This window comes from Escherichia sp. MOD1-EC7003, from assembly GCF_002965065.1.
In the GTDB taxonomy this organism is placed as follows: domain Bacteria; phylum Pseudomonadota; class Gammaproteobacteria; order Enterobacterales; family Enterobacteriaceae; genus Escherichia.
In genome coordinates this window covers 1-57,671 of sequence record NZ_PTRE01000114.1, presented here as the reverse complement: position 1 = coordinate 57,671, position 57,671 = coordinate 1, and the positions used below count along the sequence as shown (strand labels likewise).

General features: G+C 53.1%; 51 protein-coding genes and 3 pseudogenes. 18 read left to right on the top strand and 36 right to left on the bottom strand.

The genetic code is table 11. The annotated features are described in order from the left end of the window. Positions 1-127 precede the first annotated feature (127 nt). The 3 genes from murQ to pbp4b are packed head-to-tail and all read left to right on the top strand — an operon-like array spanning position 128 to position 3,761. On the top strand, positions 128-1,024 hold the full coding sequence (gene murQ / locus A7090_RS18895) for an N-acetylmuramic acid 6-phosphate etherase (RefSeq protein ID WP_105275168.1): 897 nt from the start codon (positions 128-130) through the stop codon (positions 1,022-1,024). Positions 1,025-1,027: 3 nt separating this feature from the next. After that, on the top strand, positions 1,028-2,452 hold the full coding sequence (murP, locus tag A7090_RS18890; protein WP_105275167.1) for a PTS N-acetylmuramic acid transporter subunit IIBC: 1,425 nt from the start codon (positions 1,028-1,030) through the stop codon (positions 2,450-2,452). A 4-nt stretch (positions 2,453-2,456) separates the two neighbouring features. Then, positions 2,457-3,761, top strand: a complete 1,305-nt coding sequence (gene pbp4b / locus A7090_RS18885) for a penicillin binding protein PBP4B (protein WP_105275166.1) — start codon at positions 2,457-2,459, stop codon at positions 3,759-3,761. 1,331 nt (positions 3,762-5,092) lie between these two features. On the opposite strand, the gene yfeX is transcribed toward pbp4b, so the two are convergent. The 4 genes from yfeX to A7090_RS18865 all read right to left on the bottom strand — a co-directional run bounded on the left by yfeX (position 5,093) and on the right by A7090_RS18865 (position 7,991). Then, the gene (gene yfeX / locus A7090_RS18880) at positions 5,093-5,992 is read right to left on the bottom strand and encodes a porphyrinogen peroxidase (protein ID WP_105275165.1); all 900 of its coding nucleotides are present in this window, start codon (positions 5,990-5,992) and stop codon (positions 5,093-5,095) included. 95 nt (positions 5,993-6,087) lie between these two features. Further along, complete coding sequence (locus A7090_RS18875) at positions 6,088-6,663, bottom strand: RpoE-regulated lipoprotein (RefSeq protein WP_105275164.1); 576 nt, start codon at positions 6,661-6,663, stop codon at positions 6,088-6,090. A gap of 466 nt (positions 6,664-7,129) precedes the next feature. Beyond that, positions 7,130-7,579: a DUF2919 domain-containing protein gene (locus tag A7090_RS18870; RefSeq protein ID WP_105275163.1), complete on the bottom strand. Its 450-nt coding sequence runs from the start codon at positions 7,577-7,579 to the stop codon at positions 7,130-7,132. After that, a complete protein-coding gene (locus A7090_RS18865; RefSeq protein ID WP_000406000.1) occupies positions 7,566-7,991 on the bottom strand; it encodes a GNAT family acetyltransferase in 426 nt (141 codons plus the stop codon). The genes A7090_RS18870 and A7090_RS18865 overlap by 14 nt, the downstream gene beginning before the upstream one ends. A 213-nt stretch (positions 7,992-8,204) precedes the next feature. On the opposite strand from A7090_RS18865, the gene amiA reads away from it, so the two are divergent. Together amiA and hemF are read left to right on the top strand one after the other, a co-directional pair. Then, positions 8,205-9,074, top strand: coding sequence for an N-acetylmuramoyl-L-alanine amidase AmiA (gene amiA / locus A7090_RS18860; protein WP_105275162.1), 870 nt, complete (start codon positions 8,205-8,207; stop codon positions 9,072-9,074). A gap of 3 nt (positions 9,075-9,077) precedes the next feature. Then, complete coding sequence (gene hemF, locus A7090_RS18855) at positions 9,078-9,977, top strand: oxygen-dependent coproporphyrinogen oxidase (RefSeq protein ID WP_105275175.1); 900 nt, start codon at positions 9,078-9,080, stop codon at positions 9,975-9,977. Positions 9,978-9,982: 5 nt separating this feature from the next. On the opposite strand, the pseudogene eutR reads toward hemF, so the two are convergent. From eutR to maeB, 18 genes and pseudogenes are all read right to left on the bottom strand, one after another. Beyond that, positions 9,983-10,890 (bottom strand): annotated as a pseudogene (eutR, locus tag A7090_RS18850) (HTH-type transcriptional regulator EutR). A 45-nt stretch (positions 10,891-10,935) separates the two neighbouring features. Then, entirely contained in the window at positions 10,936-11,436 is a 501-nt protein-coding gene (gene eutK / locus A7090_RS18845) for an ethanolamine utilization microcompartment protein EutK (protein ID WP_105275161.1), read from the bottom strand. Between the two features lie 12 nt (positions 11,437-11,448). Next, positions 11,449-12,108 (bottom strand): ethanolamine utilization microcompartment protein EutL, encoded by a 660-nt coding sequence (eutL, locus tag A7090_RS18840; protein WP_105275160.1) that lies wholly within the window; start codon positions 12,106-12,108, stop codon positions 11,449-11,451. Between the two features lie 9 nt (positions 12,109-12,117). After that, entirely contained in the window at positions 12,118-13,005 is an 888-nt protein-coding gene (gene eutC / locus A7090_RS18835) for an ethanolamine ammonia-lyase subunit beta (RefSeq protein ID WP_105275159.1), read from the bottom strand. Positions 13,006-13,025: 20 nt separating this feature from the next. Then, positions 13,026-14,387 (bottom strand): ethanolamine ammonia-lyase subunit alpha, encoded by a 1,362-nt coding sequence (eutB, locus tag A7090_RS18830; RefSeq protein WP_105275158.1) that lies wholly within the window; start codon positions 14,385-14,387, stop codon positions 13,026-13,028. An 11-nt stretch (positions 14,388-14,398) separates the two neighbouring features. After that, complete coding sequence (gene eutA / locus A7090_RS18825; protein WP_105275157.1) at positions 14,399-15,802, bottom strand: ethanolamine ammonia-lyase reactivating factor EutA; 1,404 nt, start codon at positions 15,800-15,802, stop codon at positions 14,399-14,401. Beyond that, positions 15,799-17,025, bottom strand: coding sequence for an ethanolamine utilization protein EutH (eutH, locus tag A7090_RS18820; RefSeq protein WP_105275156.1), 1,227 nt, complete (start codon positions 17,023-17,025; stop codon positions 15,799-15,801). Before eutH ends, eutA begins: the two co-directional genes overlap by 4 nt. A 474-nt stretch (positions 17,026-17,499) precedes the next feature. Then, positions 17,500-18,687 (bottom strand): ethanolamine utilization ethanol dehydrogenase EutG, encoded by a 1,188-nt coding sequence (gene eutG / locus A7090_RS18815; protein WP_105275155.1) that lies wholly within the window; start codon positions 18,685-18,687, stop codon positions 17,500-17,502. Then, on the bottom strand, positions 18,677-19,513 hold the full coding sequence (eutJ, locus tag A7090_RS18810) for an ethanolamine utilization protein EutJ (protein WP_105275154.1): 837 nt from the start codon (positions 19,511-19,513) through the stop codon (positions 18,677-18,679). Before eutJ ends, eutG begins: the two co-directional genes overlap by 11 nt. A gap of 10 nt (positions 19,514-19,523) precedes the next feature. Next, positions 19,524-20,927 (bottom strand): aldehyde dehydrogenase family protein, encoded by a 1,404-nt coding sequence (locus A7090_RS18805; RefSeq protein WP_105275153.1) that lies wholly within the window; start codon positions 20,925-20,927, stop codon positions 19,524-19,526. Positions 20,928-20,938: 11 nt separating this feature from the next. Further along, positions 20,939-21,226, bottom strand: a complete 288-nt coding sequence (gene eutN / locus A7090_RS18800) for an ethanolamine utilization microcompartment protein EutN (protein ID WP_000762196.1) — start codon at positions 21,224-21,226, stop codon at positions 20,939-20,941. A gap of 105 nt (positions 21,227-21,331) precedes the next feature. Further along, positions 21,332-21,625 carry an ethanolamine utilization microcompartment protein EutM gene (gene eutM, locus A7090_RS18795; protein ID WP_000387713.1) on the bottom strand — a complete coding sequence of 98 codons (294 nt, stop codon included), beginning with the start codon at positions 21,623-21,625 and terminating at the stop codon, positions 21,332-21,334. A gap of 38 nt (positions 21,626-21,663) precedes the next feature. Then, complete coding sequence (gene pta / locus A7090_RS18790; RefSeq protein ID WP_105275152.1) at positions 21,664-22,680, bottom strand: phosphate acetyltransferase; 1,017 nt, start codon at positions 22,678-22,680, stop codon at positions 21,664-21,666. Beyond that, positions 22,677-23,480, bottom strand: a complete 804-nt coding sequence (gene eutT, locus A7090_RS18785; RefSeq protein WP_105275151.1) for an ethanolamine utilization cob(I)yrinic acid a,c-diamide adenosyltransferase EutT — start codon at positions 23,478-23,480, stop codon at positions 22,677-22,679. Before eutT ends, pta begins: the two co-directional genes overlap by 4 nt. Further along, entirely contained in the window at positions 23,477-24,178 is a 702-nt protein-coding gene (gene eutQ, locus A7090_RS18780) for an ethanolamine utilization acetate kinase EutQ (RefSeq protein ID WP_105275150.1), read from the bottom strand. The genes eutT and eutQ overlap by 4 nt, the downstream gene beginning before the upstream one ends. After that, the gene (gene eutP, locus A7090_RS18775; RefSeq protein WP_105275149.1) at positions 24,153-24,632 is read right to left on the bottom strand and encodes an ethanolamine utilization acetate kinase EutP; all 480 of its coding nucleotides are present in this window, start codon (positions 24,630-24,632) and stop codon (positions 24,153-24,155) included. The genes eutQ and eutP overlap by 26 nt, the downstream gene beginning before the upstream one ends. A gap of 12 nt (positions 24,633-24,644) precedes the next feature. Next, entirely contained in the window at positions 24,645-24,980 is a 336-nt protein-coding gene (gene eutS, locus A7090_RS18770; RefSeq protein ID WP_000356956.1) for an ethanolamine utilization microcompartment protein EutS, read from the bottom strand. A 291-nt stretch (positions 24,981-25,271) separates the two neighbouring features. Continuing rightward, positions 25,272-27,551 (bottom strand): NADP-dependent oxaloacetate-decarboxylating malate dehydrogenase, encoded by a 2,280-nt coding sequence (gene maeB, locus A7090_RS18765; RefSeq protein WP_105275148.1) that lies wholly within the window; start codon positions 27,549-27,551, stop codon positions 25,272-25,274. A 286-nt stretch (positions 27,552-27,837) separates the two neighbouring features. Between maeB and tal the strand changes: the two genes are divergently transcribed. Further along, positions 27,838-28,788 (top strand): transaldolase, encoded by a 951-nt coding sequence (gene tal, locus A7090_RS18760; protein ID WP_105275147.1) that lies wholly within the window; start codon positions 27,838-27,840, stop codon positions 28,786-28,788. Between the two features lie 19 nt (positions 28,789-28,807). Next, entirely contained in the window at positions 28,808-30,817 is a 2,010-nt protein-coding gene (tkt, locus tag A7090_RS18755; RefSeq protein WP_105275146.1) for a transketolase, read from the top strand. Between the two features lie 75 nt (positions 30,818-30,892). Here tkt and A7090_RS18750 read toward each other — a convergent pair. From A7090_RS18750 to aegA, 3 genes and pseudogenes are all read right to left on the bottom strand, one after another. Beyond that, positions 30,893-31,195, bottom strand: a pseudogene (locus A7090_RS18750) (DUF1176 domain-containing protein); the annotation flags it as partial. A 129-nt stretch (positions 31,196-31,324) separates the two neighbouring features. Further along, entirely contained in the window at positions 31,325-31,900 is a 576-nt protein-coding gene (gene nudK / locus A7090_RS18740) for a GDP-mannose pyrophosphatase NudK (RefSeq protein WP_105275144.1), read from the bottom strand. A 67-nt stretch (positions 31,901-31,967) separates the two neighbouring features. Beyond that, on the bottom strand, positions 31,968-33,947 hold the full coding sequence (gene aegA / locus A7090_RS18735; RefSeq protein WP_105275143.1) for a formate-dependent uric acid utilization protein AegA: 1,980 nt from the start codon (positions 33,945-33,947) through the stop codon (positions 31,968-31,970). 205 nt (positions 33,948-34,152) lie between these two features. On the opposite strand from aegA, the gene narQ reads away from it, so the two are divergent. Together narQ and acrD are read left to right on the top strand one after the other, a co-directional pair. Further along, the gene (gene narQ, locus A7090_RS18730; RefSeq protein ID WP_105275142.1) at positions 34,153-35,853 is read left to right on the top strand and encodes a nitrate/nitrite two-component system sensor histidine kinase NarQ; all 1,701 of its coding nucleotides are present in this window, start codon (positions 34,153-34,155) and stop codon (positions 35,851-35,853) included. Between the two features lie 163 nt (positions 35,854-36,016). Then, the gene (gene acrD, locus A7090_RS18725) at positions 36,017-39,130 is read left to right on the top strand and encodes a multidrug efflux RND transporter permease AcrD (RefSeq protein ID WP_105275141.1); all 3,114 of its coding nucleotides are present in this window, start codon (positions 36,017-36,019) and stop codon (positions 39,128-39,130) included. A gap of 97 nt (positions 39,131-39,227) precedes the next feature. Here the strand turns inward: acrD and ypfM are convergent, their stop codons facing one another. Further along, positions 39,228-39,287, bottom strand: a complete 60-nt coding sequence (gene ypfM / locus A7090_RS18720; RefSeq protein ID WP_001386977.1) for a protein YpfM — start codon at positions 39,285-39,287, stop codon at positions 39,228-39,230. A gap of 380 nt (positions 39,288-39,667) precedes the next feature. Between ypfM and A7090_RS18715 the strand changes: the two genes are divergently transcribed. The 3 genes from A7090_RS18715 to A7090_RS18705 are packed head-to-tail and all read left to right on the top strand — an operon-like array spanning position 39,668 to position 41,383. Continuing rightward, positions 39,668-40,024 carry an ArsC family reductase gene (locus A7090_RS18715; RefSeq protein ID WP_105275140.1) on the top strand — a complete coding sequence of 119 codons (357 nt, stop codon included), beginning with the start codon at positions 39,668-39,670 and terminating at the stop codon, positions 40,022-40,024. A gap of 3 nt (positions 40,025-40,027) precedes the next feature. Further along, positions 40,028-41,155: a succinyl-diaminopimelate desuccinylase gene (gene dapE / locus A7090_RS18710; RefSeq protein ID WP_105275139.1), complete on the top strand. Its 1,128-nt coding sequence runs from the start codon at positions 40,028-40,030 to the stop codon at positions 41,153-41,155. 27 nt (positions 41,156-41,182) lie between these two features. Beyond that, entirely contained in the window at positions 41,183-41,383 is a 201-nt protein-coding gene (locus tag A7090_RS18705; protein WP_000383836.1) for a YpfN family protein, read from the top strand. Positions 41,384-41,491: 108 nt separating this feature from the next. On the opposite strand, the gene ypfH is transcribed toward A7090_RS18705, so the two are convergent. The 6 genes from ypfH to dapA form a co-directional block, all read right to left on the bottom strand. After that, positions 41,492-42,190, bottom strand: a complete 699-nt coding sequence (gene ypfH, locus A7090_RS18700) for an esterase (protein ID WP_105275138.1) — start codon at positions 42,188-42,190, stop codon at positions 41,492-41,494. Between the two features lie 73 nt (positions 42,191-42,263). Beyond that, complete coding sequence (gene tmcA / locus A7090_RS18695; RefSeq protein WP_105275137.1) at positions 42,264-44,279, bottom strand: tRNA cytosine(34) acetyltransferase TmcA; 2,016 nt, start codon at positions 44,277-44,279, stop codon at positions 42,264-42,266. 14 nt (positions 44,280-44,293) lie between these two features. Beyond that, entirely contained in the window at positions 44,294-45,157 is an 864-nt protein-coding gene (gene ypfJ / locus A7090_RS18690) for a KPN_02809 family neutral zinc metallopeptidase (protein WP_105275136.1), read from the bottom strand. Between the two features lie 167 nt (positions 45,158-45,324). Then, positions 45,325-46,038, bottom strand: coding sequence for a phosphoribosylaminoimidazolesuccinocarboxamide synthase (gene purC, locus A7090_RS18685; protein WP_054494654.1), 714 nt, complete (start codon positions 46,036-46,038; stop codon positions 45,325-45,327). A 212-nt stretch (positions 46,039-46,250) separates the two neighbouring features. Next, positions 46,251-47,285, bottom strand: a complete 1,035-nt coding sequence (gene bamC / locus A7090_RS18680) for an outer membrane protein assembly factor BamC (protein WP_001297320.1) — start codon at positions 47,283-47,285, stop codon at positions 46,251-46,253. A 16-nt stretch (positions 47,286-47,301) separates the two neighbouring features. Beyond that, complete coding sequence (dapA, locus tag A7090_RS18675; RefSeq protein WP_105275135.1) at positions 47,302-48,180, bottom strand: 4-hydroxy-tetrahydrodipicolinate synthase; 879 nt, start codon at positions 48,178-48,180, stop codon at positions 47,302-47,304. A 145-nt stretch (positions 48,181-48,325) separates the two neighbouring features. Here dapA and A7090_RS18670 point away from each other — a divergent pair, with 145 nt between their 5' ends. Beyond that, complete coding sequence (locus A7090_RS18670; RefSeq protein WP_105275134.1) at positions 48,326-48,898, top strand: glycine cleavage system transcriptional repressor; 573 nt, start codon at positions 48,326-48,328, stop codon at positions 48,896-48,898. Further along, complete coding sequence (gene bcp / locus A7090_RS18665; protein WP_105275133.1) at positions 48,898-49,368, top strand: thioredoxin-dependent thiol peroxidase; 471 nt, start codon at positions 48,898-48,900, stop codon at positions 49,366-49,368. The genes A7090_RS18670 and bcp overlap by 1 nt, the downstream gene beginning before the upstream one ends. Before the next feature lie 90 nt (positions 49,369-49,458). Here bcp and A7090_RS18660 read toward each other — a convergent pair whose 3' ends face one another. Then, positions 49,459-50,520 carry an AI-2E family transporter gene (locus tag A7090_RS18660; protein ID WP_105275132.1) on the bottom strand — a complete coding sequence of 354 codons (1,062 nt, stop codon included), beginning with the start codon at positions 50,518-50,520 and terminating at the stop codon, positions 49,459-49,461. Positions 50,521-50,731: 211 nt separating this feature from the next. On the opposite strand from A7090_RS18660, the gene bepA reads away from it, so the two are divergent. Beyond that, complete coding sequence (gene bepA / locus A7090_RS18650; RefSeq protein WP_105275131.1) at positions 50,732-52,195, top strand: beta-barrel assembly-enhancing protease; 1,464 nt, start codon at positions 50,732-50,734, stop codon at positions 52,193-52,195. 77 nt (positions 52,196-52,272) lie between these two features. Beyond that, complete coding sequence (gene arsC, locus A7090_RS18645; protein ID WP_105275130.1) at positions 52,273-52,632, top strand: arsenate reductase (glutaredoxin); 360 nt, start codon at positions 52,273-52,275, stop codon at positions 52,630-52,632. Between the two features lie 105 nt (positions 52,633-52,737). Here the strand turns inward: arsC and A7090_RS18640 are convergent, their stop codons facing one another. The 3 genes from A7090_RS18640 to upp all read right to left on the bottom strand — a co-directional run bounded on the left by A7090_RS18640 (position 52,738) and on the right by upp (position 55,535). After that, complete coding sequence (locus A7090_RS18640) at positions 52,738-53,439, bottom strand: DnaA inactivator Hda (protein ID WP_071599018.1); 702 nt, start codon at positions 53,437-53,439, stop codon at positions 52,738-52,740. Positions 53,440-53,533: 94 nt separating this feature from the next. Continuing rightward, the gene (gene uraA, locus A7090_RS18635; RefSeq protein ID WP_105275129.1) at positions 53,534-54,823 is read right to left on the bottom strand and encodes a uracil permease; all 1,290 of its coding nucleotides are present in this window, start codon (positions 54,821-54,823) and stop codon (positions 53,534-53,536) included. A gap of 85 nt (positions 54,824-54,908) precedes the next feature. Next, a complete protein-coding gene (upp, locus tag A7090_RS18630) occupies positions 54,909-55,535 on the bottom strand; it encodes a uracil phosphoribosyltransferase (protein WP_001295473.1) in 627 nt (208 codons plus the stop codon). 325 nt (positions 55,536-55,860) lie between these two features. On the opposite strand from upp, the gene purM reads away from it, so the two are divergent. Together purM and purN are read left to right on the top strand one after the other, a co-directional pair. Next, positions 55,861-56,898 carry a phosphoribosylformylglycinamidine cyclo-ligase gene (gene purM / locus A7090_RS18620; protein ID WP_105275128.1) on the top strand — a complete coding sequence of 346 codons (1,038 nt, stop codon included), beginning with the start codon at positions 55,861-55,863 and terminating at the stop codon, positions 56,896-56,898. Further along, positions 56,898-57,533, top strand: a pseudogene (gene purN, locus A7090_RS18615) (phosphoribosylglycinamide formyltransferase); the annotation flags it as partial. The gene purM and the pseudogene purN, both read left to right, overlap by 1 nt. Positions 57,534-57,671: the final 138 nt, after the last annotated feature.

The window sequence follows — 57,671 nt, the reverse complement described above, 5'->3', positions numbered from 1 at the left end:
TAAGTTCTTATGACGCTCTTCACACTCTGCAAGTGTAGACTCAATGATTCCTTTAAGTCTGTCAATTCGGGATATATGATTCCATCCATCTGCAATTATTTGATCGTAAATAGTAAGGTCACCACCGATGCAACTTGAAAAAATGATTACCGAAGGCTCGAACGCCGCCTCGGCTGAAATTGACCGCGTATCGACGCTGGAAATGTGCCGGATTATCAACGACGAAGATAAAACCGTACCGCTCGCCGTTGAGCGCGTACTACCGGATATCGCAGTAGCGATCGATGTTATTCACGCCCAGGTAAGCGGCGGTGGCCGTCTGATTTATCTCGGTGCGGGAACATCCGGTCGTCTGGGTATTCTTGATGCCAGTGAATGTCCACCCACCTACGGCGTGAAACCGGGCCTGGTGGTTGGTTTGATTGCTGGCGGCGAATATGCCATTCAGCACGCGGTGGAAGGTGCGGAAGATAGCCGGGAAGGCGGTGTTAATGATCTGAAAAATATCGGCTTAACCGCGCAGGATGTGGTGGTTGGCATTGCTGCCAGTGGCCGTACGCCGTATGTGATTGCCGGGCTGGAATACGCACGCCAGATCGGCTGCCGTACAGTGGGAATTTCCTGCAATCCGGGGAGTGCTGTTTCCACCACCGCAGAGTTTGCCATTACCCCAGTGGTTGGTGCTGAGGTCGTAACCGGTTCTTCGCGAATGAAAGCAGGCACGGCGCAGAAACTGGTGCTCAATATGCTCTCCACCGGGCTGATGATTAAATCCGGCAAAGTGTTCGGCAACCTGATGGTCGATGTGGTCGCCACCAACGAAAAATTGCATGTACGCCAGGTCAATATCGTCAAAAACGCCACCGGATGTAATGCCGAACAAGCGGAAGCGGCATTAATTGCTTGCGAGCGCAACTGTAAAACGGCCATTGTGATGGTGCTGAAAAATCTTGATGCCGCAGAAGCTAAAAAACGCCTGGATCAACACAGCGGCTTTATTCGTCAGGTTTTAGACAAGGAATAACCCATGGCCAAAGAGATCAGCAGTGAACTTCTGAACACCATTCTTACCCGTGTCGGTGGACCGGGAAATATCGCCAGTTGTGGTAACTGTATGACGCGCCTGCGTCTGGGTGTACATGACAGTTCACTGGTTGATCCCAATATCAAAACGCTGGAGGGCGTGAAAGGCGTCATTTTAACCAGCGATCAGGTACAGGTCGTTTTTGGCCCAGGCAAAGCGCATCGTGCCGCAAAAGCGATGAGCGAGCTACTGGGCGAAGCTCCGATACAGGATGCTGCGGAAATCGCCGCGCAGAATAAACGCCAGTTAAAAGCCAAACAAACTTCCGGCGTGCAACAATTTCTCGCCAAATTCGCCACCATCTTCACGCCACTGATCCCCGGTTTTATCGCTGCGGGTCTGCTACTGGGAATAGCGACGCTAATCGCCACGGTGATGCACGTTCCGGCAGATGCTCAGGGCACGCTGCCCGACGCACTGAATTTCGTGAAGGTGTTCAGTAAAGGCTTGTTCACCTTCCTGGTGATACTGGTGGGCTATAACGCCGCTCAGGCATTTGGCGGTACGGGCGTAAATGGCGCGATTATTGCCGCACTCTTTTTGCTCGGTTATAACCCCGCAGCCACCACCGGTTACTACGCTGGTTTTCACGATTTCTTCGGCCTGCCCATCGATCCACGCGGCAATATTATCGGCGTGCTGATTGCCGCGTGGGCCTGCGCTCGTATTGAAGGCATGGTCCGTCGCTTTATGCCGGACGATCTCGACATGCTGCTAACCTCGTTAATCACTCTACTGATCACCGCCACGTTGGCGTATCTGGTGATTATGCCGCTGGGTGGCTGGTTATTCGAAGGCATGTCCTGGCTATTTATGCACCTGAACAGTAATCCGCTCGGTTGCGCAGTATTGGCTGGACTGTTCCTGATTGCCGTGGTGTTTGGCGTACATCAGGGCTTTATTCCCGTCTACCTGGCCTTAATGGACAGTCAGGGATTCAACAGCCTGTTCCCGATCCTTTCGATGGCAGGCGCGGGCCAGGTGGGCGCAGCACTGGCACTCTACTGGCGTGCACAACCGCACAGTGCGTTACGTAGCCAGGTGCGAGGCGCAATTATTCCCGGTCTACTGGGCGTTGGTGAGCCGCTTATTTATGGCGTGACATTACCGCGAATGAAGCCGTTTGTTACCGCCTGTCTGGGTGGCGCGGCGGGAGGTTTGTTTATCGGCCTGGCCGCATGGTGGGGTCTGCCGATGGGCTTAAACAGCGCATTCGGACCGTCTGGCCTGGTGGCGCTGCCGCTAATGACTTCCGCGCAAGGCATCCTTCCGGCAATGGCGGTTTATGCGGGCGGGATTCTGGTGGCATGGATTTGTGGGTTTATTTTCACCACGCTCTTTGGTTGCCGTAACATCAATCTGGACTGATATTATGAAACGGACAATGCTCTATCTTTCTCTGCTGGCTGTCAACTGTAGCGTCAGCGCCGCAAAATACCCTGTTCTGACAGAAAGTACGCCAGAGAAAGCAGGGTTCAACGTCGAACGGCTTAACCAGATGGATCGCTGGATTAACCAGCAGGTGGACGCAGGTTATCCCGGCGTAAACCTGCTGATTATTAAAGATAATCAGATTGTGTATCGTAAAGCCTGGGGCGCGGCGAAAAAGTACGATGGCAGCGTGTTGATGGCGCAGCCTGTAAAAGCCACCACCGAGACGTTGTATGACCTCGCCTCTAACACCAAGATGTACGCGACTAACTTTGCCCTGCAAAAGCTGATGAGCGAAGGCAAACTGCATCCTGACGATCTGATTGCGAAATATATTCCGGGATTTGCCGATAGTCCCAACGATACGATTAAAGGCAAAAGTACGCTGCGGATTTCTGACCTGCTGCATCACAGCGGCGGGTTTCCGGCCGATCCGCAATACCCGAATAAAGCCGTCGCGGGCGCGTTATATTCTCAGGATAAAGGCCAGACGCTGGAGATGATTAAACGCACGCCGCTTGAGTATCAGCCCGGCAGCAAGCACATCTACAGCGATGTCGATTATATGCTGCTCGGCTTTATCGTCGAGTCGGTCACCGGTCAGCCGCTTGACCGCTATGTTGAAGAGTCGATTTATCGCCCGCTCGGCCTGACGCACACGGTGTTTAATCCGCTACTGAAAGGCTTTAAACCGCAGCAAATTGCCGCGACGGAACTGAACGGCAATACCCGCGATGGTGTGATCCACTTCCCGAATATTCGCACCTCCACGATCTTGGGCCAGGTGCACGATGAAAAAGCCTTTTATTCGATGGGCGGCGTTTCCGGGCACGCTGGTTTATTTTCCAATACCGGCGATATTGCGGTGTTAATGCAGACGATGCTGAACAACGGTGGCTATGGCGATGTGAAGCTGTTCAGTGCGGAAACGGTGAAGATGTTCACCACCAGTTCTAAGGAAGACGCCACTTTTGGCCTCGGCTGGCGCGTGAATGGTACTGCAACCATGACACCGACATTTGGCACGCTGGCAAGCCCGCAAACCTACGGTCACACTGGCTGGACCGGGACGGTGACCGTTATCGATCCGGTGAATCATATGGCGATTGTGATGTTAAGCAACAAGCCGCATTCACCGGTAGCCGATCCACAAAAGAATCCTAATATGTTCGAAAGCGGTCAGTTGCCGATTGCAACTTATGGTTGGGTAGTTGATCAGGTGTATGCGGCGCTAAAGCAGAAGTAATAAAAAGGCCAGTCAGTAATGTTACTAGCTGGCCTGAAAGTGCTGACAAACGCAAAACTGCCTGATGCGCTACGCTTATCAGGCCTACGCGGAGCCCGCAATATATTGAATTAGCACGATTTCGTGGGCCGGATAAGGCGTTCACGCCGCATCCGGCGTGTACAACGCGCACCAGGTCAACAATCTGAGGCCAGTCAGTAATGTTACTGCCTGGCCTGAAAGTGCTGACAAACGCAAAACTGCCTGATGCGCTACGCTTATCAGGCCTACACGGAACCCGCAATATATTGAATTAGCACGATTTCGTGGGCCGGATAAGGCGTTCACGCCGCATCCGGCGTGTACAACGCGCACCAGGTCAACAATCTGAGGCCAGTCAGTAATGTTACTGCCTGGCCTGAAAGTGCTGACAAACGCAAAACTGCCTGATGCGCTACGCTTATCAGGCCTACGCGGAGCCCGCAATATATTGAATTAGCACGATTTCGTAGGCCGGATAAGGCGTTCACGCCGCATCCGGCGTGTACAACGCGCACTTGATCAACAATCTGAGGCCTGTCAGTAATGTTACCGCCTGGCCTGAAAGTGCTGACAAACGCAAAACTGCCTGATGCGCTACGCTTATCAGGCCTACGCGGAACCCACAATATATTGAATTAGCACGATTTCGTGGGCCGGATAAGGCGTTCACACCGCATCCGGCGTGTACAACGCGCACTTGGTCAACAATCTGAGGCCAGTCAGTAATGTTACTGCCTGGCCTGAAAGTGCTGACAAACGCAAAACTGCCTGATGCGCTACGCTTATCAGGCCTACGCGGAGCCCGCAATATATTGAATTAGCACGATTTCGTAGGCCGGATAAGGCGTTCACGCCGCATCCGGCGTGTACAACGCGCACTTGGTCAACAAGCTGAGGCCAGTCAGTAATGTTACTGCCTGGCCTGAAAGTGCTGACAAACGCAAAACTGCCTGATGCGCTATGCTTATCAGGCCTACGCGGAGCCCGCAATATATTGAATTAGCACGATTTCGTAGGCCGGATAAGGCGTTCACGCCGCATCCGGCGTGTACAACGCGCACTTGGTCAACAATCTGAGGCCAGTCAGTAATGTTACCGCCAGGCCTGAAAGTGCTGACAAACGCAAAACTGCCTGATGCGCTACGCTTATCAGGCCTACGCGGAGCCCGCAATATATTGAATTAGCACGATTTCGTAGGTCGGATAAGGCGTTCACGCCGCATCCGGCGTGTACAACGCGCACTTGATCAACAATCTGAGGCCAGTTAGTAATGTTACAGCCTGGCCTTTACTCATTGAATCAGAAACGCTTACAACGCCATCAGCTTGTCCAGCGACGGCGCGAAGTAATAGCCGCCGGTTACTGGTTTGGTGAAACGCAACATCGCATCACGTTTGCCATCGGTATCGCCAAACATGCTCAGCAGTTGCTGCTCAATGTTATGCAGACGCGCGCAGTAGGCGCAGAAGTACAGACCGTGCGTGCCGCTGGCGGTGCCGTACGGCAGGCTCTGACGAACAATCTTCAGCCCTTTACCATCTTCTTTCAGATCAACGCGGGTCAGGTGAGAAGTTTCCGGACGCTCGTCGCCGTCGATCTCTTCGTTGGCCTCTTTGGTGCGCCCGATCATCATCTCCTGATCGTGAACGCTCATCCGGTTGAGCTGCTTCAGGTTGTGCTCCCAACGCTGCACAAACACATAGCTGCCGCCCGCATCCACGCCGTCTTTGATAACCGCCACTTCGCGACGCATCTCTTCACCCGCCGGGTTTTCCGTGCCATCAACAAAACCGCTCAGATCGCGCTCTTCCACCCAACGGAAACCGTGGATCTCTTCTTTCACCTCAATGCAGTCGCCGAAAGCTTCCATCGCCGCCTGGGCGACAGAAAAGTTTACGTCATGACGCAGAGAAAGAATGTGGATCAACACATCGAACTGGGTCGTCGGTGCAAGGCCTTTACCGTAGCCCGGAAAATCTTTCAACTCTTCGGCCCCAACACCGCCGCTCAGAGCGCACCAGGTGTTGTTACCAAAGGCAACCACCGCACCAAGATGCGCGTCCGGGAATTTCGCTTCAAAAGTTGCCAGTTTGTCGGCAAATGTTTTACTGGCCGCACGCAGGGCGTCAACTTCCCCTTTAACATTGGCTTCGATCCAAATCGCCGCGCGGCAATGTTCTGGCAAAATGCCACTCTGAACCTGAGACATTGTTCCTCCTGAAAATAAGAATGCCACGCAATCCGTGGCATTGTTGGGCGCTATTTTACGTGTTTTTTCGCGGCGGCGGCTTGTTCAGACGCAAATTAACGCCGCCAGATAATTTTACTGACTTTCCAGTTTTTCAGGGTATCGTCCGAAGGCATTAACCCTTCAGGACCACTCCATTCCCCGCTGAACTGATAGCTAATATGTTGACTGCCTTCGGCTTGACATTCAACGGCAGGATTATCATCACCGTCTGCTTTTTGGCAATTGCCAAATGCTTTGCTGTAAAGGCCGCTAAACGCTGTACCGATTTTAACACCCGTGTCCGCAGGAATATCACTATCCAGTACATCAATGCGGTTGATGGTGCCCTGATCGCCGTTAATCACCATCGCCACGTTGTCGCCTTTCACCACTTCAAAAAAGCATACCACATTGCCGTTCGCGGTTTTCATTCCGCTGCGCAGGCGATAATCGCCATCAAGCGCATCGGCAATGGCTTGTTCTTGCAGTGGTGTGGACGCCGTTAATTCACCAACGCCCTGCTCGCTCACTTTGGTGGACGACCCAAACCAGTTCCACGGATTAGCGGCAGACCAGTTAACTGACGACATCGTGGAACAGCCGGTCAGCACCAACGGCATAGCGCATAACATTAAACGCAGCGATTTCATATCACTTCCTTTGGTTATTCAATAACGTTGCTTGGAGTGCAAATTCACCAAAAAGTGCCGTTAAAGGTTGATGACAAACACAAAATTGCCTGATGCGCTACGCTTATCAGGCCTACTTTCTCCTTCAATATATTGAATTTTCGATGTTTTGTAGGCCGGATAAGGCGTTCACGCCGCATCCGACATAAACAAAGCGCACCTCTGCGTTATTCTAATTGCCTGATGCGCTACGCTTATCAGGCCTACTTTCTCCTGCAATGTATTGAATTTTCGATGTTTTGTAGGCCGGATAAGGCGTTCACGCCGCATCCGGCATAAACAAAGCGCACCTCTGCGTTATTCTAATTGCCTGATGCGCTACGCTTATCAGGCCTACTTTCTCCTGCAATGTATTGAATTTTCGATGTTTTGTAGGCCGGATAAGGCGTTCACGCCGCATCCGGCATAAACAAAGCGCACCTCTGCGTTATTCTTTTTCTTCATTAAAACAAGCGCGTAATCGTCGATTGGTCAAAAGCCAGATTAGCGCCACTATATCCACCACCACCAGCGTCAAACCGATGCCGCTAACGAATTCACCGTTCAACCACAGCCACGGCTGCCAACAAAGTAATACCACCTGTGCTAACAGCAACAGAAAATAGAGTACATGCCAGGTACGAGGAAATGTAGCCCGCCGACCGCTCAGTAAAAACGCCATTACCGCCGGGATGCCGGGAATCAACCCCAGCCAGAAATTATCGTGATCGGGATAAAACAGATTCAATAGCGCAGTGCCCTGCTCACGCGACGCACCGGCAATGACAAACAGTACCCAGGTTCGCGCCTGAAGCAGTAGCACAAGCCAGAAGAGGAAGGGTAAACGCAGGCGTCCGTGCGCATCATAATGGGCAGGATGAAACTCAGTACTCTTCATCTTCAATCAAACGCTTACCCAGACTCAGCACGTCGGCGTGCTCATATCCAAGGCGTTCATACATTCCGAGCACCATGTCGTTATCTTCCGGCACATTGATCTGAATTTTCGGACAGCCGCGAGCAATCAGTTTTTTCTCCAGCCGATTAAGCAGCGCATTGGCAATGCCACGCCCACGAAACTCAGGATGCACGCCAAGATAATAAGCAGACCCGCGATGCCCGTCATAACCGCCCATCACCGTTCCGACCACTTCACCGTTCACCTCAGCGACCAAAAACAAACTGACGTCATGGTTCATCTTACGCTCAATGTCCATTTCCGGATCGTTCCACGGACGCAGCAAGTCGCAACGCTCCCAAAGGGTGATGACCTCTTCGAAATCTTCCTGGCGAAATACGCGTATCTCCATGGTATTCGTTACCTTTTTGCGGGTTAAAACGCTGATTATGGCGTGAACGGTCGAATTAGCCAATATCTGACGAAAATCGGTTGAAAAAGTGGCATAATAGGGAGTTGTCAACTATTGAAATGAAACGTAAAACAATTCTCAACAGCAAACGGTCGTAACGGATTACGCGATACGATATAACATCTGGAATCTTATTATTACAACTCAGGCCGTATGAGCACTTTTAAACCACTAAAAACACTCACTTCGCGCCGCCAGGTGCTGAAAGCCGGATTGGCTGCCCTGACGTTGTCAGGGATGTCGCAAGCCATCGCCAAAGAAGAATCTTTAAAAACCAGTAACGGACACAGTAAGCCAAAAGCCAAAAAAAGCGGCAGCAAACGTGTCGTTGTTCTCGACCCAGGCCACGGTGGTATTGATACTGGAGCGATTGGTCGCAACGGCTCGAAAGAAAAACATGTGGTGCTGGCGATTGCCAAAAACGTCCGTTCCATATTGCGTAATCATGGCATTGATGCACGTTTAACGCGTTCTGGTGATACGTTTATCCCGCTTTACGATCGCGTTGAAATCGCCCATAAACATGGCGCAGATCTGTTTATGTCGATTCACGCCGACGGCTTTACCAACCCGAAAGCTGCCGGTGCGTCGGTATTTGCCCTTTCTAACCGCGGCGCAAGTAGCGCAATGGCGAAATACCTGTCTGAACGCGAAAACCGCGCCGATGAAGTTGCCGGTAAAAAAGCGACGGATAAGGATCACCTATTGCAACAAGTGCTGTTTGATCTGGTGCAAACCGATACGATTAAAAACAGCCTGACGCTCGGCTCACATATTCTGAAGAAGATTAAGCCGGTGCATAAACTGCACAGCCGCAACACCGAACAAGCCGCGTTTGTGGTGTTGAAATCGCCGTCTGTTCCTTCGGTACTGGTGGAAACCTCGTTTATCACCAACCCGGAAGAAGAGCGGCTGTTAGGTACGGCGGCATTTCGCCAGAAAATCGCCACAGCGATTGCCGAAGGCGTGATCAGTTATTTCCACTGGTTTGACAACCAGAAAGCACACTCGAGAAAGCGGTAAGTGATGAAACCCAACGCACACCTGGTTAAACAGTTCCTGCTCAACCTTCAGGATACGATTTGTCAGCAACTGAGCGCTGTCGATGGAGCAAATTTTGTCGAAGATAGCTGGCAGCGCGAAGCTGGCGGCGGTGGGCGTAGTCGGGTGTTGCGTAATGGTGGTGTTTTCGAGCAGGCGGGCGTCAACTTTTCTCATGTCCACGGTGAGGCGATGCCTGCTTCAGCCACCGCTCATCGTCCGGAACTTGCCGGGCGCAGTTTCGAAGCGATGGGCGTTTCGCTGGTAGTGCATCCGCATAATCCGTACGTTCCCACCAGCCACGCGAATGTGCGCTTTTTTATTGCCGAAAAACCGGGCGCCGATCCCGTCTGGTGGTTTGGCGGTGGATTCGACTTAACCCCTTTTTATGGTTTTGAAGAAGATGCTATTCACTGGCACCGCACCGCCCGTGACCTTTGCCTGCCATTTGGCGACGACGTTTATCCGCGTTACAAAAAGTGGTGCGACGAATACTTCCACCTCAAGCATCGTGATGAACAGCGCGGCATTGGCGGCCTGTTCTTTGACGACCTGAACACGCCAGATTTCGACCACTGTTTTGCCTTTATGCAGGCGGTAGGTAAAGGCTACACCGACGCTTATTTACCGATTGTTGAACGACGCAAAGCGATGGTCTACGGCGAGCGCGAGCGCAATTTCCAGTTGTACCGTCGCGGTCGCTATGTTGAGTTCAACCTGGTATGGGATCGCGGCACTTTGTTCGGTCTGCAAACCGGCGGGCGCACGGAGTCTATTCTGATGTCAATGCCACCGCTGGTACGCTGGGAGTATGACTATCAGCCGGAAGAAAGCAGTCCGGAAGCGGCGTTGAGTGAGTTTATTAAGGTCAGGGATTGGGTGTGATTACCTCACCCCCACTCCCACATCCGCTGATGCAACGTCAACGACGGTTTCTCGGCAAACAGTTGCTGATAATCAGTAGCAAACTGCCCCAGATGCCAGAATCCCCACTGCATGGCGGCGTCTTTTACTGTCATGCTTTGCGACCATGGGCTTATCAGTTCGCGGCGCACGGCATTCAGGCGAATGCGTTTTAGCCAGGTGTTCGGGCCAATCCCCAAAATAGCGTGAAACGCGTTTTGTAGCGTGCGACGGCTGACATACAGTTGATTACACAAAAATTATCTCCCAGTATTTTACGCACTGCGGGCTGATGAAGATTTTCCGGGTTCTCGCAAAAAGTCGCCAGCGCCTGTTGGACAAAGCCCCACAGCGCGGCTTTATGCTGCTCTTTCACTTCCAGCGCCGACTGGCTACGCAGCATATGTAATACCCGATCCGGATTATGCAAAAAGTTAGCCTGCCGGGTAATGACATCTTCAGAAAGCACCACGCCAAGGATCGTGTAATCGTCCGGCGTACTTAATTCAAACTCGGTGCCGCCTGGTCGCGTAGCAATTTCTGCACTTCCCAGACATTGCGAGCCAATAAATCCCTGTTCGCCGCGCGTCGCTGGGATACCAAACCAGAAAGAATTCGGCCAGACCAGACACGACTGGCGCAGCGCCAGACCGGTGTATTCACGGAAAACCTGAATATCATCGAGCAGGATTTCCGTAAATTCACCATGAAACTGACCTGGATGCAGTTGATCGTAAATCTGCTGCCAGGCGGTAATCGTCAATGCATGTTCATAGACATCCGTTGTCTGTCGTTGATGAAAATTATCCACTTCAACCTTCGGCGTGAGCTTCAGGTTTTCGGATAAGGGTTCATGATAAAGATGGTGCAAATTGGCTGTACGGGTCTTTTTCATGATGTTAATGCCGGGTGTTATATGACACCCGGCACCTCCGACAGGTTAATGGGGCTTGAGACGATAACGACTACTGCGTTTACGTAACGTCCCGGCAGAAAAGAGCTGTTCGAGCGCATTTCTGGCTTTTTCGAGCGGCCAGCCAAAGTGGGCAGCCACTTCTCCTGCCGTCATTCCCTGACGTATTGATGTTAACAGCGCCAGCAACTCATCAGCAGACTCCGCGACACTAGATGGCGCGTCGGGTTCCTTTACTGGTTGCTTCGGCTGGCGGTTAAAGCCTGTAACCAGCCACTGGGTGTCATCGTCTGGCCGACCGATCTCCTTACGACTGATGACGCGCCCTGTACGCATCGCGGCAGCACAACCTGCGTCCAGCGCCGCACGACACGCCGCCAGATCGCCTTCCACCACCAGCGTTAAGCGACCAGGGTCAAGCACTTCGTGACTGAGCAGACGCACATTAGCGGCTTTGAGCATGGCATCCGCTGCATCTATCGCGGCCACCATGCCGTCCACTTCCAGCAATCCCAGTGCATTGATCATCGGCAACCTCCGTTACGCGCGCTGGATTGGATTACGCGCGATTTCCAGCACTGCATCGGTAAAGGCGTTACAGGCCGCTTTACACGCTGCCTGACTACCGGTTAAAAATGCCGCTGAATAGTTGGTTTCTGACGGCGGCGGTACATAGGTCACCAGTTGCACGTCGGCAGACTTCAGGGCTGCATCAATGCCGTAGGTCGCTTCCAGCGGCGGTGCCACCAGATATGCCATCGGATCGCCGAGCGTAATTCCGGCGGTTGACGAAAGATAAGAACCCGTACGTGAAACCACATGCGCGAGGAATGCCGTATCTTGCGCATCGTTGGCCCACTGGAACGCCGCGCCGTTTTCAATATGCGCAACCATCGCATCCAGACCCGCACGGACTTCTGCCGGATTTGGCCCGCCCAGCATAATCAGCACTTCACCGGCAGTCGGTGACGGACCATGCGCTGCCCCGGCATACAGAGAGCGACCATAAACCACTTCAACCATCGCCTGTTTCGTCGCTTCGTCAGCAGCGATATACGTCACGTCATCAGAATCGGCAGATATCAGCCCCAGGCTACGAATATGCGGCGGTAACTTCAGTTCACGTGCAAATTCCGTGTTAACGGAGGCAATAACCCGCATAGCGGTAACAGACGGTCGAATCAAATCTAAAGCTGGCATGATGCCTCCTTAACGGGTCATATTGATGCCGGATGCTTTCTGCTCCAGCATACGTTTTGCCAAATCCACAATGACTGCCGCCGCTTCAACTGGTGGGGTACCGCCCTGGTGGATGTTAGAGATACAGGTACGATCGGCCTCAACGGTGGTCGCCACGCTCGGAGAATATACGGCGTAGCAGGAGAGACTTTCAGACTGCCCCAAGCCGGGGCGTTCACCGACCAGCAGGATCACCACTTTCGCACCAAGCACTTCGCCAATCTGGTCTTCAATCTTCACGCGACCATAGCGCACGAAGAATGGCGTGCCGACTTTCAGTCCGGCCTGTTTCAGGCCAGCCAACAGCGGCGGCAAGATCTCTTCATAGTTCACGGTGATCGCGTCAGTGGACAGGCCATCGGAGATCACTACCTGTACGTCTGGATTGGCGACACACTGCGCTTTCAACGCTTCAACAGCTTCAGCACACAAGCGACGGCCCATATCCGGGCGAGTGAGGTAAAGATTTTTGTCACTGATTTCGGAACGCACTTCCAGCAAGCCCTGGGCTTTCACCCACTCTGCCGGGACTTCTTTCAGCACGGTATCTTTCGAACGTGAGTGATCGGCGAGGAAACGCAACAGCGCCTGGGTACGCGGACGCGGACCGGCACGCCCCGTACACACACGAGCCACAGTACTGCGGCGCAGTTCCGTTAATACGTCGGCGCGATGCGGATTTTCAACGCCAATCCACGCTTTTGCTTCTGCGGAACCTAAATCCAGCGCGCAGCTTTCAGCGGTAACTGGCGCAACACACGTTGTGGTAGCGCATTTTGCTTCTGACGGCGCGGGGGCCGCTTGTCCCATTGACGCCATCACGCTGCGTACAATTTCTTCAATCTGTTTTTGATCCATGATGTGTTATCTCCGCGTCATCAGAAGAACAGTGACGGATCGCCCGCCCGTTTGGTCAGGCGACCGTTTGCCATAATGCCCATGCTTTCCAGCCAGCGTTCAAACTCCGGTGACGGACGCAGATTCAGTAACTGACGCACAGTGGCGGTGTCGTGGAAGGCCGTGGTCTGGTAGTTGAGCATGATGTCATCGCCCAGCGGCATCCCCATGATGTAGTTGCAGCCTGCGGTGGCGAGCAGAATCATCAGGTTTTCATTGAGATTCTGGTCAGCATCAGCGTGGTTGGTGTAGCAGCAGTCACAGCCCATAGATATGCCGCTCAACTTGCCCATAAAGTGATCTTCTAAGCCCGCACGGATAATCTGGCGGTCGTTGTAGAGATACTCCGGCCCAATAAAGCCCACCACGGTGTTGACGATGAACGGATCGTAATGACGCGCCAAACCGTAGTTACGCGCTTCCATCGTCACCTGGTCCGCGCCATAGTTGGCGCCCGCTGACAGCGCAGAACCTTGTCCGGTTTCGAAGTAGAGGCAGTTTTCCCCAGCGATACGGTTGAACTCCGCGCCCACTGCGCGCGCTTCGTCGAGCATCGCCAGTTCCACACCGAATTCTTTCAGCCCTTTTTCGCTGCCGCAGATACTCTGGAAAATCAGCCCGCCCGGCGCGCCGCGACGAATGGCTTCAATTTGCGTGGTGACGTGCGCCAGCACGCAGCCCTGGGTGGGAATGTTGAATTTGTCGATCACGCCATACACGGTGTCGAGCACGCGGCTTAAGTTTTCCACGTCGTCAGTCACCGGGTTAACGCCGATCACCGCATCGCCCACCCCGAAAGACAGCCCTTCGTAGATTTGCGCAGCGATACTTTGTACGTCATCACGGGTGTCGTTCGGTTGTAAACGGGCGCTGAAAGTGCCTGGAATACCGATGGTGGTATTGGCCTTTTTGATCACCGGCATTTTCTTCGCGCCGTAGATTAGGTCCGCGTTAGAACTAATCTTCGCCACCGCCGCGACCACTTCCGAGGTCAGCCCTTTACGGATAAAGGCAATGTCGTCCACGCTGGTTTCATCGCTCAGGATGTACTCACGCAGTTCGCTGATGTTCCAGTTTTTAATCTGGTTGTAGGCCGTTTCGTTAACGTCATCCTGAATCAGACGCGTTACACAATCTTCTTCATAGGAAATTACCGGGTTATTGCGAACATCCGCTACCGTCATTTCCGACAGCACCTGTTTTGCCGCCACGCGCTCCTGTGAACTTGCCGCAGCAACCCCCGCCAGCACATCCCCCGAACGCAGTTCGTTGGCTTTAGCCAGCACCTCTTTTACATCCTTAAACTGATATACATTGCCAAACAATGTGGTCTTTAGTTTCATAAGTCGTTCCCTCAGGAAGGAAATGCGAGTGATTTCACCGTCACCGGCACAACCGATCCGCCAAAAAGAGGCGTACCAATGTCGATATAGTCCCCCGCGCGGACAATCACTTCATCAATGACTGCCAACGGGAGTTGTTGTAGCTGTGGGCGCAATAACATGCCCAGAGCTTTACCAAAGTCCTGCCCGGCCACCACCAGCAGGGGATGCGGATTCGGAAAACGCGCGACGAAATCGACCAGCGCGTTGATGACCGTCAGTACCGCGGCGTAACGCACAGGCAGCGAGGCGGGAAGCGCCAGCACATACGCGTCAGTTTTGGGATCAAGATCCAGTTGAATTAGCGCCTGTTGCCAGGCACTCACCAGATCCGTTTCATCAATGGGGATCGCCACCGGCAAATTGCGCAGCGGCAGTTGTACCCCCTCAAGCCAGATAGTGCTGCCAGAGAGCGAAAGAGTATGTGCACCCGCGCCAATCACCGTAGCGCGCACGGTTTGCGCCGGAAACTGCACGTTCATCTCACGCAGGCGCGGATGGTCATGCAGCGCCGTTGCCAGCAGCGGACCAATATCGGCAAAACAGAACGGATCGGCAGGCTGGTGGCGATAACATTCGCCCACGCCACCAGAAAGCGTAATGATTTCTGGCGTAACACCTGCGGGCAGCAAACCGGTTTGCATCAATGCCTGCGCGAGCGGCGAGAGCGTTCCGTCAATCACTTCGACAATCAGTTCTGCCATCTGCCGGGTAACCTGCACCAGCTGTGCGCCGGTCAGCGAACGGGCGTCGGTGCCTGCACCGAAGCACTCATCCACAATCATCTGCCCCGGTTTATGAGCGTAAACCACGCGTCCCTGGCTGTCGGTTTCCAGCAGGCGACCACCGACGTTGAGGCAGGCAGTACCGCTGATTTTTCCGGCATCGAACAGCGCGTAGTTCGCGGTGCCGCCGCCGATGTCGATATTCAGTACCCGACACAATCGTTGTTCAGAGAGGGTTTGCGCCCCAGCACCGTGACCCGCAATTACCGATTCCAGATGCGGCCCAGCGCTGGCGACTACAAAATCACCCAGCGACTGGGAGAGCGTCATCACCGCCGGACGGGCATTGCGAGTTTTCGCGCTTTCACCGGTGATGATGATGGCCCCGGAGTCGACGCTTTCCGGCGCAATGCCCGCGGCCTGATATTGCTCAAGGATTAAGGTTTTCAGCTCCGCTTCTTTTAAACCGCCCTGTTTATCGACAGGCGTGAAGAACACCGGACTTTGCCAGCTAATTTCGCGTTTGATGAATTCGTAGCGCGGCACCTGCGACACCGCCGCACGGTTAACCAGCTCCAGGTGGGAGAAGATCACCTGGGTGGTGGTGGTGCCGATATCGATACCGACGCTCAGTAGCTGGCGAGTGTTCACGATTGTGCCTCCGCTTCGGTTTTCACTTGTGCCGCGTTATCTTTCGGCACCAGCATCATCGCCACGCCAATCGCCGTGACACCGCCGATCAACTTGCCGACAATCATCGGGAAGATCATGGCGTTCATGTTGGCAGCGGCGAAGCCTAAGTGGTCGCCAAGGGCGAAAGCAGCGGAAACGGCGAAGGCGCAGTTGATCACTTTGCCGCGGGTATCCATCTGCTTCATCATGCCGAACATCGGGATATTGTTGGCAAGTGTTGCTACCATGCCAGCCGCCGCAATATTGTTCACATTCAGTAATTTACCGACACTCATTAGCGGTTTTTCAAACCAGCGGGTCAGCAGCAGGACCATTGGGTACGCACCTAACAGAACGCAGGAGATAGAACCGATAACTTCAATGGCGCGCATCACTTCACCGGGTTTATCGCCTGGAGCCATAAAGATCGGGTCCAGACCTGGGATCAGTTCCCAGCCAAGGAGGAATTTCACTACTGCGGCCGCAAGACCAATCGTTATCAATGCAACGAGGAATTTGGCGAAGATCTGGAAGCCGTTGATCATTTTTTCCGGGATGAATTTCAGACCCAGCGCTACCAGCACCGCGACAATTAACACCGGGATCATGTTCATCAGGATCAGGGCGAAGGTGAATTCCACCGGCTGGCCGTTGATCTGTACACCGGAATACATAGCTACCAGACCACCAGCGATACAGCCAATCGGAATGGTCACAATGCCCGCCAGCACGCCGAGCGCCAGATAGCGACGGTCAGAAGGTTCGATAATGCCGAGCGCCACGGGAATGGAGAATACAATCGTTGGCCCCATCATCGAACCCAGAATCAAACCTGAGTATAGCCACGCCGCCACATCGCCGCCTGCCAGCTCTTTGGCGAGGAAGAAACCGCCCATATCGCACGCCAGCAGTGTTCCAGCGAACATTGACGGGTTTGCGCCGAGCATTTCGTAAACCGGGATAATTACCGGTCCGAGTACATGGGCCAGTACCGGTGCCAGCGCGGTCATACCGACCATCGCCAGGCCCAGTGCGCCCATTGCCATAAAGCCTTCTTCAAACTGCCCGCCCGATCCTTCGATACTTTTACCGAATTTACCGAGGAAACGAGCAGAACCGCCGAACTGCGACAGGATCCTGTCTACGGCTGCTATCAGCATAAAGAACATCATGATGTACATGATGATTTCGTTAATTCCCATCGCCTTTACTCCCTGTTAGTTGTTATTTATTGGCAGATGCGGCGTAAACGCCTTATCCGTCCTACATGTGCAATCCCGTAGGCCGGATAAGGCGCGGCAAGCGTCGCATCCGGCATCTGCACCGCGCCACTGGTGGATGCGGCGTGAACGCCTTATCCACCCTACGTGTGCGTTCCGTAGGCCGGATAAGACGCGGCAAGCGCCGCATCCGGCATTTGCACCGCGGCACTGGTGGATGCGGCGCAAATGCCTTATCCACCCTACATGTGCAATCCCCCAGGCCGGATAAGACGCGGCAAGCGCCGCATCCGGCATTTGCACCGCGGCACTGGTGGATGCGGCGTAAACGCCTTATCCACCCTACATGTGCGTTCCGTAGGCCGGATAAGGCGCGGCAAGCGCCGCATCCGGCATCTGCACCGCGCCACTGGTGGATGCGGCGTAAACGCCTTATCCACCCTACATGTCCGGCATTTATTGCGCCGCTGCGTACAGGCCGACAATCTGCTCCAGGCTGGCGGTACGCGGGTTGCTACGCAGACAAATATCGTCCAGCGCGGCCTGCGCCCATGTGCCGTAATGTCCGGTTGTTGCCCCCACATCAGCCAGTCGTTTACCGATCCCAACTTCCGCAATCAGCTCACTTACCGCGTTAATAGCATCACGATCGTCAGATTTTTTACTTCGCAGCGCCCTACCTATCTGACTAAAACGTTCACGACAGACCATCCGGTTAAATTCCATCACCGTTGGCAGCAGCATGGCGTTCGCCAGACCGTGCGGAATATGCAGCGCCGCGCCCGGCTGATGCGCCATCGCATGGCATAATCCAAGTCCGGCGCTGGAAAACGCCATTCCCGCCATACATGAAGCCAGCAACATACTCTCGCGTGCGACAAGGTCGTGACCGTAGCCCACCGCTTTCGGCAGCGATTTGCTAATCATCGCAATAGCGCCAATCGCCAGACTGTCGGTAAACGGTGTGGCGTTCAGTGCGCTGTACGCTTCAATGGCATGGGTTAACGCATCAATACCCGTCATCGCCGTGACATGCGACGGCACACCTTCGGTCAGCACGGCGTCGAGAATCGCCACATCCGGCATCAGCGAGGCATGTGCTAACACCTGCTTGCGCCCGCTCACCGCGTCGATAATCACCGTTACGTTGGTGGTTTCAGAGCCGGTTCCTGCGGTAGTTGGAATGGCAATCAACGGCAGGCGTGCTTGCAGAACGCTGGTTTCTGACATCTCTGCCAGTGTGCTATCAGGGTTCGTCACCAACAGCGACACGGCTTTCGCCGCATCCAGCACCGAGCCACCACCAAACGCGATCACCCCGTCACAACCTGACTCACGCAGTTGCGCCACAGCGGCACACACATCAGTGATGCACGGTTCACCCACCGGACATGGCCAGAGCGTCATAGCGATGCCTTTTACGGCCAGGCTGCGCGTTAGCCCGGCCGTCATCCCTGCCTGATGCAAAAAGCTGTCTGCCATCACAAACAGATGTTTCAGCCCACGCGTTTGCGCTTGCTGCCCACAACAGCTCACCGCGCCCGGACCGCAAAGCGTCACCGGTGGAACACTAAATGTTTTTACCCGTTGCAGATTCAGGGTATCGAACGCCTGAAAGAGCGCGGTCTGCAATTCATTTTGCATATAGCCCCTCCGCTTTCTCTCGCCCGCAACTGGCGATCGCCAGCGGGGTCATAAACAAACTGTGCTGCGGTAAATACACCTGTAACGCCGGGAATTGTTTGCAAAACAGTTCCGCTACGCCCGGTTGCATACAGGAACCGCCCGCCAGCCATAAATCAGTAATGCCCTGCCCTTCAATATGCCGGGCAACAATGTCGGCCATTTTTTCGTACACCGGTTTCACCGCGGGCCAAATTTCCTCACCATGACCGCGCTTGTACTGCTCTGCCTCTTCCAGCGAAATACGACGATTTCCGGCGAGGGTCAGAGAGATGTGATGCCCACCGGTGGCTTCATCTGCTGAGTAAGTCACTTTGCCTTGCTTAACGATGGCAATGCCGGTGGTGCCGCCACCGATATCCACTACGCCGGCGTTGTCCAGTTGCAACAGATCCGCAACTGCGGTTGGCTCATCCAGCACATGGCCCACTTCCAGCCCGGCAGACTCCAGCACGTTGATGGAAATACGCGGGTCCGTACCTGGAGGAAATGAAGTCGCCGCATGGCTAAAACGACGACCGAATTGCTGCTCGAGAGTGTCGAGATGGCGACGAACAATCGTGACTGCACCGAAGAAATCCCAGACGATGCCGTCGCGGACCACATCAGCCCAGTCGAGACATACCGCCACTGGCTGCCCGTCGCGGTCGACAACCATCGACACCACATCGCAGGTGCCCAGATCCACCCCCAGCCACAGTGGAGAGTCCGTCGTGGCAGGCGTCTGGTTACACAGCGTTGCCGCCGTTTGCAGACGTGGAGTGAGCCATTGTTCGTCGTGCGCCATCGGTTACTCCTTAAACAATGCGAAACGCATCAACTAATACACAGCGACGCAGACGGACAAACGTACGCGCGCTGGTTACCCCTTCACCGGTTGGCGTGGTGATGGTCATGGTGGTCCAGCCTTCCCCGCCCAGCCCCAGCCCGGCAATGCACGGTCCGTTCTTAACGAAAATGCTGGTATCAATCGCATTCGCCATCTGGTTCATGTTCTCGATATTGCGCGAATGCATTGCCGCCGTGTGATGGCAACCGCCTTCCAGTTTCACCGCCAGCGCAATGGCATCCACCACGTTGGCGACGCGCACGACGGGCAGCACCGGCATCATCAGTTCGGTCACGGCAAATGGATGTTCTGCTGTGGTTTCCACAAACAGCAAACGCGTTTCTTGCGGCACGTTCAGACCAATTGCCGCCGCGATTTTCGCCGCATCGCGACCTACCCAGTCACGGCTGACGGTGCCTTTTCCGCGCTCGTCGATATTTTTCAGCAACACCGGTTGCAACTGCTGCGCCTGTTCTGCGGTCAGTTTCACCGCGTGCTGGCCTTCCATCAGACGCATCAGTTCATCTGCTACGCTATCAACAACAATCAGTACCTTTTCATCGGCACAAATGATGTTGTTATCGAAAGAAGCGCCTTTGACGATGGACTGAGCGGCACGGGCGAGGTCTGCGGTTTCATCCACCACGACAGGTGGATTACCGGCACCTGCAGCAATCAGGCGTTTATTAGTGTGTTTACGCGCCGCTTCCACAACCGCTTCGCCGCCCGTCACCACCAAAAGGCCGATGCCCGGAAACTTGAACAAGCGTTGCGCGGTTTCGATATCCGGATTTGCTACGGTAACCAGTAAGTTTTCCGGCCCGCCTGCGGCAACAATCGCCTGGTTGAGCAGCGTAATCGCACGCTGGGAGACTTTTTTCGCCGCCGGATGCGGAGCAAAAATGACGCTGTTGCCTGCCGCAATCAGGCTGATAGCATTGTTAATTACGGTTGCCGCCGGATTGGTTGAAGGTGTCACCGAAGCCACCAGGCCCCAGGGCGCGTTTTCAATTAAGGTCAGGCCGTTGTCACCGGTCAGCACCTGTGGTGAGAGGCACTCAACGCCTGGCGTGCCGCGCGCCTGAGCGACGTTTTTGGCAAATTTATCTTCAACACGACCCATGCCGGTTTCACTAACGGCAAGTTCCGCTAAATCCCTGGCGTGTTTTTCGCCTGCTTCACGAATAGCGGCAATGGCTAACTGGCGCATTGCCACGCTTTTTAACCCTTGCTGGGCAATTTTGGCTGCCGCAACGGCGTCATCCAGGGAAGCGAAAACGCCCATCTCATGAACGGCGGCGGGCGGCGTGTCACTGCTTTGCATTTTCAGCAGTACCGCTTTCACCACCTGTTCAATATCCTGTTGATTCATGATGTTCTGCCTTATTTGTGGAAAATTACCTGACCGCCAGACACCACCTCATCGACGATGCCAATCACGCACAGATCGACCGGTGACGTTTCGCTTTTATGCGCCTGGCGGGCGGAACTGCCACTCACCAGCAACACCCACTCCCCGGTTCCCGCGCCAATATTGTCGATGGCAACGGCACATTGACCATCGGGATTTCCCTGTGGATCAATCATTTCCACCATCAGCAATTTGTCATGCGCCAGTCCGTGATGGCGTACGGTACAAACAATTTGTCCAGTGACGACTGCCAGTTTCATACCCGCCTCCGTGGCGTATTTCAGGTAAAAGCTCCCCTACCCTCCGCAGAAGGTAAAATGAAAAAGGAGAGAGCGTGACGCCCGAATCGACGTCACACAGGGTGATTACAGGTTGCTGCTGTCGCCTTTCAGGCCGATCGGGAAGACTTCTTCCAGGTCGCCGTGCGGACGCGGGATAACGTGTACGGATACCAGTTCACCGATACGCTGTGCCGCTGCGGCACCTGCATCGGTCGCGGCTTTACAGGCTGCAACATCACCGCGAACCATGGCAGTACACAGGCCGCCGCCAATCTGCTTAACACCAACCAGTTTGACGCGCGCAGCTTTCACCATCGCATCAGAAGCCTCAATCAGTGCAACCAGGCCCCGGGTTTCGATCATTCCTAATGCTTCCATTGTGTTTTCCTCTTTATAGGGGTCCAGAACAGGACCGTTCATTCAACCAGTGTTTGTAAACTGCTTTCGCGGTTCACTTCTGTCTGACGCGGTACGGCTGCCACCAGCGCCAGTTCGATAATTTCCTGCACGCTACAACCACGAGAGAGATCGTGCATCGGCGCGGCAAGCCCTTGTATCAATGGCCCGACGGCACGATATCCGCCAAGTCGTTGTGCAATTTTGTAGCCAATATTTCCTGCTTCCAGCGACGGAAAAACCATTACATTGGCTTTCCCCTGTAGCGGGCTGGCAGGCGCTTTTTGCGCCGCGACATCCGGCACAAAAGCAGCGTCAAACTGCAACTCACCATCCACCATCAGTTGCGGTGCGCGCTCACGGACGATTTCTGTCGCCTGTTGCACGTTGGCAACGCAGGGGTGACGAGCGCTACCGTTGCTGGAAAACGACAGCATCGCCACACGTGGCTCTTCTCCGGTGATGGCGCGCCAGGTTTCAGCGCTGGCAAGGGCGATATCTGCCAGTTGTGCCGCCGTCGGCTGTGGCACTACGCTGCAATCGGCAAAGCCCAACGCCGGGCCACTGTACTGTGGCAGCATCAGGAAAATGGAAGAGAGTGTTTTACAGCCCGGCTGCAAACCGATAATGCGTAATCCGGCACGCAACACATTTGCCGTGGAAGAGAGATTGCCTGCAATGCAGACATCCGCTTTACCGGCGCTGACCATCGCGGCAGCGAACATCAGCGGATCGGTGAGTTTATCCAGCGCATCCGGTGGCGTTTTTTCACCCGCTCGGGCCAGCCAACGCTGCGCAAATTCTTCCCGCATAGCGAGGTTGCGATGCGGATCAATCACCTGTAGCCCGTCCATCGCCACGCCGTGACTGAGCGCACACTGACGGAGTTCAAACGGATTGGCGACCAGGACAGGTGTCGCCAGACCTTGTTGATGCAAATATTGTGCGGCTTTCAGTACGCGCTGGTCTAACGCATCCGGAAAAACCACTCTGGCGGGCGCTCGCAACGCCAGTTCACGACAACGTTCAATAATCATTGCGTTTCCCCCAGTCGTTGTTGGATCTGCTTCACCGTTAGCGGGTGCTTTGTTACGCTCAGGATCATCATCACGTAGACCGTGCTGGAAAGACGGTTCAACGCCTGCAAAATATCCGGGCGTAATACTTCAAAACTGCGGGTGATAAACACCTGCGCCGCGACGGTTTCGGTTTCACGCACTTTGGTGCGTAGCAGATTCAGCAACGCCGCATCGCGTCCATGGCTGGCTTCCGGCACCAGATGATCGTGATCGAGATAGCGCAGCGGCTGATGAGAAAGCCGATGCAGATCTTCGTCAGAAAGCCCGACAATCGCCTGGCAGCCCAGCGGTTCCCCCAGTGCATCGGCACGCATAATGTTGCCCAGACGCGAACGGATATCTGCCAACCAAGGCTGCCACGGTTCTGCCAGTTCAATTTGCAGCCACACTGCCAGCGCTATGGTGCTGTCGAGAGCTGCGCGGAAACTCAGGCGCGGATCGCTTTTGGCGACCATTTTTTCTGCCGACAGGTGAGTTAGCGTGTCTGGTTTTTTCGCCACCGGCTGGCGGCACAGTTCGCAGCACGCTTGCGGATGTTCATCGCTACTGGTCAGCCCGTGAACAGGCTGCGGCTGCTGCTGTTCATCGTCAACAAACAGGCTGCCCTGCTCGTCAATAAACTTGATGCGCAGATGCCTGCTTTCCAGTAACTCCCGGGCAGAGGGCGTCAGGCGACTGTCCGCAGGGAGATGGATCTCTGCGCCTTCGCTGAGCGTATGGTTTGCTCTTAGCCATGCTTCGGTGATGAAATCTTTCATAGGGATTGCCAGTTAGCCGGCCAGGCGACATACAGGAACTTCACGCTGGATGTCGTACCAAACTCAATGCTGGAACCTTTCGGGATAAACATGACGTCGCCCGCTTTGGCGATCATGGTTTCACCTTCGTGGCGAACATGCAGTTCACCTTCCAGCACCATATCGATCTCGTCGTAGTTCAGCGTCCACGGGAAAAACGCGTTATCCCACTGCATAAAACCAGCGGCCATGCTGCTGCCGTCGTCTCCGGTGACCAGATCGGTCAATCCCACGCAGTGCGGTTCAGCACCGTCGAAGCGGCCAAATTTCACGCTGCTGCCATCAATAACCTTGATGCCGCCTTTGCCAGTCACCGATTTGAAGCTCGGCTGCATACCCCCTTGTTCCAGTGATTGTTTTTCCTTCATCACTTTTTCCATCAATTGCGCGACCAGGCTTTCGGTAAACTGGCCTTCCGGCAGCTGGGCGATGATGGTTTCGCGGATACGCTGGCTTTCGGTTTTATCGGCTGGAACGCTGGCGGGAATAGATGCTGTTACCGGGGTCAATTCATCGCATTCGGTGATGGTAAAACCCAGCAGGTCCGCCACTTCGCGGGCTTCCGGGGTAATAATGCTGGCGCGCAGAACCACAGACATTGCCTGTTCGCCGCGCGCGTGTGCTTCACGAATATCATTCGCTGTGATGAGTTTTTTCACCTGCTTCCTCCTGTTCGGTGAGAGATGCCAGATAATCCACCAGTTGCTGCACGCTTTGCGGGTCGTGGCTGTTTAGCTCGAAAATCGGCTCTTCGAAACCAGTCTCAAGCAATAACTTTCGCGTTGCGGCGACGTCAGCATCCGGCATGTCCGTTTTACTGATGACGGCGATTTGCCGTTTACTGGCGCCAATATCCAGCAACCCGGCAGGCAATCGGCTTTCCGGGTCATTCGCGCCGTGGACATAGATCAGCATGTCCACATCCTGTAGCGTGGTAATTAAGGCGTGATACCAGCGGGGGTGGCTAAAATATTCACCCGGCGTATCAATATCACCCTTATCATTAAATTCCACGGCCTGTGTTTTTATCGCGAGGGTATAATTCCCCTGCAACGCATTAAATAACGTTGTTTTTCCTGCCCCGACAGTACCCACAAACGCGATTCGCTTCATGAATACCTCGTATTAACTTTTAGTCATTTCACAAAGCGTATAATTTAATAAGCGCCCTAAACCGCTGACGGTTTGTGATAACGCTTCTTCTACTGCGCCCACCGAGCCATAAATCACCAGCGCGCCGCTAAAACGGTCGAGAAAACCGATATGTACATCGGCGGCTTTCAATGCTAAATCACCGGCAATCATCGCTGTTTCGCCGGGAGTTAGCGTCATAATGCCAATTGCGCCCGCATCAGGAACGCCGATTTTCTTCGCCAGTTCCTCGCCGGGATGCGCGATGAGATGCGCCAGCGTAACCTGTTTGCCGGGCACAAATTCCTGAATGATGCGTTCTTTATCCATGAGTCGCCGCCTGTGAAAAACTTGTCCTCATCGTGACAATTTTTTGTCGGAGTAAATAACAAAATTCGGCAAACGCATTTAAAAGGTGAGGTAGATCACTAAGAATGGAGGGATATTTACTGTGATGCATAAACTTTCATATGCAACGCATGAATATAAATAAAATAATATCGAGAAATTTATACGCTGCTTTTTAATTATTCGAAAACGCAGTAATAAGCTTTACTAATATATTGCAATAAAACCGCTTACCCCGAATAATCCAGAGTAAGCGTTATCTAATGTTAAGAATTACAATGGTTGGGTTTGCGCTTCAACCACGGCCAGCGCCACCATGTTGACGATACGACGTACCGATGCGATTGGCGTTAATACGTGAACTGGTTTCGCCACGCCCATCAGCACCGGGCCGACTGTCACACCTTCCGAACTGGAAACGCGCAGTAAGTTGTAACTGATGCGGGCAGCTTCCATGTTCGGCATCACCAGAATATTGGCAGAACCTTTCAAAGGGCTGTCCGGCATACGATCGTTGCGAATCGCCTCTACCAGTGCCGCATCTCCGTGCATTTCGCCATCAATCATCAGTTCTGGCGCACGTTCCCTGACCAGTTCCAGCGCCTGGCGCATTTTGCTTGATGACGGACAGTCAGAAGAACCAAAGTTGGAGTGCGACAACAGAGCAACACGCGGCTCAATACCGAAACGACGGACAGTTTCTGCCGCCATCAAGGTGATTTCTGCCAGCTCTTCTGCGTCTGGTTCGTCATTGACGTAGGTATCGGCAATAAAGGTGTTACCACTCGGCAGCAGCAGCGCGTTCATTGCGCCTGCGGTGTGAACGCCATCGCGATAACCAAAGATATTTTTCACCACACTAAAGTGTTCGTGATAATCGCCCACCGTACCGCAGATCATTGCATCGGCTTCGCCACGCTGAACCATGATCGCGCCGATCACTGTCGGATTACTGATCAGCGCACGCTGCGCCTGCTCCTGAGTGACGCCTCGACGCTTCATGATCTGGAAGTATTCGGTCCAGTACTCTTTAAAGCGCGGATCGGATTCGTTATTGACGATCTCAAAATCAACGCCCGCTTTGATCTGCAAGCCCAGTTTCTGAATGCGCATTTCGATCACATTCGGACGACCAATAAGGATCGGTTTCGCCAGTCCCAGAGTCACCAGTTCCTGAGTCGCGTGCAGAACGCGCGCCTCTTCCCCTTCCGACAGAACTACGCGCTTCGGCGCTTTGCGAGCCAGGGAGAAAATCGGCTTCATAAACAAGTTGGTTTTGTAAACGAACTCAGTCAGCTTGTCGATGTAGACGTCGAAATCAGCAATCGGACGCGTCGCCACGCCCGACTCCATCGCCGCTTTAGCAACCGCAGGAGCGATCTTAACAATCAAGCGCGGATCAAACGGTTTTGGAATGATGTATTCCGGACCAAAGCTCAGATCCTGATCGCCATACGCTGAAGCCACCACTTCGCTCTGTTCCGCATGGGCCAGTTCTGCAATCGCACGTACCGCCGCCAGTTTCATCTCTTCGTTGATGGCGGTTGCGCCAACATCCAGCGCGCCACGGAAGATGAACGGGAAGCAAAGCACGTTGTTAACCTGGTTTGGATAGTCAGAACGACCGGTACAGATGATGGCATCCGGACGTACTTCTTTCGCCAGCGGCGGCAGGATTTCCGGTTCCGGGTTCGCCAGCGCCAGGATCATCGGCGCACGAGCCATTTTCTTCACCATTTCCTGGGTCAGCACTTTCGGGCCGGAACAGCCCAGGAAAATATCCGCACCTTCAATCACATCATCGAGGGTACGCTTGCCGTCATCCACCACCGCATAGGCAGCTTTGGTTTCTGCCATGTTTGGCTCACGGCCCTGATAGATAACGCCTTTTGAATCGCAAACCACGATGTTATGTTTTTGCAGCCCCAGGGCCACCAGCAGGTTCATACAGGCGATTGCTGCGGCACCCGCGCCGGAAACCACCATCCGCACGTCAGAGATGTTTTTCTCCACCACGCGCAAGCCGTTGAGGATGGCGGCGGTGCTGATGATCGCCGTCCCGTGCTGATCGTCGTGGAATACCGGAATGTTCATCCGCTCGCGCAGTTTCTGCTCAATATAGAAACATTCTGGCGCTTTAATGTCTTCGAGGTTGATGCCGCCGAAGGTCGGTTCGAGCGCGGCAACGACTTCAATAAATTTGTCCGGGTCAAGCTCATCAACTTCAATGTCAAATACATCAATCCCGGCGAATTTCTTAAACAGAACGCCTTTGCCTTCCATCACTGGTTTGCCTGCCAGCGCGCCAATGTTGCCTAATCCCAGCACCGCCGTACCGTTAGAGATCACCGCCACCAGGTTACCGCGCGCGGTATATTTGTAGGCTTTTAACGGGTCTTTTTCGATTTCAAGGCAAGGCGCGGCAACGCCTGGTGAATAGGCCAGCGCCAGATCGCGCTGCGTTGCCAGAGGCTTGGTTGGAGAAACCTGGATTTTCCCTGGAACTGGAAATTCATGGAAATCAAGTGCACTTTGTTTTAACTGGTCATCCATTTGGTTGTTCCTTTCACGTAACATTCACAAATAAAGTGTGGGCAACAGCCCCTGCCCACAACGTGGCGCACATTATTACCTTGCCGGAGTCTACAGACTTTGAGCAAGTCCAAACTCTCACCATTAATATAATGTTTTGGTAATAATCCCATAACACTGATGTTACCTGCTTAATCCAGCAATACCATGTCTGTCTGCTATGCTTTTTCGATGTGTTTAGCGAAATTTTTCAGAAGTGTGAATTAACGCACTCATCTAACACTTTACTTTTCAAGGAGTATTTCCTATGAACGAGTTAGACGGCATCAAACAGTTCACCACTGTCGTGGCAGACAGTGGCGATATTGAGTCCATTCGCCATTATCATCCCCAGGATGCCACCACCAATCCTTCGCTGTTACTTAAGGCTGCCGGATTATCACAATATGAGCATTTAATCGACGATGCTATCGCCTGGGGTAAAAAAAATGGCAAGACCCAGGAACAACAGGTGGTCGCGGCATGTGACAAACTGGCGGTCAATTTCGGTGCTGAAATTCTCAAAATCGTCCCCGGTCGCGTGTCAACAGAAGTTGATGCTCACCTCTCTTTTAATAAAGAAAAGAGTATTGAGAAGGCGCGCCATCTGGTGGACTTGTATCAGCAACAAGGCGTTGAGAAATCACGCATTCTGATCAAACTGGCGTCGACCTGGGAAGGAATTCGCGCGGCAGAAGAGCTGGAAAAAGAAGGTATTAACTGCAATCTGACGCTACTGTTTTCTTTTGCACAGGCGCGCGCCTGTGCAGAGGCAGGCGTTTTTCTGATTTCGCCGTTTGTCGGGCGTATTTATGACTGGTATCAGGCACGTAAGCCGATGGACCCGTATGTGGTGGAAGAAGATCCGGGCGTTAAATCGGTGCGCAATATCTACGATTACTATAAGCAACACCACTATGAAACCATTGTGATGGGCGCGAGCTTCCGTCGCACCGAACAAATCCTCGCCTTAACCGGCTGCGATCGACTGACTATCGCACCGAATTTGCTGAAGGAGCTGCAAGAAAAAGTTTCGCCAGTGGTACGTAAATTAATCCCACCTTCTCAGACGTTTCCACGCCCAGTCCCCATGAGCGAAGCGGAGTTCCGCTGGGAGCACAATCAGGATGCGATGGCGGTAGAAAAACTGTCTGAAGGCATCCGCCTGTTCGCCGATGATCAACGCAAACTGGAAGATCTTCTTGCCGCCAAACTATAAACCCGCCACGGAGTGTTATATGTCCCGAAAAGACCTTGCCAATGCGATTCGCGCGCTCAGTATGGATGCAGTGCAAAAAGCCAATTCCGGTCATCCCGGCGCGCCGATGGGCATGGCTGATATTGCCGAAGTGCTGTGGAACGATTTTCTTAAACATAACCCCACCGACCCAACCTGGTATGATCGCGACCGCTTTATTCTTTCCAACGGCCACGCGTCGATGCTGCTCTACAGTTTGCTGCATCTGACCGGTTATGACCTGCCGCTGGAAGAGCTGAAGAACTTCCGTCAGTTGCATTCGAAAACCCCAGGTCATCCGGAGATTGGCTATACGCCAGGTGTTGAAACCACCACCGGTCCACTTGGACAAGGTTTGGCAAACGCGGTCGGACTGGCGATAGCCGAGCGTACACTGGCGGCGCAGTTTAACCAGCCGGATCATGAGATTGTCGATCACTTCACCTATGTGTTTATGGGCGACGGCTGCCTGATGGAGGGTATTTCCCACGAAGTCTGTTCGCTGGCGGGCACGCTGGGGCTGGGCAAACTGATTGGTTTTTACGATCACAACGGTATTTCCATCGACGGTGAAACCGAAGGCTGGTTTACCGACGATACGGCAAAACGTTTTGAGGCCTATCACTGGCATGTGATCCATGAAATCGACGGTCACGATCCACAGGCAGTGAAGGAGGCGATTCTTGAAGCGCAAAGCGTGAAAGATAAGCCGTCGCTGATTATCTGCCGTACGGTGATTGGCTTTGGTTCGCCTAATAAAGCAGGTAAGGAAGAGGCGCACGGCGCACCGCTGGGTGAAGAAGAAGTGGCGCTGGCACGGCAGAAACTGGGCTGGCACCATCCACCGTTTGAAATCCCTAAAGAGATTTATCATGCCTGGGATGCCCGCGAAAAAGGCGAAAAAGCGCAGCAGAGCTGGAATGAGAAGTTTGCCGCGTATAAAAAGGCTCATCCGCAACTGGCAGAAGAGTTTACCCGTCGGATGAGTGGGGGTTTACCGAAGAACTGGGACAAAGCGACTCAGAAATATATCAATGAGTTGCAGGCGAATCCGGCGAAAATCGCTACCCGTAAGGCTTCGCAAAATACGCTTAACGCTTACGGTCCCATGCTGCCGGAGCTGCTCGGCGGTTCTGCGGATCTGGCTCCCAGCAACCTCACCATCTGGAAAGGTTCTGTGTCGCTGAAGGAAGATCCGGCGGGCAACTACATTCACTACGGGGTGCGTGAATTTGGCATGACCGCCATCGCCAACGGCATTGCACACCACGGTGGCTTTGTGCCGTATACCGCGACGTTCCTGATGTTTGTTGAATACGCCCGCAACGCCGCGAGGATGGCGGCACTGATGAAAGCACGGCAAATTATGGTGTATACCCACGACTCAATTGGTCTGGGCGAAGATGGTCCGACGCACCAGGCGGTTGAGCAACTGGCTAGTCTGCGCTTAACGCCGAATTTCAGCACCTGGCGCCCCTGCGATCAGGTGGAAGCAGCGGTGGGCTGGAAGCTGGCGGTTGAGCGCCACAACGGACCGACGGCACTGATCCTCTCAAGGCAGAATCTGGCCCAGGTGGAACGTACGCCGGATCAGGTAAAAGAGATTGCCCGCGGTGGTTATGTGCTGAAAGACAGCGGTGGCAAGCCGGATATTATTTTGATTGCCACCGGTTCAGAGATGGAAATCACCCTACAGGCCGCAGAAAAGCTGGCGGGAGAAGGGCGTAATGTACGCGTAGTTTCCCTGCCCTCGACCGATATTTTCGACGCCCAGGATGAGGAATATCGAGAATCGGTGTTGCCTTCTAACGTTACGGCCCGCGTGGCGGTGGAAGCGGGTATTGCCGATTACTGGTACAAATATGTTGGTCTGAAAGGGGCAATTGTCGGGATGACGGGTTATGGGGAATCCGCTCCGGCAGATAAGCTATTCCCATTCTTTGGCTTTACCGCCGAGAATATTGTGGCAAAAGCGCATAAGGTGCTGGGAGTGAAAGGTGCCGGATGCTGATTGCCGGATGCGACGCTGACGCGTCTTATCCGGCCTACCGCGCCTTATCCGGCCTACTTGTTCCCGCCATGATGTTTAACGGGTGATCCACAACGTGGGCCAGGCGTCTGGCCCATGCCAGTTATCACCGGTGGGTTTTGCGGCGTAACGCACCAGGCGAAAACGCTGACCGTCAAAACGCCAGCGCGCCTGAATGCCACAATCGCTTAATCCGCGCCCTTTCGCTAAGGTCACCAGTTCACGCGATTTTTCATCGAATGTTGCGTTCATCAGTTCCTGCTCATTCGTCTCCTGAGCGTTGTTGAACGGCAAACGTAACCGTACCGGACGCGAGGCCTGTGGTTTTTTACGTGACACAATCCATGCCAAATCAATGGCGCATGGACGGTACGACCCCAGAAGTTCAAACAAATAGCACAAGTCGTATCTTCGTTGCGCAGGTAGCGCGGCTCAATCGGATTTATCGGATTGAGCTAATAATAAACAACGAAATATTCTTGTTATTTTTCAGTCCATTAAATGTGACGCTTGCAAATAATTAAGCAATAACACCGTCTTACCGTCACGTATCTCTCCGCTTTTGATCATCTCCAGTGCCTGGCTGAACGGCAGCTCAAGCACTTCAATATCTTCATCTTCGACACCACCACCCGCGTTAGCGCGCTGGCTGTCACTGTATTCGGCGATAAAAAAGTGGATTAGCTCAGTCACACCGCCTGGCGACATATACAGTTCAAATAATTTGCGGACGTCGCCAACTTCATAACCCGTCTCTTCGATCGCTTCTTTGCGAATACACACTTCCGGTTCATCGTTATCCAGCAGCCCGGCGCAGGTTTCTATCAGCTGCCCGCTTTCATTGCCATTAACCCATGTGGCGACGCGGAACTGACGAATCAGAACGACGGTCTTTTTCTTCGCGTTGTACAGGAGGATAGTCGCACCATTACCACGATCGTAAACTTCACGTTTATGGCGGATAACTTCGCCATCTTTGCGCGTGAGATCGTAAGTAATGTTGTGCAGGGTGAAATAGTTATCGGAGAGAATTTTGTCTTTGATGAGGGTGATTTGTTGCGTCATACCGACTCCACAGCGCGAAATGAACAGTTATCTTACGCTGTGAAGCCGGGTTTGTCTGCGCAGGCTATCAGTGAGATTTGACTGATTTTACCCCCAGCCAGTCAATGATCCCCTGTGCCGCATGACGTCCTTCTGCCATTGCAGTAACCACCAGATCCGCACCACGCACGGCGTCGCCACCGGCGAAGATTTTCGGATTCGTGGTCTGGTAACGGTACTGGCTTTCCACATCCGCGATGATGCGGCCCCATTTATCCACCGTTACACCGTGCGACTCCAGCCACGGCATCCCGTGCGGGTTGAAGCCAAACGCCATAATCACAGCGTCGGCTGGCATGACAAATTCACTGCCTTCCACCGGCACCGGACGCCGACGCCCCTGGGCATCCGGCTCGCCAAGACGCGTACGCAGGAAACGAATTCCGCAAACGTGACCTTGCTCATTCAGCTCAAGCGCCACCGGCTGGACGTTAAATTCGAAGTTGGCCCCCTCTTCTCGGGCATTCTTCACCTCTTTTTTCGAACCTGGCATGTTAGCTTCATCACGACGATAAGCACAGGTGACGTTACTCGCGCCGTGACGCAGCGCAGTGCGCACACAGTCCATCGCGGTGTCGCCGCCGCCCAGTACCACGACGTTGAGTCCGGCGGTATTGATAAACGGCTCTTCCGGTAGCTCTTCAAGTCCCATCACCTGTTTAGTGTTGGCGATGAGGAACGGCAGCGCATCATAAACGCCCGGCGCATCTTCATTGGGTAAACCTGCTTTCATGGAACGGTAAGTGCCTACGCCAACGAATACCGCGTCGTATTGTTCCAGAAGCGAATCCAAAGAGACCTCTTTACCCACTTCACAATTGAGTTCGAAGTGAATCCCCATCGCGCTAAAGATTTCCCGACGGCGTGCCAGCAGGGACTTATCCAGCTTGAAAGAAGGAATGCCGAAGGTGAGCAGGCCACCGATTTCTGGATGGCGATCGTACACCGTCACCTCCACGCCATTGCGGGTCAGAACATCCGCACAGGCCAGCCCTGCCGGACCCGCACCGATAATCGCCACTCGCTTGTCCACTTTGGTGACATGGCTTAAGTCAGGACGCCAACCTTTCGCCAACGCCTGATCCGAAATGTAGCGTTCAATGTTGCCGATAGTTACCGCGCCGTGCTCATCGCGAATGGTGCAGGCACCTTCGCACAGACGGTCTTGCGGACAGACTCGTCCGGTAATTTCTGGCAAGGTGTTGGTCTGGTGAGAAAGCTCGACGGCGGCGTCGATGTCTCCGGCTTTCACCAGTTCAATCCACTGCGGAATATGGTTATGCAGCGGGCAGGTCCATTCACAAACGCTGTGCTCGCCGCACTTAAGGCAGCGCGAGGCTTCCCGTTGTGCCTGATCGGCGCGAAATGGCAGATAAATTTCATCAAAACCGGTTTTGCGCGCTGCAATCGCCAGTTTATCCGGCTCGCCACGTGCGGGCGTTGCCTGCATTTGCTCGACTTTACTCACTACCTGCATTTCTTGTGCCGCGGTACTGGCATGCCACGGTTGATGTTCCTGACGTGCGGTGCGCAGGCGGCGGGATTTCGCTATACCAGAGAGTGCGGCATCAGTGACCAGTTGCAGCGCGTCTGCCGGGCAATTCTCGACACAGGCTGGCCCCTTTTCGCGACCGGCACAAAGGTCGCATTTATGCGCCGTGGCTTTAACTTTGCCCGCCGCGACGGGGGTCAGGACGATTTGCATCGTACCAAATGGACAGGCCACCACGCAGGATTTACAGCCAATACACTTTTGCTGATTGACCTGAATGCTGTCATCAACATGGCTGATCGCGCCATTAGGGCAGCTACGGGCGCAGGGCGCATCTTCACAATGGTGACAGGTCACGGCACTACGTTGCTGCTGATGCTTGATAACCGTAATTCGGGGATGAAAATGGTGTTGGCTCAGGACATGTTGCTCATCATTGTGGGCCATGACACAGGCAATTTCACAAGCATGACACCCCAGACATTGCTGACTGTTGGCCATAATAAAACGATTCATAACGACCTTCTTTTTTGGTTGTAAAAACCTTATTCTTTATATGAGTGTTGTTATTACCCGACTTACAGGGGAATCGGCAATGTTCATGTGCCCAGAATAAGTCACTATTTCGCTATAAACTGTGGCAGATCAAATAATCCCATCACTGACTAAATTGCGTTTCAGCGAACTGGAACATTAATGATTTTATGTGGAGAAGACGCGTGTGATTGTTAAACGCCCCGTCTCGGCCAGTCTGGCCCGGGCCTTTTTTTACATTGTGCTGCTGTCGATTCTTTCCACGGGTATCGCTCTGCTAACTCTGGCGAGCAGTTTGCGCGACGCTGAGGCCATCAATATTGCCGGATCGCTGCGTATGCAGAGTTACCGCCTGGGCTACGACTTGCAAAGTGGCAGCCCACAACTCAATGCACATCGCCTGCTGTTCCAGCAGGTACTGCATTCACCAGTATTAACCAATCTCAACGTCTGGTATGTGCCAGAGTCAGTAAAAACCCGCTATGCGCATCTGAATGCCAACTGGCTGGAGATGAATAATCGGCTCGGCAAGGGTGATTTGCCGTGGTATCAGGCCAATATTAATAATTATGTCAATCAGATAGACTTATTCGTGCTGGCTTTACAGCACTACGCTGAACGCAAAATGCTGCTGGTTGTGACGATTTCCCTGGCTGGCGGCATTGGTATATTCACGCTGGTCTTTTTTACTCTGCGTCGCATACGCCATCAGGTGGTTGCCCCGCTGAATCAGCTGGTTACCGCCAGTCAGCGTATTGAACACGGGCAGTTCGACTCGCCGCCGCTGGATACCAGCCTGCCCAATGAGCTGGGACATCTGGCCAAAACCTTTAACCAGATGTCGAGCGAGCTGCATAAATTATACCGTTCGCTGGAAGCGTCAGTAGAAGAAAAGACCCGCGATCTCCACGAGGCCAAGCGCCGTCTGGAGGTGTTGTATCAGTGTTCGCAGGCGCTGAACACTAGCCAGATTGATGTGCATTGTTTCCGCCATATTTTGCAGATTGTTCGCGACAATGAAGCGGCTGAATATCTGGAGCTGAATGTCGGTGAAAACTGGCGAATTAGCGAAGGGAAACCAAACCCGGAATTGCCGATGCAGATTTTACCGGTGACGATGCAGGAGACGGTTTACGGCGAACTGCACTGGCAAAATAGCCACGTTTCTTCATCAGAACCGCTGCTTAACAGCGTTTCGTCGATGCTGGGGCGCGGTTTGTACTTTAATCAGGCGCAGAAGCATTTTCAGCAGTTACTGTTGATGGAAGAACGCGCAACCATTGCCCGGGAACTGCACGACTCGCTGGCTCAGGTGCTTTCTTACTTACGAATCCAGTTGACGTTACTGAAGCGTTCGATACCGGAAGATAACGCCACCGCACAACGTATCATGGCCGATTTTTCCCAGGCGTTGAATGATGCTTATCGGCAGCTACGCGAGCTGTTGACTACTTTCCGTCTGACGTTGCAGCAAGCGGATCTCCCCTCCGCGCTGCGAGAAATGCTGGATACCTTACAAAATCAAACCAGCGCTAAACTGACCCTCGACTGCCGTCTGCCAACCCTGGCGCTGGATGCGCAAATGCAGGTGCATTTGTTGCAAATTATTCGCGAAGCGGTACTGAATGCGATGAAACACGCCAACGCCAGCGAAATTGCCGTCAGTTGCGTCACCGCGCCAGACGGCAATCACACGGTCTATATCCGTGATAACGGGATTGGCATCGGTGAACCGAAAGAACCCGAAGGCCATTATGGTCTGAATATCATGCGCGAGCGCGCGGAACGGCTGGGTGGGACGCTGACGTTTTCACAACCTTCCGGCGGCGGCACGTTAGTGAGTATTAGCTTTCGCTCCGCGGAGGGTGAGGAAAGTCAGCTGATGTAATGCCTTTTACTGCCCCAAAAATACTGGCACTTAAGGTTCAGTATAAAAGGGCATGATAATTTACATTAACTCCTTTTTTTCTCCACGATTAGCTCGTACCTTGCCACTACAGTGAAGCAAGTCAAGCCTACAACAATACACAAAAATACGAGGTCCTCTTTTAATGGCGAATTTCTTTATTGATCGCCCCATTTTTGCCTGGGTGCTGGCAATCCTGTTATGTCTGACAGGGGCCCTGGCGATTTTCTCATTGCCCGTTGAACAATACCCGGATCTCGCGCCACCGAATGTGCGGGTGACCGCTAACTATCCCGGCGCATCGGCCCAGACGCTGGAAAACACCGTGACCCAGGTTATCGAGCAAAATATGACCGGCCTCGATAATCTCATGTATATGTCGTCTCAAAGCAGTGGTACTGGTCAGGCATCTGTCACCTTAAGTTTTAAAGCAGGCACCGATCCGGACGAAGCCGTGCAGCAAGTACAAAACCAGCTGCAATCTGCCATGCGAAAGTTACCACAGGCAGTGCAAAATCAGGGCGTGACGGTGCGTAAAACCGGCGATACCAACATTCTGACCATTGCCTTCGTCTCTACCGATGGTTCGATGGATAAACAGGATATTGCCGATTATGTTGCCAGTAATATTCAGGACCCGTTAAGCCGCGTGAATGGCGTCGGGGATATCGATGCCTATGGTTCGCAATATTCCATGCGTATCTGGCTGGACCCGGCGAAACTCAACAGTTTCCAGATGACGGCTAAAGATGTCACTGATGCCATTGAATCACAGAACGCGCAGATTGCGGTTGGGCAACTTGGTGGTACGCCTTCCGTTGATAAGCAGGCGCTCAACGCCACCATTAACGCCCAGTCACTGCTACAAACACCAGAACAGTTCCGCGATATCACCTTGCGGGTGAATCAGGACGGCTCAGAGGTAAGGCTGGGCGATGTCGCCACCGTCGAAATGGGGGCAGAGAAATACGATTATCTCAGCCGCTTTAATGGTAAGCCAGCCTCCGGGCTGGGGATAAAACTGGCCTCCGGCGCGAACGAAATGGCGACAGCGGAGCTGGTGCTTGATCGTCTCGACGAGCTGGCACAGTATTTCCCACACGGACTGGAATACAAGGTGGCATATGAAACCACCTCATTTGTTAAAGCCTCCATTGAAGACGTGGTGAAAACACTGCTGGAAGCTATCGCCCTGGTTTTCCTCGTGATGTATCTGTTCCTGCAAAACTTCCGCGCCACGCTGATACCCACCATCGCCGTGCCGGTGGTGTTGATGGGAACCTTCTCCGTACTTTACGCCTTCGGTTACAGCGTCAACACCTTAACCATGTTCGCGATGGTGCTGGCGATCGGTCTGCTGGTGGATGACGCCATCGTGGTGGTGGAAAACGTCGAACGTATTATGAGTGAGGAAGGACTCACTCCTCGCGAAGCCACACGTAAATCGATGGGGCAGATCCAGGGGGCACTGGTCGGGATTGCGATGGTGCTTTCGGCGGTATTTGTGCCAATGGCCTTCTTCGGCGGCACCACCGGTGCTATCTATCGCCAATTCTCTATTACCATTGTTGCGGCGATGGTGCTGTCAGTACTGGTAGCGATGATCCTGACTCCGGCTCTGTGTGCCACGCTACTTAAGCCACTGAAAAAAGGTGAGCATCACGGGCAAAAAGGCTTTTTTGCCTGGTTTAACCAGATGTTTAACCGCAGCGCCGAACGCTACGAAAAAGGGGTAGAGAAAATTCTCCACCGTAGCCTGCGCTGGATTATGATTTATGTCCTGCTGCTTGGCGGCATGGTGTTCCTGTTCCTGCGTCTGCCGACGTCGTTCTTGCCACAGGAAGACCGTGGCATGTTTACGACCTCGGTACAGCTGCCCAGCGGTTCAACTCAACAACAGACCCTGAAAGTCGTTGAGCAAATCGAGAAATATTACTTCACCCATGAAAAAGACAACATCATGTCGGTGTTTGCCACTGTTGGTTCTGGCCCAGGAGGGAATGGGCAAAACGTGGCGCGAATGTTTATTCGCCTGAAAGACTGGAGCGAACGCGACAGTAAGACCGGCACCTCGTTTGCCATTATCGAACGTGCAACGAAGGAATTTAATAAGATTAAAGAAGCTCGCGTTATTGCCAGCAGCCCGCCAGCGATTAGCGGTCTTGGCAGTTCGGCGGGTTTTGATATGGAGTTGCAGGACCACGCAGGGGCGGGTCACGATGCGCTGATGGCAGCGCGTAACCAGTTGCTGGCGCTGGCGGCAGAAAACCCGGAGCTAACCCGTGTGCGCCATAACGGCCTCGATGACAGTCCACAGTTGCAGATTGATATCGACCAGCGTAAAGCTCAGGCGCTGGGCGTTGCTATCGACGATATTAACGACACGCTGCAAACCGCCTGGGGTTCGAGCTATGTGAATGACTTTATGGATCGCGGTCGCGTGAAGAAAGTCTATGTGCAGGCCGCTGCGTCGTATCGCATGCTGCCAGATGACATCAATCTCTGGTATGTCCGAAATAAAGATGGCGGCATGGTGCCCTTCTCTGCTTTCGCGACCTCACGCTGGGAGACCGGCTCGCCGCGTCTGGAACGCTATAACGGTTATTCTGCCGTTGAGATTGTCGGGGAAGCCGCGCCGGGGGTTAGCACCGGTACTGCGATGGATATTATGGAATCGTTAGTGAAGCAGTTGCCAAACGGCTTTGGTCTGGAGTGGACGGCGATGTCGTATCAGGAGCGGCTTTCCGGCGCGCAGGCTCCGGCGCTGTATGCCATTTCCTTGCTGGTGGTATTCCTGTGTCTGGCGGCGCTGTATGAAAGCTGGTCGGTGCCGTTCTCGGTTATGCTGGTCGTGCCCCTGGGGGTTATCGGCGCACTGCTGGCCACCTGGATGCGCGGGCTGGAAAACGACGTTTACTTCCAGGTGGGCCTGTTAACGGTCATTGGTTTATCGGCGAAAAACGCCATCCTGATCGTCGAGTTTGCTAACGAGATGAACCAAAAAGGCCACGACCTGTTTGAAGCAACGCTCCACGCCTGCCGTCAGCGTTTACGCCCGATTCTGATGACCTCGCTGGCATTTATCTTTGGCGTATTGCCAATGGCAACCAGCACAGGTGCCGGTTCCGGTGGTCAGCATGCGGTGGGTACTGGCGTAATGGGCGGGATGATTTCGGCCACTATTCTGGCGATTTACTTTGTGCCGCTGTTCTTTGTGCTGGTGCGTCACCGCTTCCCGCTGAAGCCGCGCCCGGAATAAGCAATAAAAAAGGCGACATGCTAATGTGTCGCCTTTTTCAACTTTCCGATTAAGAACCTGTTCAGCGGTTCTTGCTGTTTGTACTTTATCTCAGGAATTACTTACGAAGCATAACTTCGATAAAGTCTTTCCAGTTCCCCAGTTCACGTTCAATCATAACAACCTCTCTTATAATTATGGGTATTCTACGGAAACAATATACCGTGGTGAAGCTAATTTACTCGATTGTTGCGATGACTACCTCCGGGGGACAAACCTTATGTAAATACTATGGTCCTGCGGTGATGATTTGTATGTGATACACAGCAACATTTCGAAATATTCATACGACATCTAATACTGATTTAATTCTGGTTAAAATACACACAGATAACAAGATGAATATTCTTAATGTTTACGTTAAAAATGTTTAACATTATTTAATGACTGTTAATTTGAATGCTTCGATAATGTTATATTTTATGATGAACATTTGCAGGCAAAATGTCTTCACCATGAAATGAGTATTTATTCTCATAAATCGAAAAAGGATTCATTATGGTTACACTTTACGGCATCAAAAATTGTGACACCATGAAAAAGGCTCGCCGTTGGCTGGAAGCCAATAACATCGACTATCGTTTTCATGATTACCGCGTTGATGGGCTGGACAGCGAATTATTGAACGGTTTTATCAACGAATTAGGCTGGGAGGCGTTACTCAACACCCGTGGTACAACCTGGCGTAAACTGGACGAAACCACCCGCAATAAAATCACCAATGCGGCCTCTGCGGCGGCATTAATGACTGAAATGCCTGCAATTATCAAACGTCCATTGCTCTGCGCGCCTGGTCAGCCTATGCTGCTGGGTTTCAGTGATTCCAGTTATCAGCAATTTTTCCATGAGGTGTAGTCTATGTCGTGCCCGGTTATTGAGCTGACACAACAGCTTATTCGCCGCCCTTCCCTGAGTCCTGATGACGCAGGATGCCAGGCTTTGTTGATTGAACGTTTGCAGGCGATCGGTTTTACCATTGAACGCATGGACTTTGCCGATACGCAGAATTTTTGGGCATGGCGTGGGCAAGGTGAAACATTAGCCTTTGCCGGACATACCGACGTGGTGCCGCCTGGCGACGCCGACCGTTGGATCAATCCACCGTTTGAACCAACCATTCGTGACGGCATGTTATTCGGGCGCGGCGCGGCAGATATGAAAGGCTCGCTGGCGGCGATGGTAGTAGCAGCAGAACGCTTTGTCGCGCAACATCCCAACCATACAGGTCGACTGGCATTTCTGATCACCTCTGATGAAGAAGCCAGTGCCCACAACGGTACGGTAAAAGTTGTCGAAGCGTTAATGGCGCGTAATGAGCGTCTCGATTACTGCCTGGTCGGCGAACCGTCGAGTATCGAAGTGGTTGGTGATGTGGTGAAAAATGGCCGTCGCGGATCGTTAACCTGCAACCTCACCATTCATGGCGTGCAGGGGCATGTAGCCTATCCACATCTGGCTGACAACCCGGTACATCGCGCAGCACCTTTCCTTAATGAATTAGTGGCTATTGAGTGGGATCAGGGCAATGAATTTTTCCCGGCGACCAGTATGCAGATTGCCAATATTCAGGCGGGAACGGGCAGTAACAACGTTATTCCGGGTGAACTGTTTGTGCAGTTTAACTTCCGCTTCAGCACCGAACTGACTGATGAGATGATCAAAGCGCAGGTGCTTGCCCTGCTTGAAAAACATCAGCTGCGTTATACGGTGGATTGGTGGCTTTCCGGGCAGCCATTTTTGACCGCGCGCGGTAAACTGGTGGATGCGGTCGTTAACGCGGTTGAGCACTATAATGAAATTAAACCGCAGCTACTGACCACAGGCGGCACGTCCGACGGGCGCTTTATTGCCCGCATGGGGGCGCAGGTGGTAGAACTCGGGCCGGTCAATGCCACTATTCATAAAATTAATGAATGTGTGAGCGCTGCCGACCTGCAACTACTTGCCCGTATGTATCAACGTATCATGGAACAGCTCGTCGCCTGATGAGTGGTTCTGCAAGAGGAAATAAGCATGGACTGGCTGGCTAAATATTGGTGGATTCTGGTGATTGTCTTTTTGGTAGGCGTCCTGCTGAACGTGATTAAAGATCTCAAGCGCGTCGACCATAAGAAATTTCTCGCCAACAAGCCGGAGCTTCCCCCTCATCGTGATTTCAACGATAAGTGGGACGATGACGACGACTGGCCGAAAAAGGATCAACCGAAGAAGTAAGCTGGGCGCTCAACCGTAGGCCGGATAAGGCGTTAGCGCCGCATCCGGCAATGGTGAACGATGCCTGATGCGACGCTCACGCGTCTTATCAGGCCTGCTCGGCGATTATTACATCATTTCAATCACATCATCATCGCCAGGCTTGCTCCCGCTTAGCGCTTCGTCGAAATAATGTTTCGGAATGGTATAACGCAAGTGATCCAGGGCAAATTGCATACTGCGATTGTCGATCGCATGGCCTAAATCCTCCACGATATCCAGCGTCACATCACCACCGGCACTGATTAACGCTTCCTGCGCCGCAACCGCATGCGCCAGATCGATAACCGGATCTTCACCGCCATGAATCAGGTGAATTGTCGTGGCTGTAGACGCGGTTTCCGGCAGGCTCGCATAGCGTCCGTTAAAGGCAATGACGCGCGAAGCAAGGCCCGGTTCGGCTTTAATGCTCTCCAGCGCCATAATCGCGCCTTGTGAGAAACCGATTAGCGCCGTGGCGTTAGCCCCCACCCCGCTCTGTTTCTGCCAGTAGCGCACCGTCTCAATAAACGTTGGCATGATGGCATCCACACGCGCCTGGCGATTATCTTCCGTAATACCCTGCACCGAAAACCACTGACGCCCCGCCGGATTACCGCTCGGCTCTGCGCCACCGACACTCACCACCAGCGCATCGGGAAACAGCGGCACAAACCAACTGCCGATTTCCCCCATTGCCACCGGATTATCCCCGACACCGTGGAAAAGCAGTAACAACTGTTGCGCAGGTTTATCCGGGCTTTGAACAACAAAATGGTCATGTTTCATGGCGAACTCCTTAACTGATGTCATTAATTTTACGCCGTTGACTCACAATGACCATGGGAGAAAATTGAAGGAGTCAGTGAAAAAATTGCCATTGCGTTATGCAATCGCGCAGACGCTCAGTGCGAACATCATCAAGTGCGTATAGCGCCTGCGCGGCTTCTTCCCGCTGAAGGGCCAGTAACATCTTGCGGCCTGAAAGTTTAAGTGTGGTACATAACTGCACGTCGCTGGTGCTTTTCTGCAAGCGTTCACGCAGCGCCGGTAACGCCCGTTCACTGGTTTGTAGCAGACGCATTAAGCAACCTAACGACGTTAATAGCGGACGATGTGCGAAAGCAAAACCGGCCAGTTCAAGCCAGTCGTCGTCAGAAAGCACGATATCGTTTAGTGGATCAACAGGGAGCGTTTCGCCATTCCACTGCGCGAGAGCTTGCGCATCGCGACGTAAACGGTAATGCTCACGTTCAGCCAGCTGTTTACCCGCCTCACTCATCGGTAACAGCGCCATCGCCGTATAGCAACCGCTGCTGGCTTCACGATGATTGCCCATCCGTACCAGCACAAAACCGCAGCGTTGCCAGAAACGCCATAATTCCGCGGTGTAGCCAAAACTCACCGAAAGATAGTCGAGGTCATGCGTATATGGCAAAGCACTAGCAATAAGTTGCTGCCCTGTGCCTTCCCGCTGACGAGCGGGATGAACTGCTATCCGGCTGACCCGCCGTCCGCGCAATGTCGCCGCCAGTGGATTGCTGCCGTGCGCTGCCAGCGACTGCGCCACCAGGTTACCACGCGGGCGACGAAAACCTGCCCATACAGCCTGACTGAGTTCTTGAGATAATCCCCCCTCATCCACCAGCCACAGCGCCCCGGCAATCTCGTTTTCGCCAGCCGCCTGTAAAAAATGTTGCCCAGGTGCATCCATCATGCGGCGTAAATCCAGCGGCGAGGTCCGGTAGTGTGCGCCAGACAATAACTGATAAACCTTTAACGCCGTTTCTGGTTCGCTTTGCCATAATGTCTGTTCAAATGCAGAAATGACGATATTGCCTTGTGGTGTATGGGTGAAGTTTTCATCGTCAAAAACCAGTGCCTCACTGACCATTTTTTCCAGCGGGCATCCCTGCGCCCAGCGGATCGGCTGGTGTAATTCGAAACGTTGTAAATGCGGAAAGCGGGCGCAAAATTTCAGCAAAAAACCACGTCCAGTACCTTCGTAGCCCTGCACCGTAGTAGTTAACAACGTTCGAGGAAAACGCGATACCAACTGGTGCAACAATGGCGCAGGAATGGCTGCGGCTTCATCGACCACCAGCCAGTCGGCTTGCTCATCGCTGGCTAACAAGGCATCCGGCGCAATAAAGCGAAACTTCTCGCCCGCAAATTGTGCCAGTACATCCGTTGCCGCTTTTGCGGGCGCGGTGACAATCGCTCTGCCCGCAATACGAGAAATGAGTTGCCCTGCCAACGCCGACTTACCGCGCCCACGCGCAGCCGTTACCGCTGCCACGCCCGGCGGCATGGTCAGTAGCTGCTGTAAGAGTTGCAGTTGTTCTGGTTGTGGGGCACCGGTAGCGAGGTGCCAGTCAATACGGGGAGCAAAATGCGCCAACGTGAACGGCTGGTTTTGCCGCCAGAGGATAGCGTCGTTATCTGCCGTAAGTACGCGTTTGAGATGCTGGACAAAATGCGGTGTCGCAATAGGGTCAGGGCAATCACTCCAGCGCTGCGAGTCGGCATCAGGTTGGTTTTCCCACTCTTCCCATACAGGGAGTAACAACACCAGCCAGCTTCCCGCTTTCAACGTTCCGCTAAGTGCCGCAAAAGCAGCAGCATCAAAGCCCTGGCGGGCGTCGAATACCGCATGCTGGAGCTCGCGCCCAAGTAAAGTCTGTAACGCCGAGGGCGTACAATGGTTTTCAGCGACTGGCTGCGGCGAAACCCACAACCAGTCGCCAGGTAAGGCATCACACAACTTAAGCGCATGATCAAAGCACCAACGCTCTTCCCCACTCAATACCAGCAAGCGGCGGATCCCTTCACGTTTCATTTGCGCTGTTAATGTGTGAAGCGCAGTCAGTTCAGCCATCCCTGCCCCGGAAGTTAAATGCTTTTACCAAAAGTATTGCATTGTGCCGGATCGCCGCTGTCGAAACCACGTTTAAACCAGCTGTAGCGTTGCTGAGAAGTGCCATGAGTGAAACTGTCTGGTACTACTCGCCCCTGACTTTGCTGCTGTAAACGGTCATCGCCGATGGCCTGCGCCGCATTCAGCGCCTCTTCCAGATCGCCAGTTTCCAGAACACCTTGTTGCTGCATACTATGCCCCCAGACACCAGCAAAACAGTCGGCCTGGAGTTCCATACGTACCGATAAGCGGTTCACTTCTGCCTGCCTCGCGTTTTGTTGCAGTTGACGGACTTTCGGCTCGATGCCTAACAGTTTTTGCACATGATGACCCACTTCATGGGCGATAACGTACCCCTGGGCAAAATCGCCATCCGCGCCCAATTTGTCTTTCATGTCATCATAGAAGGAAAGATCGATATAAACCGTGCCATCTGCCGGGCAATAGAACGGTCCCATAATGGACTGGCCCGCCCCGCAGCCGGTGCGCGTCATTCCACGGTACATGACCAGCTTCGGTTGCTGATAGGTCTTACCCATCTTCTCGAATTGCTGTCCCCAGGTATCTTCCGTGGTTGCCAGAATCACCGAGGTGAATTTTGCCGCTTCGTCTTCATTTGGGCTAATTGACCGCGTTGATTGCTGTTGGGAAATCGGTTGTCCGGTCATCAACCCGCTTAAATCAACGCCATAGTATCCAGCAACCAGCACGACTATCAGTAAAATCAGCCCGCCTTTACCGCCTGGCAGGCGAAAACCGGGACCGCCGATTGACGGACCACCGGAGCTGCGGCGCCTGTCTTCAACATTGTCACTTTCACGTCGCCCCTGCCAACGCATAGATACCTCAACAATATATTCATTATAGAAATGATCGTAGGTGCTTCAGAGGAAGATTACCACAGGAAAGCGGGATGATATGGCAGAAGAATGAGCGTTCAATGCACATCTTCCGGGAGCGATTGTCTTGCCGTGCCTACAGCACGGCAAGATGATGAACAGAAAAATCAGTCCAGTTGTACACCCAGGCGGCGGGCGACGGTTTCATAGGCTTCGATCAGGCCACCGAGGCTCTGGCGGAAACGGTCTTTATCCATTTTCTCCAGCGTTTCTTTGTCCCACAGGCGGCTACCGTCAGGGGAAAATTCATCGCCCAGTACCACTTCACCTTTGTACAGGCCAAACTCCAGCTTGAAGTCGACCAGAATCAGACCAGCATCATCGAACAGTTTTTTCAGTACATCGTTCGCTTTATAGGTCAGCTCTTTCATTCGCGCCAGGTTCTCTTTGCTTACCCAGCCAAAGGTTTCGCAGTAAGATTCGTTGACCATCGGATCGTGCATGGCGTCGTTTTTCAGGAACAGGTCGAACAGCGGCGGGTTCAGCTCAATGCCTTCTTCGATGCCAAGACGTTTCACCAGAGAGCCAGCAGCACGGTTACGCACGACACACTCAACCGGCACCATATCCAGCTTTTTCACCAGACATTCGGTATCGGAGAGCAGACGCTCCATTTGAGTCGGGATACCCGCTTCAGCCAGTTTGCTCATAATGAAGTAGTTGAACTTGTTGTTCACCATACCTTTGCGATCAAACTGCTCAATGCGCGCGCCATCCCCTGCTGACGTATCATTACGGAATTCGAGCACCAACAGGTCCGGGTTTTCCGTGCTGTATACGGTTTTCGCTTTACCACGATACAACTCAGCTTGCTTTTGCATCTTTATCACTCCTGGGTGTGAATTAACGTTTAAAAATCTTTTGCTGTCTGGTGTGCCGGATGTTTTGTAGGATGCGGCGTAAACGTCTTATCCGACCTACGTCCGACAAACAAATTTCGTGCGAATTACCGCTAAAATCACGTTTTTCAGCCGACGCACACGTTTGCGTATCATATCAGAAAAAAGGGCCGGATGACTCCAGCCCTGTATTTTTACTTGCTAAACGCAGCCTGGAAGACAGCGACCAGTGCGTCATTCTGACTCTGGGTCAGAGTGTGACCTTTCGGATCGATGAACTGTAGGCTGCTGCGGTTATCTAAATCGCCGACCTGCAGTTTATAGTCACCGGATGCCAGGCCTGGATCACTCGCGCCCAGTTCCTGCCAGTCGCTGTCAGACAGCGGCTTGTAAGTTACGGCCATGTTGCCCTGCGAACGGGTGCTGTCGGTCACTTTCATGCCCACTTTTTCCAGCGCCGCTGGCAGGCGTTGCCAAACCACGTTGAACGGCCCGCGTACGACCAGCATCGGTAAGCCGGTGTCATCAGCTGCACTTTGTACGTCCATCGTGGTGGAAGCACGATTTTGCGCGGCATTCGCGGCGTCAGTGGCTGATTTATCCAGACCGGCAGAAATCACGTTCATCATCTCGGTGCTGTAACGCTGCATGGAAGCCGCGTCTGCAACCGGTTTACCCGCCTGTTCCAGGTTCAGCAGTTTAACCGTAACTGCCTGCTGATAACCCTGAGGCTTAACAGAGATTTGATAACGGCCTCGGTACTGCTCGTCTTCGTCCAGACGGTTCCATTGTACCCAATCGGTGGTCAGTGTCTGACCCGCATCATCACGTTGGGTGATGGTGTAGTTTTTCGCCTGCAGCACGCTAACCACCTGCGGCCACAGAGTATTGCCACGACCATTTTCCACCAGCAATGAAGCAGTATCGCCCGTGAACTGGGTACGCGCGCCTGAAACCAGTGCCAGCGGCTGGGCTGGTGGACGAATGTCCAGCGCCTTACCGACAGCACCACTACCGTTGGTCACCGGGATTGCATAATCACCGGAGGTCACTGGCAAAATCATTCCAGCCGGGGCATGAAGCTCCGCAAGCGGTGCCGCTTCCAGGTAGGCTTCATCACCACTGACCTGACGCTTATAGCGTGAGTCAGAACTACAGGCAGCGAGTAATAAAACAAGCGAAACACCCGCAACCTTTGCCAGGCGCGACTTTTGAACAGAGTAAGCCATCAAATCTCCCTAAACTTTACAGCAAACCGGCATGCTTAAGCGCCGCTCTGACCGTCTCACGACCACTGTCGGTGATTGGTGTCATTGGCAGGCGCAGCGTATCGGTCGCCACAAGACCCAGTTCCTTACATGCCCATTTCACCGGGATTGGATTGGGTTCGACAAATAGTTTGTTGTGTAATGGCATCAGACGCTGATTAATAACGCGTGCCTCGGCAAAATGCCCTTCTGCCGCCAGTTTGCACATCTGGGCCAGATCATGTGCTGCGACGTTAGCCGTAACGGAAATAACCCCATGACCGCCTAATTGCATGAAGTCCAGCGCGCTCGCATCATCGCCGCTCAGCAGAACAAAATCATCTGAAACCAGCTCTTTGATCTGGTTTACACGCGTTAAGTTCCCTGTTGCCTCTTTGATTCCGATAATATTTTTTACTTTCGCCAGACGGCCCACCGTTTCCGGGAGCAGATCGCAACCAGTACGGGACGGCACATTATACAGAATTTGCGGCAGGTCAGTATGCTCAGCGATGGCTTTGAAATGCTGATACAAACCTTCCTGCGACGGACGATTGTAATAAGGGGTTACCGTCAGACAGCCGACGATACCACTGTCATTGAAGCGCTGCGTCAGGCTAATGGCTTCCGCAGTTGCGTTAGCGCCGGTCCCGGCAATCACCGGAATGCGCCCGTCAGCCAGCTCCAGCGTCATCATCACCACATCAACATGTTCGTCATGATTTAAGGTAGCGGACTCACCAGTGGTGCCAACAGAAACGATCGCCGAAGTACCGCTGGCGACATGATAATCAATCAGTTTTTTTAAACTAGCCCGACAGACATTACCTTTTTCATCCATCGGAGTAACAATCGCGACAATACTTCCCGTGAACATGGGCCATCCTCTGTGCAAACAAGTGTCTCAATGGTACGTTTGGTATGGCATTAAAAGCAAGCAGACAGAACTGTTCTGATTGTTGTATGCATGTTTTTTTTATGCTTTCCTTAAGAACAACTCACCCCTTAAAGGAATAACCAGTTTGACACTGTCATCGCAACATTATCTGGTGATCACTGCGCTGGGTGCCGATCGCCCTGGAATTGTGAACACCATCACCCGTCATGTCAGTAGTTGCGGCTGTAATATCGAAGACAGTCGCCTGGCGATGCTGGGAGAGGAGTTCACGTTTATCATGCTGCTTTCCGGTTCATGGAATGCCATCACCTTGATTGAATCAACGTTACCGTTGAAAGGTGCCGAACTGGATCTTTTAATCGTGATGAAGCGCACGACGGCTCGTCCGCGTCCACCAATGCCAGCATCTGTCTGGGTTCAGGTCGATGTGGCAGACTCCCCGCATTTAATTGAACGCTTCACTGCACTTTTCGACGCGTACCATATGAACATTGCGGAGCTGGTGTCGCGCACGCAACCTGCTGAAAATGAACGAGCTGCGCAGTTGCATATTCAGATCACTGCCCACAGCCCTACATCTGCGGACGCAGCAAATATTGAGCAAGCGTTCAAAGCCCTATGTACAGAACTCAATGCACAAGGCAGTATTAACATCGTCAATTATTCCCAACATGATGAACAGGATGGAGTTAAGTGATGAATCCACTGAAAGCCGGTGATATCGCACCGAAATTTAGCTTGCCGGATCAAGACGGAGAACAAGTTAACTTGACCGACTTCCAGGGACAGCGTGTTCTGGTTTATTTCTACCCAAAAGCCATGACCCCTGGCTGTACCGTACAGGCCTGCGGCTTACGCGATAACATGGATGAGTTGAAAAAAGCGGGCGTTGATGTGCTGGGTATCAGCACCGATAAACCCGAAAAGCTCTCCCGTTTTGCGGAAAAAGAGCTGCTTAACTTTACGCTCCTGTCTGATGAGGACCACCAGGTGTGCGAACAATTCGGCGTCTGGGGTGAGAAGTCCTTCATGGGCAAAACCTACGATGGTATTCATCGCATCAGCTTCCTGATTGACGCTGATGGCAAAATTGAACATGTCTTTGACGATTTCAAAACCAGCAATCACCACGACGTTGTGCTGAACTGGCTGAAAGCACACGCCTGATTACTTTGCTCCATTCCGTGCTGGCTGCGCTTGCGGTCAGCACTCCTCACATCCGGTAACGGAGATCACATCTTCTCTCCGTCCTGAAGGTTAATCTTGCACGACTTGACCATCGGGCCAGGCGTGAATCACGGCTTTGATCAGCGTCGCCAACGGAATGGCGAAGAATACGCCCCAGAATCCCCACAGCCCCCCGAAGATCACCACCGATAAAATAATCACCAGCGGATGCAGGTTAACCGCTTCGGAGAACAACACCGGCACTAACAGGTTACCGTCCAGTGCCTGAATAATCAGATACACCGCGAAGCAGCTCCAGAATTCAGTGCCTGCACCAAACTGGAACAGCGCCACGCCAACCACCGGAATGGTCACCACAAATGCGCCAATGTACGGAATAAGCACCGAGAAGCCGACCAGCACCGCCAGCAGCAGCGAATAGTTCAGTCCGAAGAGCAAGAACCCCAGCCAGGTGGCGACCCCCACCACGATCATCTCCAGCACTTTGCCGCGGATATAGTTGGTGATTTGTTGATTCATCTCCTTCCACACCTGGCCTGCCAGCCCACGGTTACGCGGCAGCACCCGACGGACGGCGTTCAACATCTGCTCTTTATCTTTCAGCAGGAAGAAGACCATCAATGGCACCAGCACCAGATAGACGGCAATAGTCAGCAAACCAACCAGCGAGGCGAGGGAAATTTTCACCACCGAATCGCCCATAGTAAGCATGCGATTGCGCATATTTTCGGCCATTGCATCAATAATGCCCGCATCCATTAACGCCGGATAGCGGCGCGGCAACGTGGCGGCAAAGTCAGAAAGCTCATTGAGCATGCCCGGCATATCGCGGATTAAGTAGATGCCCTGTTGCCAGGCGACAGGCAGTACCACGAACGCCATCAGCAGCAAAATACCGACGAAAACGACCAATACAATCGACGTCGCCCAGCGTCGGGAGCAGCCTATTGATTGCAAGCGTACGGTTGGCCATTCCAGCAAATAGGCCAGCACAATAGCCACCAGCAACGGTGCGAGTAGGCCACTAAAGAAAAAGATAATGCCAAATCCGGCAACTAAAATAACCAACAAGGCAATCGCTTCCGGGTCACTAAAACGACGGCGATACCATTGCATCAACATTTCGAGCATAAAGACCTTCCCTGAACCTCAAGAGCGGGATTGCGATCCGCAATTGTATCGAAATGTCACAAAAAAGACTTCGCTTTTTATGACGGATTCAGGAAACTGAAAGTCATTTGAGTGGGCTAATCTTCGCCGTTACACTCAAAGGCGGCGCGGTGGGAACGATATTTCACAGTATCGGTCAAATGACTATCTCCAGAAACACAGGACAGAGGTTATGTTCAGGCAGTTGAAAAAAAACCTGGTTGCTACCCTCATTGCAGCTATGACCATTGGTCAGGTAGCCCCGGCGTTTGCCGATAGCGCAGACACCTTGCCGGATATGGGAACCTCCGCAGGAAGTACGCTTTCCATTGGTCAGGAAATGCAGATGGGCGACTATTATGTCCGCCAGCTACGCGGCAGCGCGCCGTTAATTAATGACCCGTTATTAACGCAATACATTAATTCGCTGGGTATGCGTCTGGTTTCGCATGCCAATTCGGTTAAGACACCGTTCCATTTCTTTTTGATCAACAACGACGAAATTAACGCCTTTGCTTTCTTTGGCGGCAACGTGGTGCTGCACTCTGCCCTGTTCCGTTATTCCGATAACGAAAGTCAACTGGCTTCAGTTATGGCGCACGAAATCTCCCACGTCACCCAACGTCACCTGGCGCGAGCGATGGAAGATCAGCAGCGCAGCGCGCCGCTGACCTGGGTCGGCGCGTTAGGTTCTATTTTACTGGCGATGGCCAGTCCGCAAGCGGGGATGGCGGCGCTGACCGGTACACTGGCGGGAACGCGCCAGGGGATGATCAGCTTCACCCAGCAAAATGAACAGGAAGCGGACCGCATTGGTATACAGGTACTGCAACGTTCAGGCTTCGATCCGCAGGCGATGCCGACCTTCCTCGAAAAATTGCTCGATCAGGCTCGCTACTCCTCGCGCCCGCCGGAAATTTTGCTGACTCACCCGCTGCCGGAAAGCCGTCTGGCTGATGCCCGCAACCGTGCTAATCAGATGCGTCCGATGGTGGTGCAGTCGTCGGAAGATTTCTATCTGGCAAAAGTGCGCACACTGGGGATGTACAATTCTGGCCGTAATCAGCTCACCAGTGATTTGCTGGATGAATTGGCGAAAGGAAATGTTCGTCAGCAACGAGCGGCGCAATATGGTCGTGCTTTACAGGCGATGCAAGCCAATAAATACGACGAAGCACGTAAAACGCTGCAACCATTACTGGCGGCAGAACCTGGCAACGCGTGGTATCTCGATCTGGCTACCGATATCGATCTTGGGCAAAACAAAGCCAATGACGCTATCAATCGCCTGAAAAATGCCCGCGATTTGCGCACCAATCCTGTGTTGCAACTCAACCTGGCGAACGCTTATCTGCAAGGGGCTCAACCGCAGGAAGCGGCCAATATTCTGAATCGCTACACTTTTAACAATAAAGATGACAGCAATGGCTGGGATTTACTGGCACAAGCGGAGGCCGCGCTAAATAACCGCGATCAGGAACTGGCTGCGCGAGCAGAAGGTTATGCGCTCGCCGGGCGACTCGATCAGGCCATTTCCTTGTTGAGTAGCGCCAGTTCGCAGGTGAAATTAGGCAGCCTGCAACAAGCACGTTACGATGCGCGCATCGACCAGTTACGCCAGTTGCAAGAACGCTTTAAGCCTTATACGAAAATGTAATCGCTGCGCCCTTTGCCGGACGCAACGCCTATGGCGTCCTATCCGTCCACGCGAGATAATTACATAAAGGAGAAAACATGTCTGAAACGGTAAAAATCTACCATAACCCACGCTGTTCAAAGAGCCGGGAAACACTGACTCTGCTGAAAGAAAACGGCGTGGAGCCAGAAGTGGTGCTCTACCTTGAGACTCCCGCCGATGCGGCAATGCTGCGCGATTTGCTGAAAATGCTGGGAATGAATAGCGCCCGTGAATTGATGCGCCAGAAAGAGGATCTCTATAAAGAACTGAATCTGGCTGACATTTCGCTTAGCGAAGAGGCGCTGATTCAGGCGATGGTGGATAATCCGAAGCTAATGGAGCGCCCGATTGTGGTCGCGAATGGCAAAGCGCGGATTGGTCGTCCACCGGAGCGGGTACTGGAAATCGTGGGTTAAGATGTGCCCCTTCACGAGTTGAAGCACATTGCCGGATGCGACGCTTGCCGCGTCTTATCCGGCCTACGAATACAATGGACGCGCATCCGACAAAAAACGTCCTGCCTACAGCTTCAGAATTTCTTTCACAAACGGAATGGTCAACTTACGTTGCGCGGTAATCGAGGCATGATCCAGCTGATCCAACGTCATAAATAGCGTCCGCATTTCTCTGTCGAGCCGCTTCAGCAAGAAGCGCCCCACATCTTCCGGCAGTTCAAAACCACGCAAACGCGCGCGTAACTGTAGCGCCTGCAACTTATCTTCATCAGAAAGCGGCTGCAATTTGTAGATCTGCCCCCAGTCAAGACGCGACGCGAGATCCGGTAACCCCAGATTCAACTGCCGCGGTGGACGATCGCCGGTGATCAACAGCCGTGTTTTGCCCGATTCCAGAATCCGGTTGTAGAGATCGAAAATCGCCATCTCCCACAACTCATCGCCCGCAATACACTCAATGTTGTCGATACAGACCAGCGACAAATGCTCCATACCGTCGAGCACCTCCGGAACAAACCAGGTGCGTTTATCCAGCGGGACATAGCCCACCGCATCGCCACGCTGCGACAATTCTGCGCAAGCCGCGTGCAGCAGATGGCTGCGCCCCGCACCTTCGCGTGCCCAGAGATAGATGTAACCGCTATGTTCCTGACGCAGCACGTTTTGCAGCGCGGCCAGTAGAGAGGAGTTATCCCCCGGCCAGAAACTTGCAAAGGTTTCGTCGTCAGGAAGATAAAGTGGCAAAGAGAGCTGTGCCGGTGTGTTCAGAGATACCTCAACCAGGATTTCACAAAATCGCGAGAAGTTTACCACAGAATCCCATGATGTTTGAACCGGGCAGCAGCACTGCCCGGTCGGGACATTATTTGTCTGTTATATCCGCGTCTTCTGCGTCCAGCACTACTTCTTCAGGGCGCAGAACACTGATCAGTTTGAAGATCAAACTTAAGCCGATACCAACGATGGTCGCCAGCGCCATACCTTTTAGCTCAGCCGCGCCAATGTTGACCTTCGCGCCACTGACGCCAATGATCAAAATCACGGAAGTCAGGATCAAGTTCTGTGCTTTGTTGTAATCCACTTTCGATTCGATCAAAACACGAATACCGGAAGCACCGATGACACCGTAAAGCAGCAACGAAACGCCGCCCATTACCGGCAATGGGATCATCTGGATAGCGGCAGCCAGTTTACCAACACAGGAAAGCAGGATAGCGAAAATCGCCGCGCCGCCGATAACCCATGTACTGTAAACGCGGGTGATTGCCATAACGCCAATGTTTTCCCCGTACGTGGTGTTTGGCGTAGAGCCAAAGAAGCCGGAGATAACAGTCGACAGGCCGTTAGCGAACATCGAACGGTGCAAACCCGGATCGCGCAGCAGATCTTTTTTGACGATGTTAGCCGTTACTACCAGGTGCCCTACGTGTTCGGCAATAACCACTAACGCCGCTGGCAGAATCGTCAGAATGGCGAACCACTCGAAGCGCGGCGTGTAGAGAGTTGGCAGCGCAAACCAGTGAGCATTAATAATCGGCGTGGTATCGACAATTCCCATTGCGAAAGAGAGCGCGTACCCCACCAGCACGCCAATTAAAATCGGGATAATGGCCAGGAAACCACGAAACAGCACGGAACCTAACACCGTGACCGCCAGGGTGGTAATGGAGATGATGATGGTTTTGGTATCTGGCGTTTGCCCTTCAGCCGGGAGTAAACCCGCCATACCGGCAGCTACGCCCGCCAGTTCCAGACCTATGACGGCAACGATTGCGCCCATTGCCGCAGGAGGAAATAGCACGTCCAGCCAGCCGGTCCCCGCTTTCTTCACGATAAAAGAAACCAGGCAGAACAGCACGCCGCACATAATAAAGCCGCCCAACGCGACTTCATACCCCAACGGCAACAGTAACAATACCGGTGAAATAAAGGCAAAGCTGGAACCAAGATAAGCCGGGATTTTTCCTTTACAGATGAAGAGATACAGCAGCGTTCCGATACCGTTAAATAACAGTACCGTCGCCGGGTTAATATGAAATAAGACGGGCACCAGGACGGTTGCACCAAACATGGCGAACAAATGTTGCAAACTAAGCGGGATTGTCTGTAAAAGTGGCGGTCTTTCACTCACCCCGATAGCACGGCGCGTCATAGTATATTCCTCTGTATTATGTGTTATAGGCGCTTTACTCAAAAAAAAGCCGACTCTTAAAGTCGGCTTTAATCATTTTTATTCTTTATTTCGTACCAAAGATTTTGTCGCCGGCATCGCCGAGGCCCGGAATAATGTATCCGTGCTCGTTCAGTCCCTGGTCAATCGATGCGGTATACAGTTCGACGTCCGGGTGCGCTTTCTCCAGCGCAGCGATGCCTTCTGGCGCGGCTACCAACACCAGAACTTTGATGCTGCTGCAGCCCGCTTTTTTCAGTAGGTCGATGGTCGCGATAACGGAGCCACCGGTTGCCAGCATGGGGTCAACGATCAGCGCCATACGCTCATCGATGTTAGAAACCAGTTTCTGGAAATACGGTACTGGCTCCAGCGTTTCTTCATTACGATACATGCCGACAACGCTGATGCGCGCGCTCGGAACGTTTTCCAGCACACCGTCCATCATCCCCAGACCTGCACGCAAAATTGGCACTACGGTAATTTTCTTACCTTTGATCTGGTCGATTTCTACCGGGCCGTTCCAGCCTTCGATAGTCACTTTTTCCGTTTCGAGGTCAGCGGTCGCTTCGTAAGTCAGCAGGCTACCCACTTCGGAAGCGAGTTCGCGAAAGCGCTTGGTGCTGATATCTTGCTCACGCATCAGTCCCAGCTTGTGTTTGACGAGTGGGTGTTTGACTTCCACGATCTTCATACTCTTTCTCCTTTGAGGGGCAGCCACAAAAAAAATCGACGGATTATACCTCCTTTCTTCAAGGCGGCAATATTATTTTCGTTGACTTTAGTCAAAACGATTACAATTTTAGATGAAATCATTTTATATTCAAATGGTTACAAAAGAATATTATGTCATCAAAAAACTATCCTTTGCCCTGGTGCAAGGATTCTTTCGCTGCGCGTTTAGGGAAAAGACGTGCAAAAAGGTTGTGTAAAGCAGTCTCGCAAACGTTTGCTTTCCCTGTTAGAATTGCGCCGAATTTTTATTTTTCTACCGCAAGTAACGCGTGGGGACCCAAGCAGTGACCGATAAAACCTCTCTTAGCTACAAAGATGCCGGTGTTGATATTGACGCGGGTAATGCTCTGGTTGGAAGAATCAAAGGCGTAGTGAAGAAAACGCGTCGTCCGGAAGTGATGGGCGGTCTGGGCGGCTTCGGTGCGCTGTGTGCGTTGCCGCAAAAATATCGTGAACCCGTACTGGTTTCCGGCACTGACGGCGTAGGCACCAAACTGCGTCTGGCAATGGACTTAAAACGTCACGACACCATTGGTATCGATCTGGTCGCCATGTGTGTTAATGATCTGGTGGTGCAAGGCGCTGAACCGCTGTTTTTCCTCGACTATTACGCAACCGGAAAACTGGATGTTGATACTGCTTCAGCGGTGATCAGCGGTATCGCGGAAGGTTGTCTGCAATCGGGCTGTTCACTGGTGGGTGGCGAAACGGCAGAAATGCCGGGGATGTATCACGGTGAAGATTACGATGTCGCTGGTTTCTGCGTTGGCGTGGTAGAAAAATCAGAAATCATCGACGGTTCTAAAGTCAGCGACGGCGATGTGCTGATTGCCCTCGGCTCCAGCGGCCCGCACTCAAACGGTTACTCGCTGGTGCGCAAAATTCTTGAAGTCAGCGGTTGTGATCCGCAAACCACCAAACTTGATGGTAAGCCATTAGCCGATCATCTGCTGGCACCGACCCGCATTTACGTGAAGTCCGTGCTGGAGTTGATTGAAAAGGTTGATGTACATGCTATTGCGCACCTGACCGGTGGTGGCTTCTGGGAAAACATTCCGCGCGTATTGCCAGAAAATACCCAGGCAGTGATTGATGAATCCTCCTGGCAGTGGCCGGAAGTGTTCAACTGGTTGCAAACGGCAGGAAACGTTGAGCGCCATGAAATGTATCGCACCTTCAACTGCGGCGTCGGGATGATTATCGCCCTGCCTGCTCCGGAAGTGGACAAAGCCCTCGCCCTGCTCAATGCCAACGGTGAAAACGCGTGGAAAATCGGTATCATCAAAGCCTCTGATTCCGAACAACGCGTGGTTATCGAATAATGAATATTGTGGTGCTTATTTCCGGCAACGGAAGTAATTTGCAGGCAATTATTGACGCCTGCAAAACCAACAAAATTAAAGGCACCCTACGGGCAGTTTTCAGCAATAAGGCCGACGCGTTCGGCCTTGAACGCGCCCGCAAGGCGAGTATTGCAACGCATACGCTCATCGCCAGCGCGTTTGACAGTCGTGAAGCCTATGATCGGGAGTTGATTCATGAAATCGACATGTACGCCCCCGATGTGGTCGTGCTGGCTGGTTTTATGCGCATTCTCAGCCCGGCGTTTGTCTCCCACTATGCCGGGCGTTTGCTGAACATTCACCCTTCTCTGCTGCCGAAATATCCCGGATTACACACCCATCGTCAGGCGCTGGAAAATGGCGATGAGGAACACGGTACATCGGTGCATTTCGTCACCGATGAACTGGACGGTGGCCCGGTTATTTTACAGGCGAAAGTCCCGGTATTTGCGGGTGATACGGAAGATGACATCACCGCCCGCGTGCAAACCCAGGAACACGCTATTTATCCACTGGTGATTAGCTGGTTTGTCGATGGCCGTCTGAAGATGCATGAAAACGCCGCGTGGCTGGATGGTCAGCGTCTGCCGCCGCAAGGCTACGCTGCCGACGAGTACTGCCCCGTAGTTAAAACGCCAGCTCTGCCGCTGGCGTTTTTCACTTCTCCTGTAAATCGCAAGCTCCATCAGTTTTTTTCCCCCTTTTCTGGACTAGTTGGACATCTTCCAATATTGCTCGCCTTAATTTCCAGG

What these genes read in the sequence shown, in the direction of transcription:
- bcp (WP_105275133.1), top strand. Translation starts at nt 48,898, where the DNA reads ATGAATCCACTGAAAGCCGGTGATATCGCACCGAAATTTAGCTTGCCG.
- A7090_RS18715 (WP_105275140.1), top strand. Translation starts at nt 39,668, where the DNA reads ATGGTTACACTTTACGGCATCAAAAATTGTGACACCATGAAAAAGGCT.
- ypfH (WP_105275138.1), bottom strand. Translation starts at nt 42,190, where the DNA reads ATGAAACATGACCATTTTGTTGTTCAAAGCCCGGATAAACCTGCGCAA.
- maeB (WP_105275148.1), bottom strand. Translation starts at nt 27,551, where the DNA reads ATGGATGACCAGTTAAAACAAAGTGCACTTGATTTCCATGAATTTCCA.
- amiA (WP_105275162.1), top strand. Translation starts at nt 8,205, where the DNA reads ATGAGCACTTTTAAACCACTAAAAACACTCACTTCGCGCCGCCAGGTG.
- acrD (WP_105275141.1), top strand. Translation starts at nt 36,017, where the DNA reads ATGGCGAATTTCTTTATTGATCGCCCCATTTTTGCCTGGGTGCTGGCA.
- tmcA (WP_105275137.1), bottom strand. Translation starts at nt 44,279, where the DNA reads ATGGCTGAACTGACTGCGCTTCACACATTAACAGCGCAAATGAAACGT.
- tkt (WP_105275146.1), top strand. Translation starts at nt 28,808, where the DNA reads ATGTCCCGAAAAGACCTTGCCAATGCGATTCGCGCGCTCAGTATGGAT.
- eutG (WP_105275155.1), bottom strand. Translation starts at nt 18,687, where the DNA reads ATGCAAAATGAATTGCAGACCGCGCTCTTTCAGGCGTTCGATACCCTG.
- eutP (WP_105275149.1), bottom strand. Translation starts at nt 24,632, where the DNA reads ATGAAGCGAATCGCGTTTGTGGGTACTGTCGGGGCAGGAAAAACAACG.
- aegA (WP_105275143.1), bottom strand. Translation starts at nt 33,947, where the DNA reads ATGAATCGTTTTATTATGGCCAACAGTCAGCAATGTCTGGGGTGTCAT.
- eutS (WP_000356956.1), bottom strand. Translation starts at nt 24,980, where the DNA reads ATGGATAAAGAACGCATCATTCAGGAATTTGTGCCCGGCAAACAGGTT.
- purC (WP_054494654.1), bottom strand. Translation starts at nt 46,038, where the DNA reads ATGCAAAAGCAAGCTGAGTTGTATCGTGGTAAAGCGAAAACCGTATAC.
- nudK (WP_105275144.1), bottom strand. Translation starts at nt 31,900, where the DNA reads ATGACGCAACAAATCACCCTCATCAAAGACAAAATTCTCTCCGATAAC.
- eutM (WP_000387713.1), bottom strand. Translation starts at nt 21,625, where the DNA reads ATGGAAGCATTAGGAATGATCGAAACCCGGGGCCTGGTTGCACTGATT.
- eutT (WP_105275151.1), bottom strand. Translation starts at nt 23,480, where the DNA reads ATGAAAGATTTCATCACCGAAGCATGGCTAAGAGCAAACCATACGCTC.
- A7090_RS18660 (WP_105275132.1), bottom strand. Translation starts at nt 50,520, where the DNA reads ATGCTCGAAATGTTGATGCAATGGTATCGCCGTCGTTTTAGTGACCCG.
- eutH (WP_105275156.1), bottom strand. Translation starts at nt 17,025, where the DNA reads ATGGGAATTAACGAAATCATCATGTACATCATGATGTTCTTTATGCTG.
- bepA (WP_105275131.1), top strand. Translation starts at nt 50,732, where the DNA reads ATGTTCAGGCAGTTGAAAAAAAACCTGGTTGCTACCCTCATTGCAGCT.
- A7090_RS18705 (WP_000383836.1), top strand. Translation starts at nt 41,183, where the DNA reads ATGGACTGGCTGGCTAAATATTGGTGGATTCTGGTGATTGTCTTTTTG.
- bamC (WP_001297320.1), bottom strand. Translation starts at nt 47,285, where the DNA reads ATGGCTTACTCTGTTCAAAAGTCGCGCCTGGCAAAGGTTGCGGGTGTT.
- arsC (WP_105275130.1), top strand. Translation starts at nt 52,273, where the DNA reads ATGTCTGAAACGGTAAAAATCTACCATAACCCACGCTGTTCAAAGAGC.
- eutB (WP_105275158.1), bottom strand. Translation starts at nt 14,387, where the DNA reads ATGAAACTAAAGACCACATTGTTTGGCAATGTATATCAGTTTAAGGAT.
- eutN (WP_000762196.1), bottom strand. Translation starts at nt 21,226, where the DNA reads ATGAAACTGGCAGTCGTCACTGGACAAATTGTTTGTACCGTACGCCAT.
- dapE (WP_105275139.1), top strand. Translation starts at nt 40,028, where the DNA reads ATGTCGTGCCCGGTTATTGAGCTGACACAACAGCTTATTCGCCGCCCT.
- uraA (WP_105275129.1), bottom strand. Translation starts at nt 54,823, where the DNA reads ATGACGCGCCGTGCTATCGGGGTGAGTGAAAGACCGCCACTTTTACAG.
- murP (WP_105275167.1), top strand. Translation starts at nt 1,028, where the DNA reads ATGGCCAAAGAGATCAGCAGTGAACTTCTGAACACCATTCTTACCCGT.
- A7090_RS18805 (WP_105275153.1), bottom strand. Translation starts at nt 20,927, where the DNA reads ATGAATCAACAGGATATTGAACAGGTGGTGAAAGCGGTACTGCTGAAA.
- yfeX (WP_105275165.1), bottom strand. Translation starts at nt 5,992, where the DNA reads ATGTCTCAGGTTCAGAGTGGCATTTTGCCAGAACATTGCCGCGCGGCG.
- eutJ (WP_105275154.1), bottom strand. Translation starts at nt 19,513, where the DNA reads ATGGCGCACGACGAACAATGGCTCACTCCACGTCTGCAAACGGCGGCA.
- tal (WP_105275147.1), top strand. Translation starts at nt 27,838, where the DNA reads ATGAACGAGTTAGACGGCATCAAACAGTTCACCACTGTCGTGGCAGAC.
- dapA (WP_105275135.1), bottom strand. Translation starts at nt 48,180, where the DNA reads ATGTTCACGGGAAGTATTGTCGCGATTGTTACTCCGATGGATGAAAAA.
- ypfJ (WP_105275136.1), bottom strand. Translation starts at nt 45,157, where the DNA reads ATGCGTTGGCAGGGGCGACGTGAAAGTGACAATGTTGAAGACAGGCGC.
- hemF (WP_105275175.1), top strand. Translation starts at nt 9,078, where the DNA reads ATGAAACCCAACGCACACCTGGTTAAACAGTTCCTGCTCAACCTTCAG.
- pbp4b (WP_105275166.1), top strand. Translation starts at nt 2,457, where the DNA reads ATGAAACGGACAATGCTCTATCTTTCTCTGCTGGCTGTCAACTGTAGC.
- A7090_RS18870 (WP_105275163.1), bottom strand. Translation starts at nt 7,579, where the DNA reads ATGAAGAGTACTGAGTTTCATCCTGCCCATTATGATGCGCACGGACGC.
- pta (WP_105275152.1), bottom strand. Translation starts at nt 22,680, where the DNA reads ATGATTATTGAACGTTGTCGTGAACTGGCGTTGCGAGCGCCCGCCAGA.
- murQ (WP_105275168.1), top strand. Translation starts at nt 128, where the DNA reads ATGCAACTTGAAAAAATGATTACCGAAGGCTCGAACGCCGCCTCGGCT.
- upp (WP_001295473.1), bottom strand. Translation starts at nt 55,535, where the DNA reads ATGAAGATCGTGGAAGTCAAACACCCACTCGTCAAACACAAGCTGGGA.
- eutC (WP_105275159.1), bottom strand. Translation starts at nt 13,005, where the DNA reads ATGGATCAAAAACAGATTGAAGAAATTGTACGCAGCGTGATGGCGTCA.
- A7090_RS18875 (WP_105275164.1), bottom strand. Translation starts at nt 6,663, where the DNA reads ATGAAATCGCTGCGTTTAATGTTATGCGCTATGCCGTTGGTGCTGACC.
- A7090_RS18865 (WP_000406000.1), bottom strand. Translation starts at nt 7,991, where the DNA reads ATGGAGATACGCGTATTTCGCCAGGAAGATTTCGAAGAGGTCATCACC.
- eutL (WP_105275160.1), bottom strand. Translation starts at nt 12,108, where the DNA reads ATGCCAGCTTTAGATTTGATTCGACCGTCTGTTACCGCTATGCGGGTT.
- eutK (WP_105275161.1), bottom strand. Translation starts at nt 11,436, where the DNA reads ATGATCAATGCACTGGGATTGCTGGAAGTGGACGGCATGGTGGCCGCG.